This window comes from Salinispora oceanensis, assembly GCF_000383575.1.
GTDB lineage: Bacteria > Actinomycetota > Actinomycetes > Mycobacteriales > Micromonosporaceae > Micromonospora > Micromonospora oceanensis.
Map to the genome: position 1 here is coordinate 2,979,539 of NZ_KB911579.1, position 56,591 is coordinate 3,036,129.

The window sequence follows — 56,591 nt, forward strand, 5'->3', positions numbered from 1 at the left end:
GTGGCGGTGGTCGCCGCGCTGCGCCGACTACCCGAGGAGCAGCGCATCGCGATCGCGCTCTACTACCTGGTGGGAATGCCGGTCGTCGAGGTCGCCCGGGAGACCAACGCCCCGGTTGGCACCGTCAAGGCCCGGCTGGCTCGGGGGCGGGCCGCTCTCGCCGGGCTGCTCGCCGTCGTTGATCTGGAGGAGGCCGTCGATGCGTGACGAGCTGAGCGTCGTCGAGCCAATGCAACGTGCCCTGCGCGACATCCGTTGGCCGGAGGCGGCGGAGCTCCGTGCTCAGGCTCGCCGTCGCAGCCGGCGGACCGCCCTGTTGGCGGGGGGAGTCCTGGTGGGGACCCTGGCGGTGGCCATCATCGCGGTGGTCAACCGTCCCTCGGGATTCCAACCGTCCACTTCGGCGCCGGTGCAGGCTGCGGTGGGCAGCACTCCGGCGTCGACCGCCGGGCTGGTCGCGGCGATGCGCTCCGACCTCCCGCCCGAGCTCTTCATCCAACAGTCGGACCTGGTGGTGCGCACCGAACTAAACCTCAAGGAGGCCGCTGCGGGTGGGAACGTCACGTTGGGGCTCGGGCGCGGCCGATGCGGTTTGGGTCCGGGGGCGGAGGCCTGGATGAGCCGGTCACAGACGTTGCTGCGGTGGTCGGCCGGCGGTCCCGACCGACTCGGTGACGTCCTGGTCGTACAGGATCTGTACCGGTTCCGCGATGATGGCGCGGCACGCTTCTTCACCGAGGTCCGGCAGACGATCGTTGCCTGCCCCCAGCAGGGGGAGGTCTGGACGGCCGACTACGAAGGCCGGGGGGTCAACCTGCAGGCGGTGCACCGCTGGGACACGCCGCGGGTGGGCTTCGCCGGTGACGAGTCGCTGCTGCTACGGCACTCGTCCTCCCTGCTTCCCAACCCCGCGACGGGGGAGCTGCAGACCGTGGTCAACTCACCGGAGCTGCGGGTCGTGCTGCGCGTCGGTGACCTGGTCACGGTGCTCTTCGTGAGCATGGCCGGCGAGACGGAACTGGTCCGTCTCGCCGACGTGGCAGCCCGTCGAATGTGCATCGCTGCCAACCCGCCCTGCGAGCCACGCTGACCGCACACCTACAGCGGGATGTTGCCGTGCTTCTTCGGGGGAAGGGTCTCGCGCTTGGTGCGCAACACTCGCAGCGCGCGGACGATCTGTGCCCGGGTTTCGTGCGGCGGGATGACCGAGTCGATGTACCCGCGCTCGGCGGCGATGTACGGGTTGGCGAGGGTGTCCTCGTATTCCGTGATCAGCTCAGCACGCCGCGCCGCCGGATCGGTGGCGTCGGCCAGCTCCTGCCGGTGCAGGATGTTGACCGCCCCCTGTGCCCCCATCACCGCGATCTGGGCAGTCGGCCAGGCGAAGTTCAGGTCAGCGCCGAGGTGCTTGGAGCCCATGACGTCGTACGCGCCGCCGTACGCCTTGCGGGTGATGACGGTGACCTTTCCGACGGTGGCCTCGGCGTAGGCGTAGATGAGCTTCGCGCCCCGACGGATGATGCCCTCCCACTCCTGGCTGGTGCCGGGGAGGAAACCGGGTACGTCCACGAAGGTGAGTACCGGAATGTTGAACGCGTCGCAGGTGCGGACGAAGCGCGCGGCCTTCTCCGACGCGGCGATGTCCAGCGTGCCGGCGAAGTGCATGGGCTGGTTCGCGACCACGCCGACCGGCCGGCCCTCGACCCGGCCGTAGCCGACGATCAGGTTCTGCGCGTACAGCGGTTGCACCTCGAGGAACTCGCCCTCGTCGAGGACGTGCTCGATGACCTGGTGCATGTCGTATGGCTGGTTCGCCGAGTCCGGGATGAGGGTGTCCAGCTCCCGGTCCTCGTCACTGATCTCGAGGTCCGGGTCGACCGGGTACGTGACCGGCTCGTCCAGGTTGTTCGACGGCAGGTACGACAGCAGCGCCTTGACGTACTCGATCGCGTCCTCCTCGTCGGTGGCGAGGTAGTGCGCGTTGCCGCTACGTGAGTTGTGGGTACGGGCGCCGCCCAGCTCCTCCATGGCGACGTCCTCACCGGTGACGGTTTTGATCACGTCCGGGCCGGTGATGAACATGTGTGAGGTTTGGTCAACCATCACGGTGAAGTCGGTGACCGCCGGCGAGTAGACGGCACCGCCCGCGCACGGGCCGAGAATGAGTGAGATCTGTGGGATGACGCCACTGGCCCGTACATTGCGGAAGAAGATCTCGCCGTAGAGGCCGAGCGAGGCGACCCCCTCCTGGATTCGGGCACCGCCGGAGTCGTTGATCCCGATGACCGGGCACCCGATCTTCATGGCCAGGTCCATCACCTTGACGATCTTCTCGCCGAAGACCTCGCCGAGGGAGCCGCCGAAGACCGTGAAGTCCTGCGCGAAGACGCAGACCTGGCGGCCGTCGATGGTCCCGTAGCCGGTGATGACGCCGTCGCCGTAGGGGCGGGTCTTCGCCAGCCCGAAGTTGGTGGACCGGTGTCGGGCCAGCTCGTCCAGTTCGACGAAGGAATCGGGATCGAGGAGGAGCTCGATTCGCTCGCGCGCGGTCTTCTTGCCCCGTGCGTGCTGTTTGTCCACGGCGCGTGCCGATCCGGCGTGCACCGCCTCGTCGATCCGACGCTCCAGGTCCGCCAGCTTGCCCGCGGTGCTGTGGATGTTGGTCCCGGTCTCGGTAGTCACCAAGGGAATATAACGATGGTTCAGCTCGGTGCCGCTGTGCAGTGCGCCTCACCACCGGTCATCGGCAGGGCCGTAGGCTGGCGGGATGCTGGGTTCCCCGTACACCGATCTGGATCGCCCGCCGTTGTCGGTGGTGCGGCTGCGCCGCGCGTTGGTCGCGCCGCATGGTCCGTGGGCCCGGCTGGAGCTTCTCGCCGAGACCGGTTCGACCAACGCGGACGTGGCCGAGTACGCCCGCTCCGGGGAGCCGGAGGGCCTGGTGCTGGTCGCGGAGCGGCAGCGTGCGGGGCGGGGCCGGCGGGGCCGCGACTGGCAGTCGCCGGCTCGGGCGGGCATCGCGGCCAGCGTCCTGCTTCGGCCGGGGGAGGCGGTGGCCGAGCGGGGCTGGGCACCGGTACCACCGTCGGCGTACGGGTGGCTGCCGCTGCTCGCCGGAGTGGCGCTGGTGGAGGCGGTGACCCGGCTGGCCGAGCTGGAAGCCACCTTGAAGTGGCCGAACGATCTGCTTGTCGGTGCGGCGAAGTGCGGCGGGATCCTGGCCGAGGGGGTGCCGGCGGCGGGCGTGGCTGCGCCCCCCGCGATCGTTCTCGGTATCGGTCTGAACGTGACTCTTCGTGCTGACGAGTTGCCGGCGAACCCGACCGGTCTGCCGGCGACCTCGCTGCAGTTGGTCGGTGCGGCGGCGACCGACCGGGATCCGTTGCTGCGGGCGCTGCTCCGGTCGCTGGGGGACTGGTATGGGCGTTGGCGGGCTGCGGACGGCGATGCGGTGGCGAGTGGCCTGCGCGCGGCGTACCTGGCCGTCTGTGCCACCGTGGACCGTCCGGTCCGGGTGCTGCTGCCGGATGGTGGCGAGCTGACCGGTACGGCGACCGGCGTTGACGCCGACGGCCAGCTGGTGGTGGCCACCCCGGAAGCCACCCGGCACCTCTCTGCCGGCGACATCCTGCACCTGCGCTGAACGGCCGCTGCTGACCCAGCGGGGCTGGGCTCGGCAGCGGCCTTCGTCGTCCGGCCCGCGCGGCTGATGTCGTGGGGGTCGGGTGAGCGGTTACGGTCTGCGCGTCCGATCTGCGCTGGAGGTACCCGTGGCGTTTCCTGAGGACGTGCTCACCGAGGACGAGCACGTCGTGCTGCACCTACATCCGCACTGGAAGGCCCTGGTCCGGCCGGTCGCGGTGACGGTTCTCGCCGTCGCGGTGGTGGTGGCTGTTCTGGTGCTGGCTCCCGATGGGGCTGGCCGGGCGGTGCTGTTGGCGCTGCTCGGCGGGTTGGCGCTGGTGGGGGTGCTCTGGTTCGCGCTCTGGCCGGTGCTGGTCTGGCGGGCGACCCACTACCTGTTCACCGACGAGCGGGTGCTCATCCAGCGGGGTGTGCTCTCCCGTGACCGCCGGGACATCCCGCTTACCCGGGTCACCGACCATGCGATGCAGCAGCGCTTCAGTGAGCGGCTGTTCGGCTGCGGCACCCTGACCATCGACTCCGCCGGGGAGCGGGGGCGGTCGGTGTTGGGCGATGTGCCGCAGGTGGGGCGGGTGCAGACCACCCTCTATGAGCTGGTGGAGGCGCAGTATGACCGGCAGCCGTCCGGCGACGAGCTTGGGGAGGCGCTGACCGAGGTCCAGGACGGCAAGCCGCTACGGGAATCGGGCTGAGTGGGGCTCGTGGGGCGGGCGGGCCGGAGCGCACCGGCTCCGGAGCCGGTGGTCAGGCGCGACGGTCCGGTCAGGCGCGACGGGATCGGCGAGTGCTCGCCTGGAGTTCCGTAGCGAGCTCGGCTGCCAGCTCCCGGTCCAGGTCGAGGCGGGCGTCCAGCGGGATGGTCAGGCCCTGGATCGGTGTGCGGTGCGGTTGGTGGGTGCCCGGCGGCGGGGCGCTTTCCTCCAGCTCGGAGACCGACTCCGCCAGCTCGGCGACCGGGTCCATCTCGGCCATCGTGTCCCACTCGTCGCGGGGAATGCTGTGCCAGTTGTTCGCGGCCGGCGCTGGCGCCGGCTGGAAGACGAACGTCCGGTAGGACCAGAACCGGAACAGCGTCGCCAGCACGATACCCATCGTCTTGGCCACGTTGAGGGCGAGCAGGCTGGTCACGCCGAGGCCGTATTTGGCTGCGGCCAGCACGCCCAGTTCGATCAGGAGCCCTGCGCCGTTAAAGAGGAAGAACAGGACATACTCGCGCTGAACCGCGGTTTTCGGGCGATCGCGGTACGTCCAGTGGCGATTCATCAGGTATGACGTGATCGTCGCCGTGATGGTGGCGACGACCGTCGCCTTCAGCGCGCCGCCCTGGAAAACAGTGAGTGCAAGGGCGTTGAACACTGCGTAATTGATGACGGTGTTGATGCCGCCGACGATGCCGAACTTCAGCGCCTCATGGACGAACTTCTGCCAGCGCTCGGGCAGGAGACGGACAAGACGCATGCGGAACACCTTAGGCGAGTGGACTGGGCCGGGACCGTCCCGGCCTGGCGAGATGGGCGCCAGGTCACGCCCGGTATCGGTCGTGCTTCGCTTTCGGTGCGGCAGGAGTTCCCGTTGGTACGAAGACGAACCGTCGATAGGACCAGAACCGGAAGAGGGTCGCCAGCCCGGTGCCGACGAGATAGCTGGCGATGTTGTCCGCCAGCGGGGTCTGGAAGATCTCCGGCCAGACCTGGCCCAGGCCGTAGCGGCTGATCGCCAGGACCGCCACGGTGATGCCGAGGCCGACCGTGTTGAAGATGAAGAAGAGCGCGTACTCGCGGGCTGGGTTGCCGCCCCGACGGTGTCGCCACGTCCAGAACCGGTTGCCGAGGAAGGCGAAGGTCGCCGCCACCACCGTGGAGATGGTCTTCGCGGTCACCTGCTCGATCTCCTGCACCGAGGTCAGGAAGTTGAAAAGGGCGAAGTCAACGAGGAAGGCGACGCCGCCTACAGTGGCGAACTTGCTCAACTCGTGGACGAGGTGACCGAACCGGTCCAGCAGGGAGTGGATCAGACCCGGCCGGGTCCGCCGGGAGCCGGGCTCCCCGGCCATCGTCGCTGCCACCGAGCGAGCGTACCGGGTGCGGGCCCGCGGCACGGGTAGCACCGGCCGGCATGGCTGATCCGGGCAGTGGTGCTGAGCGGAACGAAACAGTGCGCCGCGGGGCCGTCCGAGCGATCCGCCCAAGCGGGGCCGGACCACAGTCGCCGTACCGGACGACGACGGGCCAGATGTTTCGTCACTGGATTTGCGTGAAACTGCGCGTGAAAGCGGGTATTAGCTCGCGATGCCGCAGCCGGGCCGTACCTTGTGCAGTTCTTCACAACCAGTCCCACTGACTGGTGGCGCAAGCCGGTTTACGCTGAGGCCAATCCCAGGTTTCACGTAGGCGACGCACCGCGCCGTCAAGCCTCGTGCATCCCATAGACCGGTCAGCGTCGACCACAAGGAGATGTGTCATGGTTGCTCCGGCGACTGTTCGGGGTATCGATCAGGCCCCGACATCCCACCCCAAACTGCTTGCCTGGGTCCGTGAGATCGCGGAACTGACCACCCCGGACCGTGTGGTCTGGGCCGACGGGTCAGACGAAGAGTGGCGTCGTCTCACCGACGAGCTCGTTGAGGCCGGCACCCTGGTCCGACTCAATCCGGAGAAGAAGCCCAACTCGTTCTACGCGCGGACCGACCCGACGGATGTGGCGCGGGTCGAGGAGCGCACCTTCATCTGCTCGGTGGACGAGGCAGACGCCGGCCCGACCAACAACTGGATGGCGCCGGCCGAGATGAAGCGGACGATGACGGAGCTGTACCGCGGCTGCATGCGCGGTCGCACCATGTACGTCATCCCCTTCTGCATGGGCCCGGTTGAGGCCGAGAAGCCGATGTTCGGCATTGAGATCACTGACAGTCCGTACGTGGTCGCCTCGATGCGGATCATGACCCGGATGGGTGCGAAGATCCTGGAGGCGATGGGCGACGACGCGGACTTCGTACACGCTCTGCACTCGATCGGCGCGCCCCTCGCGCCCGGTCAGCAGGACGTGTCCTGGCCGTGCAACGAGACAAAGTACATCTCGCACTTCCCGGAGACCCGGGAGATCTGGTCCTACGGCTCCGGCTACGGCGGCAACTCGCTGCTCGGCAAGAAGTGTTACTCGCTGCGGATCGCCAGTGTCATGGGGCGGGACGAGGGCTGGCTCGCCGAGCACATGTTGATTCTCAAGATCACCTCTCCGGAGGGGAAGGTCTACCACATCGCCGGGGCCTTCCCGTCGGCCTGCGGCAAGACCAACCTCGCCATGCTGGAGCCGACCATTCCGGGCTGGAAGGTCGAGACCATCGGGGACGACATCGCCTGGATGCGGTTCGGCCCGGACGGACGCCTCTACGCGGTTAACCCGGAGTACGGCCTCTTCGGGGTCGCCCCCGGGACCGACTGGAAGACCAACGCCAATGCGATGCGGACGTTGGACCGCGGCAACTCCATCTTCACCAACGTGGCCCTCACCGACGACGGTGACATCTGGTGGGAGGGCATGGGCGAGCCCCCGACGCACCTGATCGACTGGAAGGGCAACGACTGGACGCCGGAGAGCGAACACCTCTCTTCACACGCCAACAGCCGGTTCTGCACCCCGATCACCCAGTGCCCGATCCTCGCCGAGGACTACTACGACCCCAACGGCGTGCCGATCGACGCGATCCTCTTCGGGGGCCGGCGGCGGGACACCGTTCCACTGGTCACCGAGGCGCGGGACTGGGTGCACGGCGTTTACCTCGGTGCGACGCTCTCCTCGGAGACCACCGCCGCGGCCTCGGGGGCGGTCGGCGTCGTGCGTCGGGACCCGATGGCGATGCTGCCCTTCATCGGTTACCACGCCGGTGACTACTTCCGGCACTGGATCGAGATGGGCAAGGGCGCCGACGGTGACGAGTCGAAGCTGCCGAGCGTCTACTACGTCAACTGGTTCCGTAAGGACGCCGAGGGCAGTTTCCTCTGGCCGGGGTTCGGCGAGAACTCCCGGGTCCTCAAGTGGATCGTCGAGCGGCTCGAGGGCCGGGCCGACGCCGTGGAGACCCCGATCGGCATGGTTCCGGCCGAGGATGCGCTGGATGTTGAGGGTCTGGACATGACCTCGGAAGACATTCGGATCGCGCTGAAGGTCGACGTGAACGAGTGGCAGGCCGAACTGCCGTTGGTCACCGAGTGGTTTGAGAAGTTCGGGGACAAACTGCCCGGTGTCCTCTGGGCCGAGCTGGACGCGCTGCGTGCTCGGCTCGACGCGGAGCCGCAGAAGTAGCGGAAGTAGCGGAAGTACCTGGGCCGGCGCCGCGGGCGATGGATGATCCCTGCAACGGCCGCCGAGAGCAGTAGCTCGGCGGCGGAGAGGGGACGCGACGTGGCGACCGGGCCGGCCGACGGGGGCGACGAGTTCGATGTAGTGGTGGTGGGGGCGGGGCCGGCGGGTTCGGCCGCCGCCATCGCCGCCCGCCGGACGGGCGCCCGGGTGCTCCTGCTGGATCGGGCCAACTTTCCCCGGGACAAGGCCTGCGGGGACGGGATCGCCGCGCATGCGCTGGATGTCCTGGCCGGGCTGGGGGTACCCGATCCGGTAGCCGGATACGCCCCGCTGCCGGCGCTTCGCCTGGTCGCCCCGGGCGGTCCGGGGGTGGCGCGGGCGCTGCCCCGCCCCGCGTACACGGTGCCCCGAACCGTCTTCGATGCTCGGCTGGTCGCGGCGGCGGTCGCGGCCGGCGCCCAGCTGCGCCAGCACGTGGTGCGGCGGGTCGAGGTGCGGGCGGACCGGGTCGTGCTCGACGGGTGGATCGCCGGGCGGACCGTGGTGGGTGCCGACGGTGCGGGCTCCGTCGTACGCCGGGCGCTGGGGCATCCCCCGAACCCCGACCGCCATCTGGCCCTGGCGATCCGGGGTTACGCCCCAGCGTCGTCCGGCCCACCAGAGCAGCTCATCGTCACGTCAGCCGCCCGCTGGCCGGCGTACGCCTGGTCCTTCCCGATCGGCGACGGACGGGCGAACGTCGGGTACGGGGAGGTGCTCCGCGGCGAGCCGCTGACCCGGGAACACCTCCTTGCGCGGATTCCAGCGTTGCTACCCGGGGTCGATCCGGCGGCGGTTACCGCCCTGCGGGCCCATCACCTGCCGCTCTCCACCCACCGGCCAGTGCCGGGGCGTGGTCGGGCGGTGCTGGCGGGCGACGCGCTCTCGTTGATCAACCCGTTCACCGGGGAGGGGATCTTCTACGCGCTGCTCTCCGGAGCGCTCGCCGGCACCGCGGCGAGTCGTACGCCGGAGCAGGCCGCTCGGCGCTACACCGCGGCGCTTCGTCGTCGACTCGGTGGTCATCTGCGGCACAGCTCGGTCGCGGCCTGGCTCGCCCGGCGGCGGTCGGTGGTTGACGCGGCGGTGTGGGCGGCCAACCGGGATGAGCAGGTGTACCGGGCGGTGGTGGAGTTGGGGCTCGGCGACGGCCGGTTGGACATCCGGACGCTGGCCATGATCGGCCGTGGCCTGGCCGGCGGGGATCGGCATCCCGAGCCGTGAGGCGTCGTTCCGGTCGCTACCCTGGCAGGTGATGACTCTGCGGGACGTTGTCTACTCGGTGTACGAACGCCGGCTCACGGCCAAGCTGGCGGGCAAGCCGGTGCCTCAGCATGTCGGTGTGATGTGCGACGGTAACCGCAGGTGGGCGCGGGAGATGGGGTTCGTTGACCCCAACGACGGCCACCGGGTCGGCGCCGAGCGGATCAAGGAGCTGCTGCGGTGGTGTGACGCGGCCGGCGTCGGGCATGTGACGCTCTGGCTGCTCTCCACCGACAACCTTACCCGCCCGGCCGCTCAGCTTGATCCGTTGTTGCAGATCATCGAGGACCTGACGAGCGAGCTGGCCGAGGAGGCCAACCCCTGGCGGCTGCGGCTGGTCGGGGCGCTCGACGTGCTGCCGGCGCAGCACGCGGCGGCGCTCAAGGCAGCGGCGGAGCGGACCCGGGACCGGGTCGGCGGCGCACAGGTCAACATCGCCGTGGGCTACGGCGGTCGGCGCGAGATCGCCGACGCGGTGCGATCGTTCCTGCACGAGCACGCGAAGGCCGGCACCAGCATCGAGCAGCTGGCCGAGACGTTCGATGTCGAGCACATCACCGAGCACCTCTACACGCGTGGGCTGCCGGACCCCGATCTGATCATCCGGACCAGCGGCGAACAGCGCATGTCTGGTTTCCTGCTCTGGCAGTCCGTCCACTCGGAGTTCTACTTCTGCGAGCTGAACTGGCCGGATTTCCGCCGGGTTGACTTTCTCCGCGCGCTGCGTTCCTACGCCAACCGTCAGCGCCGTTTCGGCATCTGATCGCCCTGGTGACCGACCTCGGCTGGCCCGGCCCGGGGCGGCCGCGCACATGATCGTCGGCGGGCCAGCCCACCGGGGCGAGGTGCGCTGGGGCCGCCTGCTGCGCCGGAGCGGGGGAGTCAGGCCAGTCGGCGTGCGGCGGCGGTGAGGAAGTCGCCGAGGTCTGCGGGCGAGTCGATGGTCAGGTCCGCGGCGGCGGCAACCTCTTCGCCGGTCTCCGGGTTGGCGACGGCGACGCAGACGCCGAAGAAGTGCGGGTCGGCGGCGGCACGGGCGCGCAGCGCCGCAAACGCCTTGATGTCCGATACGTCGTCGCCGAAGTACCAGGCGGCCTCCGCGTCCCGCACCGCCTCGTCAATGACCATGCCCTTGTCCCGGTCGACTGGGGGCTTCAGCTCCAGGACCATCCGTCCGGCCTGGACCCGGAGGCCGAGCTGCTCGGCCTGGGCGCGACCCCATTGGGTAACCGCCGGGCCGAGCTGCGGGGCGGTCCGCCAGTGCAGCGCCACCGAGAGCCGTTTGTACTCCACCAGGGCGCCCGCGGGGAGCTCGGCGCGGGCCTTGTCGGCGAGCTCCGCCATGGTTGGCACCCAGGGCAGCGCCGCCGGTTCGGTGACGGTTTCGCCGCCGGAGTGGCTGTGCTCCAGCCCGTAGAGGCCGTAGAGGTCAACCCCGGCCAGATCGCCGAGTCGCTCGCGGAGGAAGTCGACCGGGCGGGCCGAGACGATCGCGATCCGACGGACGACGGGAGCGAGCGCCTCAATGGCGGTGAGCACCCTCGGTGCGGGGTGCACCGCCGTCGGGTCGTCCCGCACCGGCGCGAGGGTGCCATCGAAGTCGAAGAAGAGGACGGTGCCGGCGGCCCGGGCAGCGGTTGTCTGCCAGGCGAGGTCGGCGGTGAACGGGGTCTTCGGCGGCTGCTTGCCCAGATTCAACGGCGGCACGCGCGACAGCGTACCCCGCTCGGAGCGGCTCAATCGTGGCCGTGAGGTACCCAGCCACCGGGCCGGGTGGCGGGTGAGTGAGCGGCTTTGGCGGCGGTGTTCAGCGTTCGGCGGCTTCCCGTCCCCGGCGCCCGATTGGGACGACGGTGGCTTCCCGACTGTGACTGAGCAGGTAGCCCTCGACGAAGCCGGAGTTCCGGTCCCCGGTGCTGGATTCGATCTCGTTGAGCCGGGCCACCAGGAATTCGGTGAGCGCACTGACTCGGTCGTTGAGTCGGTCGTTCAGTTCGGCGAGCACGGCCACGACGACGGCGGTGCCGGCGGCGGTGAGCGCGACGAGGTTGACGAGCAGGGGAAGCTGCCCGCCGTTGACCGCCAGAGTCACCGCGTTCCCGGTCACGCACAGCGTCAGGGACACGGTGCCGACCACGACTGCCAACCACTTCAGGGTCATGGACAGACCCCTCCTTCTGTCCCGCAGGGCTGGGTTCGGCCTTCCCGTCCCCCCGCCGACGACGAGCCCAAGCAGTACGAGTACGGACGCTAGCGTGCCGATCCGGGCCTGGGAGCGAAACGAATGAGTCTGACCTGCTGTTCTTTCGCCATCTGAGGATCATCCAACCTGTTTGCCCCGGTTTGGCGCTGCTACTGGGAGAGTCGGGCGATATGCGAGATAACGAATTGTTTCTCGAATGTGGAACTTCTCCGCATCCGATACCTCGGGGTCAACCAGTCGACGTAGCAGCGCCTCGACATCGGGATCCATCGGGGGTAGGGCCGTCTCGGTTCGGTGAGGGGTGCTCCGTCGGTCCCAGCCCAGGGTGGTGAAGGCGGTTGCCGGGTTCAGCCCGAGTCCTTCACAGAACGCCACGACGCGTTCTGCCTCGGGATCGCTGGCCCAGTCGCCCCGGACCCATCGGTTGATCGTCTGCCGGGAGACGCCGGTGCGCCGGGAGACCTCGGTGCCGCTCCAGGCGCGGGTGGCCCGGGCCTCGTCAAGCGCGCGACGGACGAAGGTGGCGAAGGCGATCTTCCGTGCGTTGGCCGTCTCGGTCACCTGGTGACCGTACGGCCAGAGAGCCCTCGAGTGGTCTCCTGGCGCGCGGTTGTCACGCGAATGTGACGACATGCTCGGCTTTTCGCCGCCCAGGCAGGTGCTACTTACCTGGGCCCCTACCTGGGGTGAATAGATGGGCGTGCGGTTGGGGGGAATCAGACGAAAAGCTGATACTGTCACGTTCGCGGGACACTTTACCGTGTGTCCGTGCAGGAGACGATGACTGCTTGCTCCCATGCGTGATATCTCCGGCACGAGGGGGACCTGGTGACTGAACTCGCCACCCGCGCGCAGGCCTTTGGCCTGATCGCCGCCGGGGTAGCCACCGGTTTGAGCGCGCCTTGGCGCCTCTACCTTGCCCGGGGTTCCCGTTACCTCTCCCTCAGTGTCGGGGACCGGGCGGAGTGGCACGCCTGGCGTACCCACCTCGGTTGTCCGGAACTCAGCGTTCGCGTCTACGACGCGGGTGGTGAGATTCGCCGCTCGTCGGTGGCTGAGGTTGTCCTGGACGGGTGCCGGATCAGCGTCGAGTTGGTCGAACAGGTCGGCACAGCCGACCTCGACCAGCTACTCGTCGTAGATCCCACCCCGGTTGAGCCGGAGGAACGATGAGTCCACACTGTCCGCGGTCCGGAGTGGCCGGATGAGCCCACTCCTTGCCCTGCTCCTCGTCTGCGTCCTGACCGCCACCAGCTATGCCGCAGGTCGCCTGCACGGTCAGCTCAGCTACCGGATCGGTTACCGGTTCGGCTATCGGCAGGGTTACTTCGACGGCGACCGCGGCGCCTGGAACCGGCGTCGGCGTGACGCCCAGGCAGCGATCGCGTCCGCGCTCGCCGGCCCGCCGCCGGTGGATCCGGCTCGTAGCCGCATCGCGCCACCGATGGCCCGGTCCGGAACCACCTACACCGGCTCGGCGGTGGCTCCGGCCGCTGGTCCGCACCCGACCGGCACCGCGGTGGCTCCGGCCGCTGGTCGGCACCCGGCCGGCACGCTGGTTCGGCGAAGTGGGTGACCACCAGTGGAGGTGGGGCTGGTCGGCGTAGCCGCTCCGTCGCCCCTGCAGCGGTGGTTTGACCTGCGGCGAGGCGGTGGGCCGCATGGTCAAAATAGACCAGTTGGGCGGCGTGTGCTGGTCTGGCCTGCGTGGACAGACTCCGGTCGTGCCCCTCGGTGATCAAAAGTCGATTCCTGGGGTTCGTGGGGTTGCGGCTTGCGAGAGTGGTGCAGATCACATTTAGGGCTGGTGGTTTCCCATCCGCCCCATCGTGCGCGATCGTGTCCCCGAGCGCTCGCGCATCCGGCCGATCGCCGGTGACCGTTTGCCTGCGTCCCGTCGGCGGAGCTGTCGGGGAGACTTGCGCGGTCGGAGCGCTCGCGGTCAGACCTCGCCCCACCCAGGTGTGGTCTGCGCCGTGTCCGTGCCCCGAAAGGAAGGGACCGTCTCGTGAATCGGCTGTGGAGCCGGTTGGGCGCCCGGACGGCCACGGTGGCGCTGCTCTCCGCGGGCGTCGTCGGTGGCTTTTACTTGGGCGACAACCGGGATCAGGGCCGGCGCCTGCCGGATACCGCCGGAATTGAGCAGGTTGCGCTGCAGGCACCGCAGGTGCATCCGATGAAGGAGCAGGCTACCGAGTACCGGGAGAAGCTGCACGAGGCCGCGGTCACCGAGGCGACAGCGGAGCGGAAGCGCCGAGAAGAGGCCGCCGCGGCGTCACGGAAGACCGTCCGCGAAGCGGCGGCGGAGTTCGCCAAGGCCAAGGCCAAGGCGGAGGCGGAGGCGGCGGCGGAGAAGCCGTACGATGGCCCGATCCCGGACTCGTGTGCTGAGTTCACCGGCAACCGGCAGATCGGCTGCGCGGAGATGCTCAACGCCGGCTTCGAAATCGACCAGTTCCCCTGTCTGGACAAGCTCTTCACCAAGGAGAGCGGCTGGAACCACAAGGCCAGCAACCCGTCAAGCGGCGCCTACGGAATTCCACAGGCGCTACCCGGTAGCAAGATGGCCTCGAAGGGTGACGACTGGGAGACGAACCCGAAAACCCAGATTCTGTGGGGGCTCGGGTATATCGAGGGTCGGTACCAGACGCCCTGCAAGGCCTGGGCCTATATGCAGGACGTGGGCTGGTACTGAGCTCCAGCGTGGGCTGGTACTGATCGTCGGACGACGGGGTGTGTTTGGTCACACCCCGTCGTCATCGGTCCGAAATTGACCGCCGGCCCAGGTGGCGGCTGTCGCCGGTACCTGATAGCTGTTGACGGGTGAGTCTGCTACCGGAGGGCAGTGACGCGCACCGGTTCGGCACCGAGGCGTTCTACGCCGCGATTGGCCGGGCCTTCGTCGCCATGTGCGCGGTGGTGCCGTTCCTCTTCCTCATCGAGGCCGTTGACCATGGGCTGGCATTCGGGCTCGACCCGGCGGCCGGCATCATTCCGCAGCGTCTCGACGGCCTGGACGGCGTCTTCTTCTCACCGTTCCTGCACCACGGGTTTGATCATCTCTACAGCAACAGTATCCCGCTGATCCTGCTCGGCACCTTCGTGCTCGCGGCGGGTGCGCGTCGCTTCCTCTGGTCCACGTTGATCATCATTTTGGTCAGCGGGCTCGGCGTCTGGTTCACCGGTTCCCCGAACTCCGTCGTGGTCGGCGCGAGCGGCGTCATCTTCGGCTACCTGGGCATCCTGCTCACCCGGGGCATCGTCGAGCGCAGCTGGTGGAACTTCGCGGTCGTTCTCCTGGTCGGCCTCCTCTACGGCTGGCAACTCGGCGGCATTCTCCCCACCGACGAGCGGATCTCCTGGCAGGGGCACCTCTTCGGACTGGTGGGCGGGGTGGTCGCCGCGATCGTCTTCCGGCGGCGTCAACCGGGCCTGGGTGGCTCGCACTACTCCGACTCGACCCGCGTCTTCGGCTGACCGGAGCGGCGGCGACCGACTGCCGGACATCCTTGCCCGGCGGCTCCGGCCCCTCTACCGTCAGGGTCAGCGTCGGTTGAGCCGGGAGCGGAAAGCGACGGTACGCCCATGCACGAGGTCGATGTCGCGGTGATCGGGGCCGGGCCCGCCGGCCTCTTCGCGGCGTACTACGCCGGCTTCCGCGGGCTCTCGGTGGCAGTGGTGGACGCGTTGCCCGAGCCCGGTGGCCAGATCACGGCGATGTACCCGGAGAAGTTGATTCACGATGTCGCCGGCTTCCCGGCCATCAAGGGCCGGGATCTGGTGGCCAACCTGGTTGCCCAGGCCGCCCCGTTCGACCCGCGTTACCTGCTCGGCACGCGGGCGGAGAAGCTGTCCTACGCCGATGGTCGGCCGGTGCTCGGTCTGGCCGGGGGTGAGCAGCTCCGCTGCGGTGCGGTAGTGATCACCGGCGGGCTGGGCAGCTTCACACCCCGTCCGCTGCCGGTCGCGGAGGGCTTCGTCGGCACCGGAATCATCTACTTCGTGCCGCAGCCGGCGGAGCTCACCGGGCAGGACGTGCTCATCGTCGGTGGTGGGGACTCCGCCTTCGACTGGGCGTCAACCCTCCAGCCGCTGGCCCGTTCGGTGACCCTCGTGCATCGCCGGGAGAAGTTCCGCGCCCACGCCGCCACCGTCGCCCGGGTCCGCGCCCTGCCGGTGCGGGTCGTGGTGAACGCGGAGGTGACGAGGCTACACGGGGGCGGCGCGGTGACCGGTGCCGAGATCACTGGCCGGGGTGGCGCGGCGGAGTTGTTGCCGGTCGACACCGTCGTCGCGGCGCTCGGCTTCACCGCCGACCTCGGCCCGCTGGCGGAGTGGGGCCTGCGTCTGGACCGCCGGCACCTCCTGGTTGACAGCACCATGGCGACCAACCTGCCGCGGGTCTTCGCCGCTGGGGACATCACCGAGTACCCGGGCAAGGTTCGCCTGATCGCCACTGGTTTCGGTGAGGCCGCGACCGCGGTGAACAACGCGGCCGTGGTGCTCGATCCGTCGGCGCACCTCTTCCCTGGGCACTCCTCCGACGGGACCTGACCCCTCGGGTGACCGGCTTACCGGGGTAGGCCGACGAGGTCGGCCATCAGGGCGATCTGGTGGTCGAAGTAGTCGTCGCGGTGCGGCAGGGCACCTTTGATCCGGCCGAAGAGCTCGAAGCTGATCAGCCCGAAGAGCTGGGTCCACCCCGCCATCCCCCGGGCGAGCAGCGCTGCCGGCATTCCCGGGGCGAGGCTCGCCGCGATGTCGGCGAGGTCGTCTTGGACGGGTTGGGGCAGGTCGGCGGCGGGGGGCGGGGTGAGCTGTCCGGTGGCGAGCCCGTCGCGGGCGATGCCGATCAGGGTCATTGGTGGGCGCGCAGCCGGCTCGATTGTGTCGTCGGGCGCCGTGTAGCCAGGAACCGGGCTGCCGTAGAGCAGCGCGTACTCGGCGGTGTTGGCGAGGGCCCAGGCCCGGGCCGCCCGACAGCTGGCGAACCAGCGTCCGCGCAGGTCGTCGCGGTCCACGGCGGCGTCTGCTGCCTCGACCGCGTCGCCCAGGGCCACGTACGCCTCCAGGATGAGCGTGGTGAGCAGGTCATCTCGACTGGGAAAGTAGCGGTAGATCGCCGAGGAGGCCATGCCCAGGTCTCGGGCCACCGCCCGTAGCGACAGGTTGGCGCCGTCGGTGGCCAGATGGCGGCGTGCCACGGCCTTGATCTCATCGATCATTTCGGCCCGCACCCGGGCCCGGAGTGAGTTGGCGACCATCTTCTTACTCTGTCACGGACAGGGCGCTGATCTAATTCGAGAGCAGTGCTCTTGACAGGTCTGGCGGTCATCGACACACTTCCTTGTGAGCACTGCTCTCGAAATGGTCTCTCGATTCGAAAGGTGAGCTCTGATGTCGCTTCACGTGATCGTCGGTGCTGGCCCGGTCGGCACCGCGACCGCCCGCCTCCTCGCCCAGCGGGGGGAGCAGGTCCGGCTGGTCAGCCGCCGCGGTGCCGGTCCCGGACATCCGGCCATCGAACTCACCGCCGCGGATGCCACCGACGCCGCCCGCCTGACCCGCCTGACGGTCGGCGCCGTCGCCCTCTACAACTGTGCCAACCACGCGCTGCACCGGTGGGCCGTCGACTGGCCGCCGCTGGCCGCCGCCCTGCTCACCACCGCCGAGCAGACCGGTGCGGTGCTCGCCACGATCGGCAATCTCTTTGGGTACGGCCCGACGGACGGGCCGATGACCGAGGCCACCCCGCTGGCCGCGACCGGCGTCAAGGCGCGGGTGCGCAGCCAGATGTGGGTCGACGCGCTGGCCGCCCATGAGGCGGGCCGGGCCCGGACGACCGAGGTCCGCGGCTCCGACTACCTCGGATACGGGACCAACTCGATCACCACCCGGGTCCTGCCGAACGTCCTGGCCGGCCGCCGAGTGGTCCTGCCGGTCGACTTCGACGTCCCGCACACCATCACCTACGTCGGCGACGTGGCCCGCACCGTGGTCGCCGCCGCCACCGCCCCGGACGCCTGGGGACGGGCCTGGCACGTGCCGAGCCCGCCCGCGCTCAGTCTGCGGGAGTTGGCCACCCGCGCCGCGACCCTGGCCGGCGCACCCACGCCGCGGTTGACCCGCCTGCCCTACCCGGCGCTCTGGCTGGGTGGCCTGGTCAATCCGTTACTTCGGGAGCTGCGGGAGACGGCATACCAGTTCGATCGCCCGTACGTGTTGGACTCCTCGGCCAGCCAGCAGGCCCTCGGGATCGAACCGACCGCGCTGGACGAAGCCCTCGCCGAGACCCTCGGCGCGCTGCGCCGGGACCCCGGTGCCAGTTCGGCGAAGCTCAGCCCTTAACGCCGGGCGGCGATGAGGACGGCGACCAGGGTCAGCGCCGCGCCGAGCAGGGTGGTGGCGTCCGGGCGGGAAGCCGCGGTGGGTAGGACCACGTCCAGTAGGACAGCGCCGACCACCTGGCCGGCGATCGTGGCCAGGCCGAGGAGCAGGACCCCGGTGAACTCGACGACAGCGGCGGCGATCGCGATGAAGGTGATCCCGATCGGCCCACCCAGGTAGAGCCACGGCTCGGCCGGTGGTGAACCGGCGGGCAGCCCGCGTATCGCGATGTCGACCGCGAAGACCGCCAACAGGGCGACGATTCCCACCGTGAAATTGACCAGCGTCGCGGTCAACGGGCTGCCGGCCGCCCGGCCGACCAGCCCGTTGACGGCCTGCTGCCAGGCCACCGCGATCCCCGCGAGCAGCGGCAGCACCGCCAGGGTCAGCGCCGTCGGATCGTTGAGCCGCCCGCCGACGGCCAGCCCGACCGCGAGCACGGTGAGCGCGGCCCCGAACAGGCGTCGACCGGTAACCGGCTGGCGTCCGCTCGGGCCGATGCCGGCCCGGTCCACGAGGAGACTGCTGGCGGACTGGCCGGCGACCACCGCCACGGTGAAGACGGCGACGCCGAGGGTGCCGACCGTGAGGCCCTGCGTCGCCACGAGGAACGCCCCGCAGAGCCCGCCGAGGCACTGCCACGGGCGCAGCGTGCCGGCGGTCAGCGCGGCGCGCAGGGCGGCCAGCCCGCGCCGCCCGCCGGGCGTCGCCGGCACCAGCACCAGCAGCACCAGCAGGCCCAGACCGAACGAGATGACCGCCGCCGCGACCCCGTCGGCCAGGCGTACGCCCAGTTCGCCGTTGATCCGGGACTGCACGGCGACGGCGACTCCGGCAGCGGTCGCGAGCACCACCCCGATCAGCCGGCGGGCCGGGGACGGCCGGTGTAACGCCCCCGGCACTGCCTACTCCTGCTCGGCGAGGGGGCGGCCGTCGAAGTCCACCGCCGAGTACAGCGCCAGCTTCTCCAACCGGTGATACGAGTCGATGACCCGAATCGTGCCGCTCTTCGAACGCATCACAATCGACTGCGTGTAGGCTCCGCCAGCCTTGTACCGGACGCCGCGCAGCAGGTCGCCGGAGGTGACTCCGGTGGCGACGAAGAAGCAGTTGTCACCGGTCACGAGGTCGTCGGTGCCGAGCACCCGGTCCAGATCGTGGCCGGCGGCGATGGCCTTCTCCCGCTCCTGTTCGTCGCGCGGCCAGAGCTTGGCCTGAAGGGCGCCGCCCATGCACTTCAGGGCGCAGGCCGCGGTGATCCCCTCGGGGGTGCCGCCGATGCCCATCAGCACGTCAACGTCGGATTCGCCGCGGGCGGCGGCGATCGCGCCGGCGATGTCCCCGTCGGAGATGAAGCGGATCCCCGCCCCGGTGCGGCGGACCTGGTCCACCAGCCCGTCGTGTCGGGACCGGTCCAGCACGCAGACCGTCACCTCGGAGGCGTCGGTGCCCTTGACCTTCGCGATCCGGCGTACGTTTTCGGCCACGCCGGCGTTGATGTCCACCACGTCGGCGTAGGCCGGGCCGACGGCGAGCTTCTCCATGTAGAACACGGCACTTGGGTCGAACATCGCTCCCCGCTCGGCGACCGCCAGTACCGCCAGGGCGTTCGGCATGCCCTTGCTCATCAGCGTGGTGCCGTCGATCGGGTCGACTGCGACGTCAACCTCTGGCCCGGTCTCGTCGCCGACCTCTTCCCCGTTGAAGAGCATCGGCGCATTGTCCTTCTCGCCCTCGCCGATCACCACGACGCCGCGCATCGGAATCGAGTTGATCAACTTGCGCATCGCGTTGACGGCGGCGCCGTCGCCGCCCTCCTTGTCGCCCCGGCCGACCCACCGGCCGGCGGCCATCGCCGCGGCCTCGGTCACCCGGACCAGGTCGAGGGCGAGGTTGCGATCGAGATTCTGTGGGGTCCGCGTCGTGGTGTTCGTCATGACGGCTCCTCCTCGCGACGGTGCGGGGTGGCCCGGCAGGCGTGGTCGCTGCCGGCTTTGTCGCTGATCCTCACATGATCGGCCACACTGCGTGGTGGTGGGGCGGTGATGGCTTGGTCACGTCTGATCGGGTGGCTGCGAAGATAGCGGGGTGGAACCCGCACAGCCCGCCGACCGCGTCCCTGCCGATCAGACCTCGCCGGAGAACTCGCCGGTTGAGCCGGCGCTCCCCGGCTCGGCCGCGCCCGCGACCGCCGAGGGGCGGGCGGCGCCCCCGACCGCCGAGGGGCGGGCGGCGCCCCCGACCGCCGAGGAGCCGGCGTTGGTTGAGCCCGCCACCGGCTCGGCGGCAGCCAGCGGCCTGACCGAGACCACCGGCGCCGGGGAGAGCAACGATGTCGGGGAGACCAGCGGCGCGGGGGAGACCAGTGCTGCGCGGGAGGCCGGCGAGTCGCCGGCACCGCCTGCTGCGGCGGACTCCACCCGTTCGGAGCGTTCGCCGAAGGACATGGCCATCTCGCTCCTCGTGCTGCTGATCCCGATTGCCCTGCTGCTCGCCTTCTACCGAGGCTTTCTCGGGGGAGACCAGGCAACCGTCGTGGACCCGGCACCCGCGTTGGACTCGGCGCAGGCGGCGGCGGCCTTTCCGGTCAGTCAGCCAGCGGGGTTGGACGCCGGGTGGCGTACCGTCCGGGCCGACTTCCGGACCGTGGAGGACGGGTCGACTCTGCGCCTTGGCTACCTGACCCCGGAGGGGCGGGGGGCTCAGATCGTGCAGAGCAGCGTGCCGCCAGAGCGGTTGCTCCCCACCGAGCTGACCGATCAGGGACAGCCCCAGGGCCGGACCGACCTCGCGGGACGCACCTGGCAGCGGTACACGGCCCGCGGCAACGAGCAGGCGTTCGTGCTTCTCGAACCGGACCGCACAGTGATCGTGGTCGGCGACGCCCGAGACACCGAGCTGCGGGAGTTGGCCGGGGCGTTGGGTTGAACTCGGCTCCGACCAACCAGCAGCGGGGCGGGGCCGTGGTCAGTCGGTGGGTGCTTGTCGAGCGGCGTCCAGGCGGGCTCGGGCGCCGTCCAGCCACGCCTGGCAGACCCCGGTCAGCTGCTCACCGCGTTCCCAGAGGGCCAGTGACTCCTCCAGCGTGGTGCCGCCGGCCTCCAGCCGTTCGACCACCGATGCCAACTCGGCGCGGGCCTGTTCGTAGCTGAGCCGCTCGTCCTTCGTCTCCTCGGTCATCGCTCACATCCCACCACATCCACCCGTCCGGGCTATTCCCGCCGTGCCCGGTGCGCCGCCGGTGGCCCGCCCCGGCGGCCGGTGCCCCGGTCCGGCCGGACCGGCGGCGGAGCCGCTACCGCCGTTGGGCCTCCGGCTGGTGCTCTCCGGCGTCGATGGTCGCCGCCAGTTCCCCGTCGGCGAGCCGGACCCGCACCGGGTCCCCGACGGTGACCTCAGAGACCGCACGGACGACGGTGCCGTCGGCGCGCCGTACGATCGCGTACCCCCGGTCGAGGGTGGCGGCCGGGGAGAGAGCCCGGAGCCGGGCCCGGGTGTGCCGAAGGCCGTCCTCGGCGGCGGTCAGTCGGTGGGCCAGACAGCGATCGGCCCGGTGGCGCAGCCCGGAGACATCGGTAACTCGCTGTTCGAGCATCACCTCTGGCCGGGCCAGCACCGGCCGGGAGCGCAGCAGTTCCAGCCGGTGCGCCTCGCGGTCAACCAGGTTGCGCACCGCGCGTTCGAGTCGGGACCGGGCCTGCCCGATCAGGCGTACCTCCTCGGTGAGGTCCGGGACGACTCGCTTGGCCGCGTCCGTCGGGGTGGAGGCGCGGATGTCCGCGACGTAGTCGAGCAGCGGCGCGTCGGTCTCGTGGCCGATGGCGCTGACCACCGGGGTACGGGCGGCGAACACCGCCCGGCACAGCGCCTCATCGGAGAAGGGCAGCAGGTCCTCGATGCTGCCGCCGCCCCGGGCGATCACGATCACCTCGATGGTGGGGTCGGCGTCCAGCACCCGCAGTGCGTCCACGATCTGCGGCACGGCCGACGGCCCCTGCACGGCCACGTTGACCGTCCGGAACGCCACCGCCGGCCAGCGTCGGTGAGCGTTGGTACGCACGTCCCGCTCGGCGGCGCTGGCCCGGCCGGTGATCAGCCCGATTCGGTGCGGGAGGAAGGGCGGGCGTCGTTTGCGCCGGGGGTCGAACAGCCCCTCGGCGGCGAGCAGCTTCTTCAGCTTCTCCAGCCGGGCCAGCAACTCGCCCAGCCCCACCTGCCGGATCTCGTCGGCGCGCAGGCTCAACGTGCCTCGGGCGGCATAGAAGTCGGGCTTGGCGTGCAGCACCACCCGAGCGCCCTCGCGAAGCTGCGGTGCGCCGGAGTCGAGCACGTCGCGGTTGGTGGTCACGGTCAGGCTGAGGTCGGCTGACGGGTCCCGGAGGGTGAGAAAGACCGTGCTCGCGCCGGGCCGGCGACTGACCTGCGCGACCTGCCCGTCCACCCACACCCAGCCCAGCCGGGCGATCCAGGCGCTGATCTTCTGGCTGACCACCCGGACCGGCCATGGCTCCTCGGGCGTGCTGCGGGTAACCCCGCCATCCGAACTCACCCGCTCACCCTACGGACCGTCCCGGCGGGTTGCAGCCGCTGGCAGGTGGTGGGTCGGCACGTACGATGGGCGGGTGAGTGAGGCTGAAGCGACCCGGACCGGTAAGCGTGTGATCCTGGCGAAGCCGCGCGGTTACTGCGCGGGCGTCGACCGGGCGGTGCAGACCGTCGAGGAGGCGCTCAAGCTCTATGGCGCGCCGATCTACGTCCGCAAGCAGATCGTGCACAACCGGCACGTGGTGCGGACCCTGGAGGGCAAGGGTGCGATCTTCGTGGAGGAGAACGAGGAGGTGCCGGAGGGCGCGACCGTGGTCTTCTCCGCGCACGGCGTCGCCCCCGAGGTCCACGAGCAGGCGCGGAGCCGCTCGCTGAAGGCGATCGACGCAACCTGTCCGCTGGTCACCAAGGTGCACCAGGAGGCGAAGCGGTTCGCCGCTGAGGACTACGACATTCTGCTGATCGGCCACGAGGGGCACGAGGAGGTCATCGGCACCGCCGGCGAGGCGCCCGAGCACATCCAGCTCGTGGATGGTCCCCAGGACGCCGAGCGGGTCACCGTCCGGGATCCGAACAAGGTGGTGTGGCTGTCCCAGACCACCCTGTCGGTGGACGAGACGCTGGAGACGGTGGCCCGGCTGAAGAAGCGGCTGCCGCTGCTCCAGTCGCCGCCGAGCGACGACATCTGCTACGCCACCAGCAACCGGCAGCACGTGGTCAAGCAGATCGCGTCGGACTGCGACGTCATGATCGTGGTCGGCTCCACGAATTCGTCGAACTCGGTACGGCTGGTCGAGGTGGCCCTGGATGCGGGTGCGCGCGCCGGCCACCTCGTCGACTTCGCCCGCGAGATCGACGACGCATGGCTCGAGGGCGCCCGCACGGTCGGCCTGACCTCGGGGGCCAGCGTCCCCGAGGAGCTCGTCCAGGAGGTTCTCGCGCACCTCGCGGCGCGGGGCTTCACCGATGTCGAGGAGGTGCTGACCGCGGACGAGCGGCTGACCTTCTCGCTGCCGCAGGAGCTGAAGCGGGACATGCGGGCCGCAGCGGCCCGCGGATGAGCGGTGGGGTCCCGCTTCGACCGGACGGTCCGGGCCGCGTGGCGGTAGCGGCGTGGCGGGAACGAATCGATGGGCCGGAGCGTCCGAAACTGTATGAGAAGCCCTTGGCTCGCCACCCCGGCGTTGGCCGTCTGCCTGGCGCTCAGTGCCTGCGGCAGCGGCCAGGGCGCGGGTGAAGACCCCCTGACCGAGATGGGAGCGACGCCCGTGACGACCCCCACCGATCCGGAACCAACGGCCGCCGACCCCGAGTCCTCCGCCCTGGCCGCCCCCACCACCCCGGGGTCAACGCCGGCCTCCGTGCCGACGCGTACGCCCAAGGAGCCGGCGGGGCCGAGTAAGCCGCCGCCGGTCGGCGCCGCCACCCTGACCGGCACCGTGCAGGCCGGGGTGGAGTCCGGATGTCTGCTGCTGGATGGATATCTGCTGGTCGGTGGGCCCCCTGCGGTATTGACCCCGGGCGCGTCGGTGCTGGTGACCGGGAAGATCCAGCCGGACCTGGTGACTATCTGCCAGCAGGGCATCCCCTTCCTGGTGGAGACGGCGTCCCGGCAGGGCTGACCCCGCCCGCGCAACCGCAGGAGCCCGCCCCCGGTAACCGGGGACGGGCTCCTGCTTGTTTCGCGTACGGGTCAGTTCACCGAGCCGATGGCGACGGCGCTGCGGCCGACGACCGCGCCCTCCGCCGTCACCACGGTCAGCTCACCCTGCAGTTCCCGGCCAGCGGCCGGGCCCGCCAGGGCGGTCACCGTGCCGCTGAAGGCGTCGGTGGCGCCGTGTCCCAGGGCGAGTGGGGTTGACGGTGCCGACAGGCTGCCGAGCGCCGGGGCGGAGAAGGAGTCCCGGTAGTCGTACGCGGTGCTGCCACCGAGGCCGTCCACCGCGTACCCCTCGACCACGATCCGGTAGGTGCCCGCGGCCGGCTCCGACAGCGTTACCGCCTCCTCCGAGTCCCCGTCTGCGGAGGAGCCGAGCAGCTCGGTGCCCCGGTAGACGTACAGGTCCAGGTCGGCCCCGGCGTTTGCCGGGTTACCGATCCGGGCCGCGAACTCGGCCGCGTCGGCCGGCACCTCCACGAGGAACTCCTGCGCGGCGCCCTCGGCGACAGTCGGGCGGTCAGTGTGGACGCTGGCGAGCGGTCCACCCTGGCCGGTGACGGTCACCGGGCCATAGGTGTTGGTCACGCTCCACTCGACCGGGGTCGGCGTACCGGCGTCAACCGCCGGTAGCTCGACCATGGCCGGCTCGAACGCCACACCCTGGATCCGCGCCGTCAGCTGGTACGGGTTGTTCAGCGACGGCGAGGTGCGACGCGACTCCACCTCGATCTGCCAGACACCGGGGAGCGGGTTCTGGTAGTCCCGCTCCTGCGGGTTGCAGATGTCGGGGTCGGAGTAGTTGGTGAAGCAGACCCGGCTGGAGGTGCTCTCCGTCGGCACGCCGTACGGGTTGAACGCGATGAAACGGGTCTGCGAGCCGGTGGCGATGCCGCCGAGGTTCAGCTGGAGGGCCTCGGTACCGGGCGGAACGGTAACGAAGTAGGACTCGAAGCCGTTCCGGTCAACCGAGCCTTCGGCCGAGAAGGAGAAGTCCGGCTTGCGGGTGTCGTTGCTGGCCACGACCACGAGGGAGACCTCGAAGTCGATCGTGTTGGTCGCCGGGTCATCCACCGTCATGATCGCGCCGTGCGCGCCCGCGTCCGGTCGAGCGACGACGGGGACGGTCACGGTCCGGTTCAACGGCAACTTGACGGACTTCGGTGCCTGGAAGGTGCCGTCATTGCCGCGCAGCGCGATGTCGTGCTTGACGGTGCCGGTCGGCCCGCTGGTACGGGTGATCTTGACCCGGTAGGTCTTCTTCTGGTCGATCCGGTGACCCCCCTCGCCAGCGGCGCACCGGTTGTAGACGCCGGTACCGCGGTCCGGCGTCCCCAGCTGGTCGGAGAGGACGGTGCAGACCGGTGCCACCGAGGTGTACGAGCGGGTCTGCACGCCCTTGCGGAGCAGCTTCCACGCGCCGGACACGTCCACCATGCCGTAGCCCTGGCCGTACGTGGGCACGTCCTTGATCGGCTTCGCCGAGCTGTACAGCGCGCGGCGCAGCATCTGCGGGGTGACCCCGCGGTCGGTCGCCCGGGCGGCCGAGAGCAACAGCGCGGTGGCGCCGGCGGCCTGGGGAGAGGCCATCGAGGTGCCGTTGAACATCCCGTAGCCCGGCGGCAGCGAGTAGCCGGCCTCGGGGACCGGGCTGCCCGCCTGCCAGAGCGGGGTGGTGGAGATCGCCGCGCCGGGTGCGGCGACGTTCGGCTTGGTGCCGCCGTCTTCACGTGGGCCCCGGGACGAGAAGTTGAACAGTGCGTTCTTGGTCCGCACCACCGAGCCGTAGTTGGCCAGCCAGGTGTCCTTGCTGACGCTGGCCGCGACGCTGACGACGTGCTGGGCGACCGACGGGTCGCCGACGGTGTTCAGGCCGGGGCCGGAGTTGCCGGCGGAGATGATGAGCTGGACGCCGTAGGTGGTGATGAGGTTGTTGTACAGCTCGGCGCGGGCGTTGTCGCCGTCGTTGAGCGCCGGCAGACCACCGATCGACATGTTGACCACGTCGACACCCCGGTTGATGACCAGGTCGGCCATTCCGCTGGTGAGCGCCGAGTAGGTGCAGCCACCGCCCCAGGAGCAGGCGCGGGACGAGACGAGCTGGGCGCCGGGCGCGGCGCCGTCGAACACCTCGTTGCCGAACATGTCGTTGGCGGCGGTGATGCCGGCGACGTGACTGCCGTGGGCGTCCGAGACGATGCCGATGTTGACGTAGTCGACCAGGCCGGGGCCGCCGACCGGGGTGGTGTCGACGTCCTCCCGGAACTCGACCACGAAGGGCAGCTGCTCGCGGACGGTGGTTGCCGGGTCGTCCGTGCCGAAGTGCCCGACATCGAACTTCTCCTGGTACGGACGCATGACCGTCTCGTCGGTGAAGTCTCCGTCGAGGTCAACGTCGATCAGGATGTCGTTCGTGGCGGGGTCGTAGAGCACGCCCCACTCGTCGGTGGTGTCGCCGTCGCGGTTGACGTCACCGCCCACCTCGCTGCCCGCGGTGATCTGCTCCCGGAAGACGTTGAAGTGGTAGCTGCCCGCCGGTGCCGTCCAGGTCGCACCGGCCGACTCGAACGATGGGCCGGTGACCTCGGTGATCATCGGGCGCCAGGTGGCATCCTCGAACGGGTGCGTCGCGGTGACCCAGTCGACGATCTTTCGGTCGCCAGTGGTGGTTTGCTGGAGCGCCGGGTGGTCCAGGTCCACGCCGGAGTCCATGATGCCGATGGTGATTCCCCGGCCGTCCCACTCGGGATTCTGGTCAACGAACTTGACGGCGCCGGTCTCGCCGGCCGGCAGGTAGGGGTTGTCCGCGCGGGTGTCGTCACCGGGACCGCTGAGCGTGCTGCCCTGCTTCGCCGCCTGCTGGCCGTTGGTCACCGGCCGCGGGTCGGTGAGCTGGATCGTCTCGTCCAGGTCGACCGCGGCGACCCCGGGCAGGGTAGCGGCTTTGATCACCTTGCTGGTCGGGACGGTGGCCAGGACGTAGCCGATGGTGTCGTATTTGTCCGTGACGGCCGCACCGAGCTCGGTCAGGTCGGCAGCGACCTCTTTCGCCTCGTCCTGCTCGGTCGCGACGATCAGGGTGACGGTCTCGGCCTTCGTCGCTTCCGCCTCGGCCAGGAGTTTGGCGTCGTGCGAACCCAGCACCTCCACGGGGGTGGATGGCGTGTCGGGTGCGGCGCTCGCGGTGGCGGCGCCGCCCGCGACGGTCACGGCGCTGGCGGCCATGACCGAGGCGAAGAGTCCGGCGGAGGTGCGCCGGCTCAGCTTTCGGGGTTTGCTCACGTTCTCTCCTCCGGAGAACAGGGCCCTCAGTTCCAGGGCACACGTGAGCGAAATCCTTCGGCTATCGATGTCGATTGTCACCACTGACAGAGGCCTTGTGACCATCTCGTGACCTGCGGGTTTGTCGCTGTCACACCGAATCGGCGCGATTTCCATCCACTTGCGAGTTAATCCGCATCCACTCTGGAACAGGTTCGGTGAGCTCCGGTGCCTGCGGCTGGCGGGGGGCGAGCTCCACCTGCGGCGGCGGGGCCAGCTCCTCATCGGAGACGCCCAGCTCGGCGAGCTTGCGGGCGCTGACCAGCACGCGTGACTCCAGCGAACCGACCGCCCGGTTGTACGCCGTCACCGCCCCACCGAGCGTGGACCCCAGCCGGCCCACGTGTTCGCCGAGCGTGGCGAGTCGGCCGTGTAGTTCCCGGGCGAGCGAGTGCACCGCCACCGCGTTGCTGGCCAGCGCCGCCTGCCGCCACGCATAGGCGACCGTACGCAGCAGTGCGACGAGGGTGGCCGGGGTCGCCAGCACCACGTTGCGGGTAAAGGCGTGCTCCAGCAGGGTCGGGTCGCGCTGTAGGGCGACGTCGAGGAACGGGTCGGCCGGCACGAAGAGGACCACGAACTCCGGCGCCGGGTCGAATGCGGTCCAGTACGCCTTCGCGGCCAGCGCGTCAACGTGGGCCCGCAGATGTTTCGCGTGGGCGTCCAGGTGCGCGTCGCGTCCCCGTTCGTCGCGGGCCTCCATCGCGGTCAGGTACGCCTCGAATGGCGCCTTCGCGTCCACCACCACCGACCGCCCCCCGTGCAGGCGAACCACCAGGTCGGGGCGGACCGTCTGCTGGTCGGTCGTGGCTGTTACCTGCTCGGCGAAGTCGCAGTGCTCCAGCATGCCGGCCGCCTCAACGATGCGGCGCAGCTGGTGCTCACCCCACCGCCCCCGGACCTGCGGCGCCCGCAGCGCCGCGACGAGCTGTTTGGTCTCGGTGCGCAGCTCACCGGAGACCGTGCTCATGGCACGCACCTGCTCGCGCAGCTCGGCGTAGGCGTCAACCCGGTCCCGCTCCAACTCGGCGACCCGCTGCTCGTAGCGGTGGAGCGTGTCGTGCAGGGGGGCCACCGCACGGGCCACCGCCTCCTGGGACTGCGCGGTCGCCTCGTAGCCCAGCGTCCGTAGGGACTGCTCCAGGCGACCCTCGCCCGCCTGCGCGGCGGCGAGCGTGGCCTCCAACCGGGCCAGCTCGGTGGCGGATCGGGCGCGGGCGGCGTACCACCCCACCGCGCCGCCCGCCGCGAGGCAGCCGAGCACCACGGCCAGCGTCGGAAACTCCATGTCGCCGAGCATCCCAAACGGGTACGACCGACCGGTGCCGGGTGGATCGAAGGTGATGTCGCCCCGCCTCCGCCGTGGGCCGGCACGCCGGCCCGTCCACGGTGCTCAGCCGGTGTTGCGCATGCCGGCGGCGATACCGTTGACCGTGGTGAGCAGGGCGCGTTCCAAAGCGGTGCCGTCGCTGGGCGCCCGACGGCTGCCCGGTGCCGTCACCACCGCCCGGCCTGGTGCGCCGGAATCCCGGTACTGCCGCAGCAACGCCACCTGGAGGTGGTGCAGCGGTTCCAGGTAGGTGTCCCGTACCGCCAGCGTGCGCTGGAGCACCGGCGCGTTCTCCAACAGCTCCGGGGAGGCGGTGACGGCGAGCACCTCCCGCCGGGTCAGCTCGTACTCCTGCTCGATCTTGTGGAAGATCGGGTGCAGCTTCTTCGGCACCAGCGTCTCCACGTACCGCCGCGCGATGGTCAGGTCGGTCTTGGTCAGCATCATCTCCACGTTCGACAGGAACGTCCGGAAGAAGTGCCAACTGCGGTGCATCTCGGCGAGCACGTCCCCGTGGCCGGCGGCGCGGGCCGCCGCCAGCCCGGAGCCGACGCCGAACCAGCCGGGGACGATCTGTCGGGTCTGGGTCCAGCCGAACACCCACGGGATGGCCCGCAGGCCGGTGAGCCCGGCACCGGTGTTCGGTCGCTTCGCCGGTCGGGAGCCGATGTTCAACGCGCCGAGCAGCTCGGTCGGGGTGGACGCCCAGAAGTACGCCGGCAGGTCCGGGTCCTCGACCAGGTCCCGGTACGAGCGGTAGGCCGCCGCGCTCACCACGTCCATCGTCGCGTCCCAGCGTTCCAGCATCTCGGCCGGCTGCCGGGGTGCGGTGTGCAGCAGCGTCGACTGGAGCACCGCGGCCACGGTCAGCTCCAGGTTCTCCCGGGCCAGCGCCGGCAGGCTGTACTTGTCGGAGATCACCTCGCCCTGCTCGGTCACCTTGATCTCGCCGTCAAGGGTCCCGTAGGGCTGGGCCAGGATCGCGTCGTGCGTCGGCCCACCGCCTCGGCCGACCGTGCCGCCCCGGCCGTGGAAGAGCCGCAGCTGCACGCCGTGCCGGGCGGCCACGTCCCGCAGGGCGCGCTGCGCCCGGTGGATAGACCACTGACTGGTGGTGATGCCGGCTTCCTTGTTGGAGTCGGAGTAGCCGAGCATCACTTCCTGTACGTCGCCGCGGGCGGTGACCAGGGCCCGGTAGGCGGGTAGCGAGAGCAACTCGTCCAGCAGGTCGCCGCCGGCGTTCAACTCGGCGGGGGTCTCCAACAGCGGTACGAAGCCGATCCGGGCCCGGCTGCTGTGCACGTCCACCAGCCCCGCCTCGCGGGCCAACACCACGGCGGCGAGGACATCGTCCACACCGAGGGTCATCGAGATGATGTACGACTCGATCACCTCGGTCCCGAACCGGTCCTGGGCCTCCCGGATGGTGCCGAAGACATCGAAGGTCCGGCGGGCCGACTCGGTCAGCGGAGTGTCGAGCGTGGACAGGGGTCGACGGCCGGCCAGCTCGTCGGCGAGGAGCTTGGTGCGCTCCAGCCGGCTCAGCGCCGGGTAGTCGGACACCTCGCCTACCGCTGCGAAGAGCTGGGTCAACACCTCGTGGTGCTTCTCGGCGTGCTCGCGGACGTCCATGGTGGCGAGGTGCAGGCCGAAGGCGGAGACCGTACGGATGGTCGAGGCGAGCCGGCCCACGGCGGTGAGCTGGCCGGAGTTGCGGGCCAGCGAGGCGCGCAGCAGCTCCAGGTCGGCGATCAGCTCACCCGAGCCGCGGTAGTCCCGTCCCGGCAGGTGCGCCGTGCCCTGGCGGAGCCGCTGCCGGGTGTTGGCGAGCTTCGACTTCACGCACCGGGCCTTGAGCCGGTACGGCTCCTCGGCATTCACCCGACGGAACCGGGGCGCCACCTCGGGCAGCGCGTCCAGGTCGGCGGCGAGGCTCGCGGAGAGGTCCAGCGAGACGCCGCGCAACCGCCGGGAGACGGAGACCTCGTTGATCAGTTGGTCCATGGCCTTCTCGGTGGCGGCGAGGCCGTGCTCGTGCGCGATGACCAGGACCTCCCGGGTCACCGTGGGGGTGACGAACGGGTTGCCGTCCCGGTCACCCCCGATCCAGGTGCCGAAGGTGAGGGGTCGGGCGGTGGGTGAGGTCTCCACCCCGAGGGTGCGGAGCGTGTCGGCGAGGTCGTCAAGCACCTGGGGCGCCGCCTCGGCGTACAGGTCGCGTAGGTAGTAGATGGCGTTGCGCGCCTCGTCGGTCGGGTCCGGCCGGTCGAGCCGCAGCTCGTCGGTCTGCCACATCAGATCGAGTAGTTCGGCGAGGCGGCGGTTGGCCGGGCCCTCGTCGCTGGCGCCGTAGAGGACCGCGTTGGTGGTCTCGGTGTCCAACTCGTCGGCGATCGCGCGCAGTTTGGACAGGATCGAACGGCGGGCGGCCTCGGTGGGGTGGGCGGTGAAGACCGGGCGGATGGCCAGTCGTCGTGCCGCCGCCGCGATCTCCTCGGCGGGAACGCCACGCTCGGCGATCATCTTGGCGGTCTGGTCCAGCCAGCCGCCCTGAACGGCCCGGCGGCGCCGCAGATCCCGGGCGCGATGGACCTGTTCGGTGATGTTGGCCAGGTGGAAGTAGGTGGAGAAGGCGCGGGCCAGCCGGGTGCCGGTGGCGACATCCAACCCGGCGAGCCGCTGCGCGGCAGCCGGGGCGTCGGTGCGAACCTGGGCGCGGATCTCCTCGACGAGGTCGAGCAGGGGCCGCCCCTCCTGACGAGCCAGGGTCTGGCCGAGCAGGGTGCCGAGGCGGCGGATGTCGGCGCGTAGTGCGGCGTCGGGGCCGTCGTGGTCGTGTTGGTCGGTCACGAAGCGCTCCTTACGTGAGTACGAAGGACAGCGCTGTCCGACTCCCAGGATGGTAACCGCGGGGACTGGGCGGAGCCCACGGGGTCCTTGCTAAACCTTGGTGAGTCGCGCCCACCCAGCCCGGGGATCCACGTCACGTGCCCGTTGACCCACCCCCGGAGCGATAGGGTCAACGAGTCAACCCCCCGTCCGGCTGGACGAGGGGCGCTCGTCGTGCCGTCGCCGTGGAAGTGATCACATGCTCACCGGACTCTTCGCCGCCGCCCTCGCCGACCCGGCCCTGGCTCGGGCTCGGGACCTGGCGCGATCCGGCGCAGCCCAGGTCGACGGGCTCGACCTGACCGCACCGCCAGCGCTGCGTCCGTTCGCGGTCGCCGCCGTGGCGGCCGACGAGCCGGTGGGGGGTGCGGGGCGCCCGGTGCTGGCGGTCACCGCGACCACCCGGGAGGCGGACGACCTCGCCGCCGCGCTGGGCAGCCTGATCCCCGCCGACCAGGTGGCGGTCTTTCCGTCTTGGGAGACGTTGCCGCACGAGCGGCTCTCGCCGCGCTCCGACACCGTGGGCCGCCGGCTGGCGGTACTCCGCCGTCTCGCCCACCCCGAGGCGGCCGACGCGCAGGGGCGCAGTGGCCCGCTGCGGGTGGTCGTAGCTCCCGTCCGATCTCTGTTGCAACCTCAGCTCAAGGGGCTGGGTGAGCTGGAGCCGGTCCGACTGTCCGCCGGCGACGAAGCGGACCTCGAGGAGGTGGCGCGCCGGCTCACCGACATGGCGTACGCCCGGGTCGACCTGGTTACCAAACGCGGTGAGTTCGCGGTGCGTGGCGGTATTCTCGATGTCTTCCCGCCCACCGACGAGCACCCGGCCCGGGTTGAGTTTTGGGGCGACGAGGTGGAGGAGATCCGCACCTTCGCGGTCGCCGACCAGCGCACCATTGAGCTGGTCAACCAGCTCTGGGCCCCGCCCTGCCGAGAGTTGCTGCTCACCCCGGACGTCCGGAAGCGGGCCGCCGCACTGGCCGCGGAGCACCCGGAGCTGGCGGAGATCCTCGACCGGCTCGCCGAGGGCATTCCGGTCGAGGGGATGGAGTCGCTCGCTCCGCTGTTGATCGGGGCCGACTCGATGGAACTGCTGCTCGACACCATGTCCACCGGGACCCACGTGCTGCTCTGCGACCCGGAACGGATTCGTACCCGGGCGCACGATCTGGTGCGTACCTCAGCGGAGTTCCTCCAGGCCAGCTGGGCCGCGGCCGCCGTCGGTGGCGCAGCGCCGATTGACCTCGGCGCCGCCGCCTTCCGGACGCTCGCCGAAGTCCGCGCGCGGGCCGGTGGGCTGGGTCAGCCGTGGTGGACGATCTCCCCATTCGGACTGGCCGAGCCGGCCCCCGCCCGTCAGCCGTGGGAGGACGAGCCGAACGAGGTCGACATCACCCCGGACGACGCGATCGCGGTGACGGTCGCGGCCCAGCCCGCGCCGCTCTACCACGGCGAGACGGCGCGGGTGGTGGACGAACTGAAGCGTTGGACCGGCGAGGGCTGGTCGGTCGCGCTGGTCTTCGAGGGGCACGGCCCGGCCCAGCGGGCTGTCGAGGTGCTGCACGATGCCGGGCTCGGCGCCCGCCTGGTGGACGAGGTGACCTCGGCGCCGGCACCCGGCCAGGTGCTGGTTAGCTGTGGGCCGCTGACCGGTGGTTTCGTCGCTGAGGCATCCCGGTTCGTGCTGCTCACCGGGGACGACGTCACCGGCGGCCGGGGCGCGTCAACGCGGGACATGCGCAAGCTACCGAGCCGGCGGCGTAACACCATCGATCCCCTGGAGCTGCGGGCCGGTGATCACGTGGTGCACGAGCAGCACGGCATCGGCCGCTACGTCGAGTTGGTGCAGCGCACCGTCAACGGGGCCAGCCGGGAGTACCTGGTTATCGAGTACGCCCCGAGTAAGCGCGGCCAGCCGGGCGACCGGCTCTTCGTCCCGACCGACCAGCTCGACCAGCTCTCCCGGTACGTCGGCGGCGAGCAGCCGGCCCTGCACAAGATGGGCGGCTCGGACTGGCAGAAGTCGAAGGCCCGGGCCCGCAAGGCGGTCCGGGAGATCGCCGCGCAGCTCATCCAGCTCTACGCCGCCCGCAAGGCGTCCAAGGGGCACTCGTTCGGCCCGGACACCCCGTGGCAGCGGGAGCTGGAGGACGCCTTCCCCTGGCAGGAGACACCGGACCAGCTGGCGGCGATCGAAGAGGTCAAGCGGGACATGGAGCAGACCGTCCCGATGGACCGGCTGATCTGCGGCGATGTCGGCTATGGCAAGACCGAGATCGCCGTCCGGGCGGCGTTCAAGGCGATCCAGGACGGTCGGCAGGTGGCGGTACTGGTACCCACCACCCTGCTGGTGCAGCAGCACTACAACACCTTCGCCGAGCGGATGAGTCAGTTCCCGGCGACGATTCGCCAGCTGTCTCGGTTCCAGACGCCGAAGGAAGCCGAGCAGACCCTGGAGATGGCCGCGGCCGGCACCGCCGACATTGTCATCGGTACCCACCGGCTGCTTCAGGCGTCTGCCCGGTTCCGCTCCTTGGGGTTGGTCATCGTGGACGAGGAGCAGCGCTTCGGCGTCGAGCACAAGGAGCAGCTCAAGTCGGTGCGCGCCTCGGTTGACGTGCTGAGCATGTCGGCCACCCCGATCCCCCGAACCCTGGAGATGGCGATCACCGGCATTCGGGAGATGTCCACCATCGCCACCCCGCCGGAGGAGCGGCACCCGGTGCTCACCGCGGTCGGGGCGTACGACGAACGGCAGGTGGCCGCCGCCATCCACCGCGAGCTGCTCCGGGACGGCCAGGTCTTCTACCTGCACAACCGGGTGGAGTCGATCGAGCGGGCGGCGCGGCGGCTGCGGGAGTTGGTGCCCGAGGCGCGGGTCGCGGTGGCGCACGGCCAGCTGGGTGAGGATGCCCTGGAGCGGGTCATGGTCGGCTTCTGGGAGAAGGAGTTCGATGTCCTGGTCTGTACCACGATCGTCGAGTCCGGCATCGACATCCCGAACGCCAACACCCTGATCGTCGAGCGGGCCGACCTGCTTGGTCTGGCCCAGCTGCACCAGATCCGGGGCCGGGTCGGCCGGGGCCGGGAGCGGGCGTACGCGTACTTCCTCTATCCGTCGGACAAGCCCCTCACCGAGCATGCCCACGAGCGGTTGGCGACCATCGCGCAGCACACCGAGCTGGGTGCCGGCATGTACGTGGCGATGAAGGATCTGGAGATCCGGGGCGCCGGCAACCTGCTCGGCGGCGAGCAGTCCGGTCACATCGAGGGCGTCGGGTTCGACCTGTACGTGCGGATGGTCGGGGAGGCGGTGCAGGCCTTCAAGGGAGAACGCCCGGAGGAGGAACCGGAGATCAAGGTCGATCTGCCGGTGGATGCCCATCTGCCGCACGACTACGTCGGGGTGGAGCGGCTGCGCCTGGAGATGTACCGCAAGCTCGCCGAGGCCCGGGACGAGGAGCGGCTGGGCGCGGTGGTCGCCGAGCTGACCGACCGCTATGGCGAGCCGCCCGCCCCGGTGCAGAACCTGGTGGCGGTGGCCCGGTTCCGGCTGCTCGCCCGCCAGTACGGGCTCACCGACGTCAGCATGCAGGGTCGCAACCTACGGTTCGGCCCGTTGCCGCTACCGGACTCGAAGCAGCTGCGCCTCAAGCGCTATCACCCGGACGCGGTTTACAAGCAGGCACTGGAACAGGTCAGTGTGCCTCGGCCGACTACCCGGCGGGTCGGCGGCGAGCCCCTGCGTGACCAGGCGTTGCTGGAGTGGTGTGGGCAGCTCCTCGCCGACGTGCTCGGCCCGCCCCGGGAGCTGGCCGGTGCCGCCGACGCAACGGCGCGCGGCGGGCGGTGAGGTGGTGCGACCCCAGCCGAGGGCGCGGGGCGTCGGGGGGTGTCCGGTCCGGCGCCGCTGGCGTGAGAGAGTTGCCGTCATGCGTGCTCGCCGTCTTGTCGCCGCCGCCAGCCTGGTGGTCGGCCTCGTCGCCCTCACCGGATGTCGTACCGAGCCGGGGGTCGCCGCGTACGTGGGTGACCAGCAGATCACCGAGGACACCGTGGACGAGCTCCTGGACGAGCTGCGGGCCACCGCCGCGACGGAGGCGCCCGAGTTTGGTGGGCCGGCTCCGCAGCCGCCGCCCCGGTCTCAGGTCGTCCGCGAGTTGGTGCTCGGCACGGTGTGTGACCAGGTCTCCGCTGACCGGGGCTACCAGCCGCAGGGGCGGACGGAGCCGGCTCAGGTCGCCGGTCAGCTTGGTCTCCCCTCGGAGTCGGGGTATGTGCGGCAGCTGGCCGATCTCTACACCTGCCTCTCCGGACTGCCAATGGGCGATTCGGTCGCCCCGACCGAGCAGGAGCTCGCGGAGGTGATTGCCGCTGGGCGTGCGGCCGGAGCGATTCCTCCGGATACTCCGGATGCCGTGGTCGCCGGTCAGCTCGACGGCCCCCAGCTGCGCAACGCGCTGGCGAGTCGCCGGGCACTTGCTGCGGCTGCCGGGGAGTACGACGTCACGGTCAATCCCCGCTATCGGCCGCTGGAGTTCCCGATCCTCAACTTCTCCTCCGAGGTCGCGGCGGTGAGCGTGCCCCTGGGTGAGTCCGGTTCGGACGCGGTTACCGACGTCTCCAGCCCGGAGCCGCTGCCGCCGACCGGGGCGGACCGACCGGCCTGAGCATGGCGGCACGGATCACACTGCTCGTCACCTCGCCGCGGCTGCCGGCCGGGCTGCTCACCGCGGCCGCGTGGGATGTCGTACGCCAGAGTCCCGTGCTGGCCGGGGCGGAGAGCGAGTTGACGGCGGCGGTTCGAGCCGCGGGAGCCGAGGTTGCCGTCGTGGCTGGCTCGGCCACCCCGGCGTTGCTGGAGGCCGCCGCTGCCCACGGTGGTGCGGTCTGGCTCGCCGGCCCAGCGGGCGACGAGTCGCTCGCCCGGGAGCTGGGCCTGCGCCTGGCCCGGGAGCCGGGGCTCGCCGAGTTGGAGCTGCTGTACGGATCATGGGATCCGCCCGGAGCACGGCTGCTCGACGCGGTGGCGGTGCTGGACCGGCTCGCCTCGCCCGGGGGTGATCCGTGGAAGCGGGCGCAGACCCACCGCAGCCTGGCCGGCTTCCTGTTGGAAGAGTGCTACGAGGCGTACGACGCGATCAGCGCCGGCGACACCGACGCGCTCCGCGAGGAGCTTGGGGACGTGCTGCTCCAGGTGGTGCTGCATGCCCGGCTCGCCGAGGAGTTGCCCGAGGGGGAGCGGTGGAGCGTGGATGACGTGGCCGGTGGCCTGGTCGACAAGATGGTGCGGCGCAATCCGCACGTCTTCGCCGGGGATCAGGCCGGCACCCTCGCCGAGATCGAGGAGAACTGGGAGCGGATCAAGCGGGCGGAGAAGGCGCGTGACTCGGTGCTGGACGGCATCGCCCTGAGCCAGCCCGCCCTCGCCCTGGCCGCCAAGATCATTGATCGGGTCGCCCGGGTGCGGCTCGCCATCTCGCCCCCGCCGGCGCAGGCGCAGTTCGACCCGGAGGCTCGGCTCGGCGCCGACCTGCTGGCTGCGGTGGCCGACGCCCGTGCCTCCGGGCTGGACCCGGAGGCGGCCCTGCGCCGCGCCGCCCTCGCCTACGCCGAGGTTGTCCGCCGGGCGGAACGCACCGGCAGCACCGGTAGCTGAGGTCCGTCCCGTCAGCTTCGCGGCGAGACAGAACATGGGCAAATGCCCGTAAAACGGGCAAAGAGCGACGGGCTCGTTGGACGGTCTACCCCGTCGGTCTCCGCCAGCAGCTCGAACGGACCGGCGTGGCCGACGGTCTGACCGGCTGTGTCGAGGCTTCAGCGACCGGTAACGGTGAGCGACGCGATGGCGGCGGCGGCGAGCAGGCGGAGCGGGATCGAGATGGCGGACATGAGGACTGGCCTCGCCGATCGGATCGAGCGCGCGCAAACCCTGACGCCGGTTGACATCGGAGAATACGGGAATGTCGGGCGTGCCGTTCGAAGGAACGGGTCGGCACCCGACGGCGCGGCCGGGGATTCAACCGCCGGGTGCCGCGTTGCGCTCTATCGCCGCCCGATACGCTGCGTGCAACACCTTCCCCGCCGCACCGTCGCGGCCATTAACGATCGGCACACACACGAGGAGCGACTCAGTGGCAACCATCGAGGGAATCGTCGCCCGGGAAATTCTCGACTCCCGGGGCAACCCGACTGTCGAGGTCGAAGTGGGGCTTGACGACGGCACGATCGCCCGCGCTGCGGTGCCTTCGGGCGCCTCCACCGGTGCCTTCGAAGCGATCGAGCTGCGTGACGGTGTGAAGGACCGCTACCTCGGCAAGGGCGTTGCTCAGGCGGTCTCGAACATTGAAGACAAGATCGTTGACGAGTTGATCGGGTACGAGGCCAGCGAGCAGCGGCTGATCGACCAGAAGATGCTCGACATCGACGGTACGGACAACAAGAGCCAGCTCGGCGCCAACGCGATCCTGGGCGTCTCCCTGGCGGTGGCGAAGGCTGCCGCTGGCGCCGCCGAGTTGAGCCTCTTCCGCTACCTCGGCGGCCCGAACGCGCACCTGCTGCCGGTTCCGATGATGAACATCCTCAACGGTGGGGCGCACGCGGACTCCAACGTCGACATTCAGGAGTTCATGATCGCGCCGATCGGTGCGCCGACGTTCCGGGAGGCCCTGCGTTCCGGCACCGAGGTGTACCACGCGCTGAAGTCGGTACTGAAGAAGAAGGGTCTCGCCACCGGCCTCGGCGACGAGGGTGGTTTCGCACCGAACCTACCGACCAACGCCGCCGCGTTGGATCTGATCTCGGAGGCGGTCGAGAAGGCGGGTTACCGGCTCGGCACCGACATCGTCTTCGCGCTCGACGTGGCCGCGACCGAGTTCTTCGAGAACGGCACCTACACCTTCGAGGGTGCCGCGAAGACCGCGGAGGAGATGAGCAGCTACTACACCAAGCTCGCCGACGCGTACCCGATCGTGTCGATCGAGGACCCGCTGGCCGAGGACGACTGGTCCGGTTGGCGCACGCTGACCGCTTCCGTCGGAGACCGGATTCAGATCGTCGGCGATGACCTGTTCGTCACGAACCCGGAGCGGATCGCCCGCGGTATCGCCGAGAACGCCGCCAACTCGGTCCTGGTGAAGGTCAACCAGATCGGCTCACTCACCGAGACCCTGGACGCGGTGGACCTGGCTCACCGGGCCGGCTTCCGGTGCATGATGAGCCACCGCTCCGGCGAGACCGAGGACACGACCATCGCCGACCTCGCGGTCGCCACCGGCTGCGGGCAGATCAAGACCGGTGCACCGGCCCGCTCGGACCGGGTCGCGAAGTACAACCAGCTGCTGCGGATCGAGGAGGAGCTGGCTGACGCCGCGCGGTACGCCGGGACGGGCGCGTTCCCGCGTTACCGTTCTGCCTGACGGACGCGAAACTCCGGGGGAGGGGCCAGAGGATGCAGCAGCGCCGCACGCCGGGCGGACAGCGTCCGGTCCGCCGGCCAGGACAGGCCGGTCGGTCGGGCGGTGCCCGGCCGATCCGTGCGGGCGGCGTCCGCGGCGAGTCGCGGGCGACCACCAGCCGCTCCCCGGGTGCGGCCCGGGGCGCCGACGGGGCCCGTTCGGCGAACCGCCCCGCCGTTCGGCGGTCGGCGCCCGGGGGTGCGGTGAAGCGACTCTCCGCACCCCGCCCCCGGTGGGGCACCGGGCGGGCGACCGTGCTGGTCGCGGTGCTGGTCGCCCTCGCTCTCGGCTACACCTATCCGGTCCGGGTCTACCTTGACCAGCGGACGGACATCGCCCGGATGGAGGCCGCCCAGGCGGCGCAGCGGGCGGAGATCGAGCGGCTTGCCGCAGAGGCCGCGAACTGGCAGGACGAGAAGTACATCGAGGCCAAGGCCCGGGAGCGCTTCTTCATGGGCCGCGAAGGCGAGCAGATGTTGATTGTGCTCCCCAAACCGCCGGCGGAGGCCGAGGCGGCGGGTCAACCCGCCGGTCAGGACGGCCTGGCCGGGGCTGACCGGTGGTACGACACACTGTGGTCGAGCGTGACGGCCGCGGATCAGGAATAGCCCGGCGAGTGAGTGCCGCCACCGAATCAGGAAGGACACCGTGACAGTCGTACCACCGCAGGAGCCGGCGGCCTCTTCCGTACCCCCGCCGCGACGCGAGCCGGCCACCCCAGCCGACCTGGCCGCGGTGGCGGGGCAGCTCGGCCGTCCACCCCGGGACACCCGGGCGGTGGCCCACCGCTGCCCGTGCGGTACGCCCGACGTGCTGGAGACGACACCGCGGCTCGCCGACGGTACGCCCTTCCCGACGCTCTTCTACCTGACCTGTCCGCGGGCGACGGCGGCCTGTAGCCGGCTGGAGTCCGCCGGGCTGATGAAGGAGATGGCCGACCGGCTTGCGGCGGATCCGGAGTTGGCCGCGCGCTATCGCGCCGCGCACGAGGACTACCTTCGGCGCCGGGAGGCGATCGGTCATGTGCCGGAGATCGCCGGAATCTCCGCCGGTGGGATGCCAGATCGGGTCAAGTGCCTGCACGTGCACCTCGGGCATGCGCTGGCAGCCGGTCCCGGTGTCAACCCCTTCGGGGACGAGGTGTTGCGGCTGATCGAGCCGTGGTGGGCGGGGGGACCATGCGTGGCCGCGCCAGCGGACGGGTGAGATGACCGCTGCCGGCGGCATCGTGCTCCGTCGCGCCCGGACGGCGGACGTTCGGGGGATTCGGCGGCTGATCGACACATACACCGATGGAAGGCGGCTACTCAGCAAGGCGACCGTGACCCTGTACGAGCATGTGCAGGAGTTCCGCGTCGCGGTGACACCCGCTGGGGATGTGATCGGCTGTGGCGCCCTGCATGTCATGTGGGAGGACCTGGCGGAGATCCGGACGGTGGCGGTTGACCCGACCTGTCGGGGCGGCAGGATCGGGTACCGGATCGTGGGCGACCTGATTGACACGGCCCGGGAGTTGGGCGTGGCGCGAATCTTCGTGCTCACCTTCGAGACCCGCTTCTTCGGTCAGTTCGGGTTCACCGAGATCGACGGGGCGCCGGTCCCGCACCCCGTCTACGAACAGCTGCTGCGCTCGTACGACGAGGGTGTCGCGGAGTTTCTCGACCTGGAGCGGGTCAAGCCGAACACGCTCGGCAATACCCGAATGTTGCTGCGGCTCTGAGCGGGCCGTCGGGCCTGCCGTAGGGTTGCGGGCGTGACAACGCGTGTGGCCGCCATCGATTGCGGGACCAACTCGATTCGCCTGTTGGTCGCCGATCTGCCAGATCCGGGTGCTGGAGCGGGCACGCCGTTGGTCGAGCTGAGCCGCCGGCTGGAGACTGTTCGGCTGGGCCAGGGCGTCGATCGCACCGGCCGGTTGGCCCCGGAAGCGATCGAGCGGACCCGGGGGGCGCTGGCGGAGTATGCCGCCGAGATCGAGAAGTTGGGCGTCGACCGGGTGCGGATGTGTGCCACGTCGGCCTCCCGGGACGCGGAGAACGCCGCCGACTTCCGGGACATGGTGGAGCGGACGCTGGGGGTCGCCCCGGAGGTGGTGACCGGGGAGGAGGAGGCGCGGCTCTCGTTCACCGGGGCAGTTTGTGGGCTGCCCGACTCGACCCGGGAGCCGTACCTGGTGGTCGACATCGGCGGCGGTTCGACGGAGTTCGTCGTGGGCACCGGCAGCGGCGGCGTGGACGCCGCGATCTCGGTGGACATCGGTTGCGTCCGAATGACCGAGCGGCACCTGGCGGGTGACCCGCCGGACCCCGCCGAGATCAGGGCGGCCGAGGCGGACATTGTGGCTGCCGTGGACCGGGCGCTCGATGCGGTGCCCGGTCGGGAGGCTGCCACGCTGATCGGGCTTGCTGGCTCCGTCACCACGGTGGTCGCGATCGCCGAAGGGCTGACCGGGTACGACCCGCAGCGTATCCACCACGCCCGGGTGTCGTATCGGGCGGTGGCGGAGGTGACTGCTGACCTGTTGGTGGCGACCCGGGCGCAGCGGCTGGCGATCCCGGTGATGCATCCGGGTCGAGCCGACGTGATCGCGGCGGGTGCCCTGGTGCTTCGCGTGATTATGGAGCGTTCGGGCAAGGACCTCGTGGTCGCCTCCGAGCACGACATTCTGGACGGCATCGCTTACAGCTTGCGGTAGGAGCGGCACCGAATCCGTTCCCTTCTCAATACGCCCGAACCAGCCCAAACTTCGGATGCTCCGGATAGGCTGAGACTGTTTTCATTGTCAGGCTTTCGTGGCGAGGGGAGCATGGTGGGCGGGAAGGAGGAGACGGTCACCGTCGGCGAACTACTACTCGGCCGCCTGCATGACCTTGGTGTGCGGCACATCTTCGGCGTGCCGGGCGACTATGCAATGGAATTCACCGATCAGGTCATGTCCTTCGATGGTATCGAGTGGATCGGCAGTTCTAACGAACTCAACGCCGGCTACGCCGCGGACGGCTATGCGCGGATTGCTGGCGTCGGGGCAATTACTACCCAATATGGTCCGGGTGAGCTGTCGGCGCTCAACGCCCTGGCCGGCGCGATGGCGGAGTCTGTACCCGTCGTCTCGATCGTCGGTGGCCCCTCAACCGAGATCATGCGGCGGCGCACCGCGGTCCATCACTCCTTCGTGGATGGCGACTTTGACCATTGGGCTCGGATGGCGTGCGAGGTTACGGTTGCTCAGACGTCGTTGACCGCGGAGCACGCGCTGCGGGAGATCGATCGGGTGCTGGGCGAGTGTTGGTCGCAGCAGCGTCCCGTGTACATCCGAATTCCGGGTGATGTGGCGGTGGCTTCGGTCCCGCGACCTGCGCGACCCTTCCGGCGCCCGGAGCCGGTCACCAACGTGGCGCAACTGGACGCGTTTACGGCCGCTGCGCAGCGCCGGCTCGCCGGCGCCCAGCGGCCGGTACTGCTGGTGGGGAACGTGCCGATCCGGTTGGGCCTGGGGCCAGCTGTCGCCGCGTTCGCGAGCGAGTGCAACTGGCCCGTCGTCGCGCAGGCGCTCGGTCGGGGTCTGTTCGACGAGGCTGACCCCCGATACGTCGGGGTCTACTCCGGCCTGGAGAGTCGAGACGCGGTCCGGGAGGTGGTCGAAGGCGCCGACGTCGTGCTCTGCCTGGGAACCACCTTCATTGACTGGAATGGCCTGTTCACTGCGGAACTAGATCCGGATCGGATCGTCAATCTGGGGGCTGATGCCGCATCGATCGCCGGTACCCGTTTCGGCCCGATCTCCATGGCTGCGGCGTTGGGCCGGTTGCACCAGCTGGCTGTCCGCCGTACGCGCGACTGGCCGAGCGGGGTGGCCCAGTCGGAAAGCTCGTCCGAACTGGACCGCACGAGTAAGAAGCTGATCACTCACGAACGGCTCTGGCCGGCGATCGAGGCGCTGCTGCGGCCGGGGGACATTGTCGTCGCGGAGGTCGGGACCTCCTTCTTTGGTCTGGAAATGATGCGTCTGCCGACTGGGGCATCCGCTCTGTCGGCACCAATCTGGAGTTCGGCTGGATACGTGATTCCGGCGGCTTTCGGTGCCGGAGTCGCCGGACTGGGCCGGCGGGTGGTGTCGATTACCGGTGACGGTGGAATGCAAATGTCCCCGCAGGAGCTTGGTCAGATGCTCCAGTTTGGCCAATCGTCGATCGTTTTTATGATCAATAATCGCGGTTACGCTACGGAGCGGGCGCTCGAAAAGGCGGTTGGGGAAGAGTCTCAGGGCTATGCCGAGATACTCAACTGGCGGTATTCCAAGCTGCTGGCGGTGTTTGCGGCGGAGGATGCCTTTGTGGCGCACACGGCCCGCACCGAGGCCGAGCTGACCGAGATCCTGTCCGAGATCGACGAACGTTCGGAGCGGTTGACCTTCGTCGAGGTGGTCGTCGATCCGGCGGATGTGCCCGAAGGCATGCCGGAGTGGAGTCGGGAGGCTTCCGCCGCCATCTATCACGCGAAGTTTCCCGCTCCGGCTCGCCTGCCCTGGAGTGGGCTCAACTAGCCGGGCGGCCCTGCCGGCAGCCGCTCCGCGCAGGGTTCTGGTCGTTGTCGTGTCCGCAGGTGGTAGGCCTGGTCTCGGGGTGTCCACCGCGGGCTCGGTCGACCAGGTCGGTTGACGCTACTGTGCATTGAATAGTACTGTCCTTCGTATGGACACCACACAGCTCTTGAAGGGCGTGCTGGACCTGGCTGTCCTCGCGGTGCTTCGGGAAGAGGACGGCTACGGCTACGACATCCTGCGTCGCCTGCGCGACGCCGGCCTGACCGAGGTGGGCGACGCCTCCGTCTACGGCACGTTGCGGCGCCTCTTCGCGGCGGGGCTGCTCACCACGTACGTGGTGCCCAGCGAATCCGGGCCGCACCGCAAGTACTACTCGCTGAACGCCGCCGGCCGCGACCAAATCGCGCGCTCCGGCAAGCGCTGGCGCTCATTCGCCAGCACCATGGACACGCTGCTCGACGATCGGGGGAGGGCGGCATGACCGTCACTGAGCAGGAGATAGCCGACTACGTCGCCCGGGTTCGCGGCGCCCTGACCGACCTGCCGCCAGCGGTCCGCGACGAGCTGACCGAAGACCTGCCGGAGCACCTCGCCGTGGTGGCTGCCGAGTCCGACGGAACGCTGGTGGAACGGCTCGGTGAGCCGGAGGCGTACGCCGTTGAGCTGCGGATCGCCGCCGGATTCGGAGCCGGTCGCCGGTCGGCGACCGGAGAGCTGACTGCCTTTGTGGACCGGTTCCGTGCCCGGCTGAACACGCTCGACCGGCAACTCGGCCCACCCCTCGGGTACCCGACGGTGCGCGCCTTCCTGCACCTACTCGCCCCGGGTTGGTGGGTGCTGCGCGGCTATCTCGCGGCGATGCTGCTGGCGGCCGTGCTCAGCACCGGTCTCAATGGCGGAATTGGGCTACTACCCAGGTTCGGCGGCCACCTGTCGCTTGGCCTGATGATCCTGACGGGCCTGGTCATCGCCTCGGTCATGCTCGGTCGCCGGCACCGCGGGTCGCGAATCTGGTCGGGACGGCTGCTGGTCCTCGGTAATCTGGTGCTCGTCTGTTTCGGGCTGGCGGCGCTGGTTTACCTGGAGGATCGGCGCGGTGCGGGTGACTACTACGCTCCGATCTCGGTCGACAGTCGGTACGACCACATCAGCGACGTCTTCGTCTATGACACCGAGGGTCAGCTGGTGGACTACGCGCGGCTGTTCGACCAGAACGGCGATCCGATCCGGCTCGGCTACCCGGACTGCGATGACATGCGGGACGTGATCAGCCGGGATGAGATCGATAGCGCCAACCCGCTGCTGCGTGGCTACCCGTACTGCCCGGAGGCGGCACCGTTCGGGCCGCGGCCCACAGCTGACGCGTCCCCGCCGGCCCTCCCCGCTCCACCCGGAACGGTCCAACCGGACTCGGCTGTCCCGCCAACCGTGCCGGAGAGCGCAGCAACCACACCGGAGGCCCCGTCGCCCGCAACGGAGACCGCACCGACCACGCCGGAGATCCCGCCGACATCCGCGCCCGCGCCGGGTGTCGCGCCCACTGGCTGAGCGCTCTGGGAAGCGGCGACGCCCGTTTTAGGGCGATAAGTCGCATTTAGTAGCGACGGAAGTGACCGAAAGGATGAGGCCGCGGGGCATTAAGCGAGTTGTTGATCGTTTACGGTTTCCTCCGCACTATTAACCCCTGGAAGGAAAATCCGTGCCGGAGCAGGTCGTACCCCCCGCCAACCCCGACGTCCCGCAGCCGGCGGGCATGCAGCCGCCCACCGGTGTGCCCCAGGCCGGCGCCCCAGCCCCAGAGCCGGCTCGGAAGTCCGGTCGCAAGAAGGTCTTCGGCATCGTCGGCGCGATCGTCGCGTTCCTGGTGGTCGCGGGCCTCAAGTTCGGCCTCGGCGCGGTGCTCGGTGGGACAGACGAGACCGCGGAAGCCAAGGCTGGTGACTGCATCGCCGAACTACCCGCGACTATCGGCGAGGAGCTGGAGGAGGTCGACGGAGGCAAGGTCGTCGACTGTGCCTCGGCTGAGGCGACGTACAAGGTGGTCGGTCGAGTCGAGGATCAGACCGAGGAGCAGGCCAAGTCCGGCGAAGCGTGTGACCAGTACTTCCAGGAGAACGAGGAGTACTACATCTTCAGCAACATCACTCCGGGCAAGACGGGCTATCTGCTCTGCCTGACCACCAACTCCTGAGCGGCGTACGGGAGTACGGCGACGGCGGCGCGGTTTCAACCGCGCCGCCGTCGCCGTACCTGGGTCATCGATCGGTGTCCGGGAGGTGAACGCCACTTCTCCGGCGTCTTCCCGGGGGCTCGCCTGGCGTGGCAGGCTACCGGCACGTAGGACCACTGGGCGACCAGCCAACGATGACTGACCGCTAGGAGGACGGCCGATGGGCGACATGGTGACGTACCGGTGCAACGGTGGTACGGGCGGGGGGTATCTCGTGGTGCCGCCCGGCGGTACGGCCAGCCCGGCGGTCATTGTGATCCAGGACTGGTGGGGCCTGGCATCGCACGTTCGAGCGGTCGTTGACCGCTTCGCTGAGGCCGGCTTCGTCGCCCTCGCCCCGGACCTGCGGCGTGGCGGTCCGGCCAACAAGCCGGAGGAACCCCGGCAACTGCTCAACAGCGGGCAGTTGGACGCCGCCGCGGCGAATGTGGCCGCCGCGGCCGACTACCTCGCGGGTCGGCCGGAGGTCGCCGGCAAGATCGGTTGTGTCGGCTTCTGTGCCGGAGCCAGCCTGGCGCTTTGGTCCGTTGCCCGGACCGAGCGGATCGTGGCGACCTCGGCTTTCTACCCCCGGCTGCCCGGGGAGGGGATGCGCCCGGAGTGGCCGGAGTACGCGGGCAAGGCCGCCGCCATCCACTGCTGCGAGGCCGACGGCACCTCGGCCGACCCGGGAGTACAGTTCGTTCGTCGGGCAATCGAGACCGGCGGCGGCGCCTGTCAGACCTACGACTACCCCGGCACCGCGCACGCCTTCTTCAACGAGGACCGGCCGGAGAACTTTGACCAGCGGGCCGCCGCCACGGCGTGGGCCCGCACCCTGGAACTCTTTCGGGCGAAACTTGGCTGACCACGGATCGACGTATCCCGGCGGAACACCCGCCGGGATTCGGCGCGGGCAGCCGGTACGCGCGGATGCCGCCGGCTCGCGTACCGCGGCGCAGGTCGCCGGGGCCGCGGCGGGGGCGACCAGCCTCACCGCACTCGACGCGGCGATCAGCGACTGCTTCGCCTGCCCCCGCCTCGTCGAGTGGCGGGAGGAGGTGGCCCGTACTCGACGCGCGGCTTTCCGGGAGCAGGAGTACTGGGGGCGACCCGTGCCCGGCTTCGGCGACCCGAGGGCCCGCATCGCCCTTCTCGGCCTCGCGCCGGCCGCACACGGCGGCAACCGGACCGGCCGGGTCTTCACCGGCGACCGTTCCGGCGATGTCCTCTTCGCCGCCCTGCACCGGGCCGGGCTGGCCAACCAGGCGACCAGTATCGCCGCCGACGACGGGTTGGTCCTGCGCCACACCCGGGTCCTCGCGGCAGTGCGCTGCGCGCCTCCGGCCAACAAGCCCACCCCGGGCGAGCGTGACACCTGCCAGCCGTGGCTGCACCGCGAAGTCGCGTTGCTCCGGCCGAACCTGCGGGTTGTGGTCGCGCTGGGCGCCTTCGCCTGGGCCGCGTGGTGGCCGACGCTGCACCGGGTCTACGGGATGCCCCCGCCCAGCCCGCGACCCGCTTTCACGCATGGGGCACACTGGTCCGGGAGCGCCGCACCGGATCTGCTCGGCTGCTACCACGTCAGCCAGCAGAACACTTTTACCGGGCGGCTGACACCAGGGATGCTGGACGACGTGTTCGCCCGGGCGAAGCGACTGGCCGGGGTGGAGTGAGGGCTGCGGGGAACTGGGATGACGGACCGGACGCACCGATCCGCACCCTTGGTTCCCGCCGATAGCGGTTTCCTGCGCCGGTGGTGGCCGGTCGCAGCGGTGCTGCTCCTGTTGGCCGCCGCTACCGCCGCAGCCGCCCACTCGTCACTCGGGGCGAGCCGCATCCCGCCCGCGGCCGAACAACTGCCATTCGTCCCGGAGTACCCGACGGCCGAGCCGCTCGAATCGATCCCGGTGGAGCCACGCGACGCGGGTGAGCTGACCAGCCAACAGCGTCCCGACTGGTGGCGAACCGCGCTCCTTGCGCTGCTCGGGGTGGCCGGGTTGGCCGTCGCTGGCCTCCTGGTCGGGACGCTCCTACGCAGTGTGCTGCGTCGAAGCACGCGGCGCAGCTCCGAGCGCCGGATCCCGCGTACGGCGGAAGGCACGGCCCGGGAGGTCGTCGCCGCGCTCGACGCCGGCCTGGTTGACCTCGACGACACCAGCACCGATCCGCGTACGGTGGTTATCGCCTGCTGGGTTCGCCTGGAGGAGGCCGCCGCCGGTGCCGGGGTCCGCAAACTGGCTGGGGACACTCCCACCGAGCTGGTGGTTCGCCTCCTACAGGGCGATCCGGGCGCCGGCGTACCCGCGATCGCCAGCGCCGACGTGCTGGCCGAGTTCGCACATGTCTACCGGGAGGCGCGCTACGCTACCCGGCCAGTGGACGAGCGTACCCGGGACCAGGCTCGGGCCGCGTTGCGCCGGCTCCGTGGGGAGCTGACCGCTCTGGCCGGCACGAGCGGGAAGGAGCCGGCGTGACCAACCGACGGCTCCGGACCCGGTACGAGGAGGTGTCACGGTGAGTGGCACCAGCATCGACGACCTGCTCAGCGCCGAGGAGGAGCGGAGGCCGCAGCGGAGCCCGCACCGGGATTCGGCTCGCGGCGGACCGCTGCGCCTGTTGCTGCGTAATCTTGCTGGCGCCGCGGCCGTGGTGGTCGTTGTGGTTGCCGGTCTACGCGCGGCCGGGCTCCAGATGTCGCTCCCGGTATTGGTCGCTGCCGTACTCGCGCTCTTCGTGGTACGCCAGGTTGTCCGAGCGCTCCGTCCACCACCTGCGTCGCCTCCCGTCCACCTGGCCCTGCACGACCCGGCCGAGCTCCACGCGAGTGGTGGCGACCAACACGACGCGCTGCGCGCGGCGATCAACAGCTGGGAGAATCCGCTGGGCTGGGCGGCCAACCGGGCGGAGCGATTCAACGGGACCATCCTGCCCCGACTCGGGGAGTTGGCCGACGAACGGATCCGGCTACGGCACGGGGTGACCCGCGGGTCGGACCCCGCCCGCGCCCGCGTACTGCTCGGTGATCGGCTTTCGACCTTCCTGGAGCACCCGCCTCGCCGCCCGCCGCCACCCCGCGAGCTCGCGGCGATCGTCGCCGAACTGGAGAAACTGTGATGAACGACGTGGACCGGAAGCTACCCGCCACGGAGGTCGGCCACCTTGCCCACGCGGTGTTGGACGCGGTCGGTGAGGTTGTGGTCGGGAAGCGGGAGGCGCTGGAGCTGGTCCTCGCCGGGATTCTGGCCGGCGGGCACGTGTTGCTCGAAGACCTACCCGGGCTGGGTAAGACGTTGACTGCCCGGTCCTTCGCCCAGGCCCTCGGACTCGACTTCCGGCGCCTCCAGTTCACTCCGGACCTGCTGCCCGCCGACGTCACCGGCTCTTTCCTCTACAACCAGCGCAGTGGGGACTTCGCGTTCCGCGCCGGGCCGGTCTTCACCAACCTGCTCCTCGCCGACGAGATCAACCGCACGCCGCCGAAGACCCAGTCCGCGCTGCTGGAGGCGATGCAGGAGAAGCAGGTCTCGGTGGAGGGCGTCACCTACCGGCTCGACGAGCCGTTCCATGTGCTCGCGACCGCCAACCCGGTCGAGTACGAGGGCACGTACCCGTTGCCCGAGGCCCAGCTGGACCGCTTTCTGCTGCGGGTCTCCTTCGGCTATCCCGAGCCCGGCGAGGAGTGGGAGGTGCTGCGCCGCCGGATTTCCCGCCGTCGTGAGGAGGCGGAGATCAAGCCGGTGGTGAACGCCGCGACCCTGCGCGCGATGCAGGCCGCGCTGGAGGACGTGGTGGTGGAGGACTCGATCGGTCAATACCTGGTCGCGCTTACCGGGGCTACCCGGGAGCACCCCTCGGTGCTGGTCGGTGCCTCCCCGCGTGGCTCGCTGGCGTTGCTGCTGCTGGCCCGGGTCCGCGCGGTGATGGCCGGGCGGGACTACGTGGTGCCGGAGGATGTCAAGGAGGTGGCGGTGCCGGCGCTGGCACACCGGATCACGCTCCGCCCGGAGCTGTGGCTGCGTCGGGTCGCTCCGGCGGTCGTTGTTGACGAGGTGCTGGCGGACACCCCGGCTCCGGCCAGCGGTGCGCTGCCCAGCTACGCCACCGGCCTGCCCGTCCGCTGATGACCTCGTCCACCGCGCCGTCACCGCCGGAGCGAACCGGTGGCTGGACGCCGACCTGGGCGTTCGGCCGGGCGGTGCTCCTGACCGGTCTGCTCCTGATCGCCGGCGTGCTGTTCGGGCGGGTTGACCTGGTCGTGTTGGCCGCCCCGTTCGCGATCGGCACCGCGTACGCCCTGCGCCGTCGGCCCGCCGCGTTGCCGCGGGTCCAGATCGCCGTCGCCGAGGGAAACCTGGTGGAGGGGGGCGAGCTTTCCGGGCAGGTCACCGTCGGTAATCCGGAACCGGTCGACTACGACCTCGCGCTGCTGCGGAGCCGAGCGTCGCGTTGGTTGCGGGTCGACCGGGTGAGCATCGCCGGTACGGCGGCGACCGCCGCATCGCACGGCGGGCAGTCGGTCGTTGACCGTCCCTTGGCGAGCTCCTTGCCGGCTGGTGCCCTGGTCGAGGTGGACCTCGTCGGTACCGTTCGTCGCTGGGGACGACATCCGCTGGGACCCGTCGGCGTTCAGGCCTGCGCCGCGCTCGGACTACTGGTCTCCCGCACGGTGGTGGCCGAGGCGGTCTCGGTCAGTACCTACCCGGTGACCGATCCCTTCGACGCGGTGGAGGCGATGCCCCGCGCGGCGGGCCTGGTCGGCGCGCACCATTCGCGCCGCCCCGGCGAAGGCGGTGAGCTGGCCGGCGTACGGGTCTTCGGCCCCGGTGACCGGCTGCGTCGGGTGGACTGGCGGGTCTCGCTGCGGGCCCGGCAGTTGCACGTCGCGGCCACCCTCTCCGACCGGGACGCCGAGGTGGTACTGCTGCTCGACGTGCTCGCCGAGGCGGGCCGCTCCGGCGGTGCCGGGGGCACTGCCTCGGTGCTGGACACGACGGTTCGGGCCGCTGCGGCGATCGCGGAGCACTACCTGCACCGGGGGGACCGGGTGTCGATGCTGGAGTACGGTCCGGCGGGCCGCCGGCTGCGTCCGGCCACCGGCCGTCGCCACTACCTGATGGTGCTGGAGTGGTTGCTCGACGTACATCCCCAGTCCTCCCCACACGAGCTGTACGACTCGGTCTTCGGAGCGCAGCTGCTCTCCTCGGATGCGTTGGTGGTGGTGCTCACGCCGTTGTTGGACGAACGATCCGCCCAGATGCTGGCCCGCCTGGCCTGGTCGGGGCGCTTCGTCGTGGCGGTGGACACGCTCCCCGCTGATTTGGCTCCGTCGCGGGAGCGGCGTTGGTCGGAGGCGGCGCACCGGTTGTGGCGGCTTGATCGGGACACGATGCTGCGCCAGTTGCGGGAGCACGGCGTGCCGGTGGTGCGGTGGGCCGGCGCGGGCAGCTTGGATGAGGTGCTGCGGGACGTGGCCCGGCTGGCGGCTGCGCCGAGAGCGGGGGCCCGGTGAGCCGGCTGACCCGGGCCGAGGGCGGGCCGCGATGAGCGCCGTGGTCACCCGGATCCACGCGGCCCGACGCGCGATGACCCGGATCACGCTGCTGCCGTTGCTGCTCCGGGCGGGCATTTTCCTCAGTGCGCTGGTCGGGCTGGTGCTCGCGTTTCCGGTGGAGGTCCTGCGGGGCCAGCTGCTGGTGGCGCCGGTGGTGGCGCTGTTGCCGGCGGTGGGGCCACGGCGGATCTGGCCGACCGTTGTCGCCCTGCTGACCGTGGGCGGATGGGTGTTGGCCATTGATGGCTACGGTCGGCCGGTCGCGCTCTGGCGGTTGCTCGCCGTGGCGGCGGCGCTCTATCTCAGCCACACCCTCTGCGCGCTCGTGGCCGTGTTGCCATACGACGCGGTGGTGGATCCGGTCCTGGTTCTGCGCTGGCTGCTGCGGGCGGTCGCCGTGCTGCTCGGCACGGCGGTGCTGGGCGTGCTCCTGGTTGAGCTGGCTGGGCTCGGCGGAGAGCAGGGATTACAGGTGGTGACGGTGGCCGGGCTGGTGGTAGCGGTACTGGTGACTGTGTTCTTGGGATGGCTACTCCGTCGACGCTGAGGGTGGTATGTCCGGCTTAGGTGGGGTCAGGACTTGTGTTCAGTCACAACGGCCCCCGTAGCCGGGGATTTCGCTGGGTCGCCGCGGAAGATAGAGGCGTGAATCCGAAGCGGATCCTTGTGGTGGGTGCCGGACACGTCGGGCTCTACGCGGCGCTGCGGCTGTCGAAGAAGCTCGGCCCGCGGGAGGCCGAGGTTATCGTCGTTGACCCGCAGCCCCACATGACCTATCAGCCGTTCCTCCCAGAGGCGGCGGCGGGCAGTATCTCGCCCCGGCACTCCGTGGTGCCGTTGCGGCGGGAGCTGCGCCGATGCACCGTCGTCGTGGGCGCGGTCACTCAGATCGACCACGCCACCAAGACCGCGTTGGTCCAGCCGATCGCCGGTCCGACCCGCGAGATCCGGTACGACCAGGTGGTCATCGCCCCCGGTTCGGTCTCCCGGACGCTGCCGATTCCCGGGCTGCACGAGTGCGGCATCGGCTTCAAGACCATCGGCGAGGCGATCTACCTGCGCAACCATGTGCTGGATCGGCTCGATGTCGCCGCGGCCACGCTGGATCCGGCGCTGCGCCAGCGGGCTCTGACGTTCGTCTTCGTCGGCGGGGGTTACGCCGGCATCGAAGCGCTCGCCGAGATGGAGGACATGACCCGGAGCGCGCTGCGGTACTACCCGGAGCTGAACCCGGACGACATGCGGTGGGTGCTCGTGGAGGCGACGCAGCGGGTGCTGCCCGAGGTCGATCCGGACATGGGTGCCTACACGGTGCGGCAACTCCTCCGGCGCAGGATGGACATTCGGTTGGGTACCCGGCTGGAGTCCTGCGTTGACGGGCTGGTGAAGCTCTCGGACGGCGACAGTTTCCCGGCCGACACGATCGTCTGGACGGCCGGGGTGAAGCCCTCGCCGATGCTGGACTCGACCGACTTCCCCCGCGATGAGCGGGGGCGGGTCACCTGCCAGCCCACGCTGCAGGTCGTCAACGGTGATCAGGTGGTGGCGGACGCCTGGAGCGCCGGGGACTGCGCCGCGGTGCCGGATCTGACGAAGGAGCCCGGCAGCTACTGCTCGCCGAGCGCCCAGCACGCGGTGCGTCAGGCGAACCGGATGGCCGACAACATCGTCAACGTGATCCGGGGCCGGGAGCCGGTGCCCTACCAGCACCAGCACGCCGGCAGCGTCGCCAGCCTCGGCCTGTACAAGGGGGTGGCGCAGGTGTATGGCATCAAGATGAAGGGCCTGCCCGCCTGGTTCATGCACCGGACCTATCACATGAGCCGGATCCCCTCGCTGAACCGAAAGGTCCGAGTGGTCGCGGACTGGACGTTGGCGTTCTTCCTCAAGCGTGAGGCTGTCGCTCTCGGCCAGCTGCATGATCCGCGCGAGGAGTTCGTTGAGGCATCGCAGCCGGTCAGCCCCCGCTGACCAGGGGTGTAGGGCTCGGCCGGTGGCGTGGCGCGGCGCCGCGACGGGCCAGGCGGAGCCCGGGCGCCCGGGACTGCGGGTACGCCTGCGGGCCGCAGACCGGTTACGGTGGCACTGCACCGTCGCGTGTCGGCGTGTCGGTGTCACCCGCCCGGGTGGTGGAATGGCAGACACGGCCGCCTTAAAAGCGGCTGCCGAAAGGCGTGCGGGTTCGATCCCCGCCCCGGGCACCTGCGGTCAGCCGCCGTCGGGGCATCGTCCAACACCGGCACTGTGCGATCTCCACGAATCCGCTTGGCCGTTTATCCTTGTAGCTGCACGTTGACGTGCAACGACCCCCTGAGGGAGGCCTGACAGTGAAGACCTCGAACCCGGTGCTCGCCCGGCTCGGCCAGGCGGCCGAGCGTGAGCGGGCCACCGGGTACGCCCCGACCGGGCCGTACGGACAGCCCGGCTACCCCCAGCAATACCCGACGCAGGCCGGCTACCCGGCCGCGCCGCCGGCCGTCAACACCATGACGGTTGACGACGTGGTGGTGAAGACGGTCAGCCTACTCGGCATCCTCGGCGTGGTCGCCGCTGCCGCGTGGGTGATGATCCCGGAGGCGCTGCTCGGCGTCGCGTGGATCGGCGCCGCAATGGTCGGCCTGGTGCTCGGCCTGATTATTTCGTTCTCGCGGATGGCGAACCCGGCGCTGGTCGTCGCGTACGCCGTCGTCGAAGGCGTGCTTGTTGGTGCCGTCAGCAAGTACTTCGAGACGCTCTACGACGGCATCGTGCTCCAAGCGGTCGTGGCCACCTTCGGCGTCTTCTTCCTGATGGCGATGCTCTACCGGGCCAAGGCCATCCGGGCCACCCCGAAGTTCGTCAAGGGCATGGTCGCGGTGATGGCCGGCCTCTTCGCGGTCATCATGATCAACCTGGTGTTGTCGCTCTTCGGCATCAACACCGGGCTGCGCGACGGCAGCCCGCTGGCGATCGGGTTCAGCCTCGTCGTCATCGTCGTGGCGGCGCTCAGCTTCGTGCTGAGCTTCAAGGAGGTCGAGGACGGCGTCCGGATGGGGCTGCCGCAGCGCTACTCCTGGGTCGCCGCCTTCGGCATCCTGGTGAGCCTCATCTGGCTCTACATCGAGATCCTTCGGCTGTTGAGCTACTTCCAGGGTGACGACTGATCGTCTCCGCGAAACGGCGATGCCCGGCCTGCGTAAGCGGCCGGGCATCGCCGTTTCCAGCTGACGATCGGGGGCCGGCTGCTCCGCGGTGCCGGCCCGCCGGCGACGACGTCGGTCGGCGCTGTTGACGGGCAGGCCACCGACGGTTCCGGCGTAAACTCGGCGCCGTGGACCAGGCCGGGGACTTGAGGCGGACGGTGGAGCTGATCGTGCGACAGGTGGGGCACTGGCAACCGCCACGGTGGGCCGCGAGTGCTGCCGGTGGAGATGTCTCCCGGGCCGACCTCGTGCACCGGCTCGTGCAGGAGCTCGCGGATCTGGCCGCCGACGCCGAGGCGCGGCCCCGCCGGGTCGTGCCCCGACTCGACCACGACCTTGCCCTGCCGGACCAACTGCGGGTGGTGGTGGCCGATCTGCTTGCCGCAACGGCCTCGGATGCGGCGCTGGCGCAGGCCACCAGCGCGGTCACGGCGACCCGCGTGGCCCTCTGAGGGGCAGCGGGGGCCGGCCCGCAGCGGGCCGGCCCCCGGAACCTCAGTTCAAACGTTCGATCAGCATGGCCATGCCCTGGCCGCCGCCGACACACATCGTCTCCAGGCCGAACGTGGCGTCGTGCCACTGTAGGGCGTTGAGCAGGGTGCCGGTGATCCGCGCGCCGGTCATGCCGAATGGGTGACCGACGGCGATGGCGCCGCCCATCACGTTCAGCTTCTCCTCTGCTATGCCCAACTGCCGGTAGGAGGGGATCACCTGCGCGGCGAAGGCCTCGTTGATTTCCACCAGGTCCACGTCGTCAATGGTCATCCCAGCCCGCTTCAAGGCCTGTTTCGATGCCTCGACCGGGCCGAGCCCCATGATCTCCGGCGAGAGCGCGGTCACGCCGGTCGAGACGATTCGCGCCAGGGGGGTTACCCCGAGTTCGCTCGCCCGCTGCGCGCTCATGATCACTACGGCGGCGGCGCCGTCGTTGAGGGGGCAGCAGTTGCCGGCGGTGATTCGGCCGTCGGGTCGGAAGACCGGATCCAGCTGGGAGACGGCGGAGCGGGTGACACCGGGTCGGGGGCCGTCGTCGGCGCTGACCACGGTGCCGTCCGGGGTGGTCACCGGGGTGATCTCCCGAGCCCAGAACCCGGCGGCGATCGCCTGCTCGGCGCGGTTCTGGCTGCGCACGCCGAACTCGTCCATCTCGGCCCGCGTGATGCCGTGAATCTGGGCCAGGTTCTCCGCGGTCTGCCCCATGGCCAGGTAGATGTCGGGCAGGTCGCCGGTGTCCCGCGGGTCCGTCCATGCCTCGGCTCCGCCCTTGGCGCGCGCCGTTGAACGCTCCCGCGCGGCGCTGAAGCGGGGGTTCTCCCAGCCCCCACCGACGAGCGCCTGTGCCTCCGGCGGCAGACCGTCGGAGGTGCCCCGGGCGTACCGGGAGACGGTCTCGACGCCGGCGGAGACGAAGATGTCACCCTCGCCTGCCCGGATCGCGTGCATCGCCATCCGCGTGGTCTGCAGGGACGACGCGCAGTAGCGGGTCAGGGTGGCTCCGGGCAGGTCGTCGTGCCCCATCAGGGTGGCGACCACGCGGGCCAGGTTGAAGCCCTGCTCACCGCCGGGAAGACCACAACCCAGGTACAGATCGTCGATTTCGCTCGGGTCGAGCTGGGGGATCTTGTCGAGGGCGGCCTGCACGATGGTGGCGGTGAGGTCATCCGGGCGGAGCTCGCGCAGGGACCCCTTGCGGGCCCGGCCGATGGGGGAGCGGGCGGTGGCGACGATGACAGCATCGCGGGACGACTCAATCGGCATGGGCCAAACCTAACCGGTCAGTAACATCGGGCGGAAGCCGTGCCGGACCCGGGAAATGTCACCGCGGCCGACCGTGCCGAGCCGCCATCGTCGTGGCAGCGGCCACCGCCGGGAAGAGAGCGTGCGCCCACACCCGGTACCCGTCGGCAGACGGGTGGAAGCCGTCCTGGCAGAACGTGCCGGCGTCGGCCCGGAAGACCGGACCGGCCTCAGTGGCGAGATCCACCACCGTCCCGCCGGCGGTGAGTACCGCGAGGGTCTGGGCGCGCGCCATCCGCCGACCGGACCAGCCGACCAGGTGCCGTAGCGG

General features: G+C 70.2%; 54 protein-coding genes, 1 tRNA gene and 1 pseudogene (2 of these 56 running past the window's edge). 39 read left to right on the forward strand and 17 right to left on the reverse strand.

The annotated features are described in order from the left end of the window. Positions 1-207, forward strand: the 3' portion of a protein-coding gene (locus SALPAC4_RS0113955; protein WP_018729557.1) for a sigma factor-like helix-turn-helix DNA-binding protein. It extends 294 nt beyond the left edge of the window; 207 of the gene's 501 nt are visible here — the last part of the coding sequence; its start codon lies off the left edge, out of view; its stop codon occupies positions 205-207. Continuing rightward, entirely contained in the window at positions 200-1,090 is an 891-nt protein-coding gene (locus tag SALPAC4_RS0113960; protein ID WP_019870852.1) for a hypothetical protein, read from the forward strand. The genes SALPAC4_RS0113955 and SALPAC4_RS0113960 overlap by 8 nt, the downstream gene beginning before the upstream one ends. Positions 1,091-1,098: 8 nt before the next feature. On the opposite strand, the gene SALPAC4_RS0113965 is transcribed toward SALPAC4_RS0113960, so the two are convergent. After that, positions 1,099-2,682 (reverse strand): acyl-CoA carboxylase subunit beta, encoded by a 1,584-nt coding sequence (locus SALPAC4_RS0113965; RefSeq protein WP_019870853.1) that lies wholly within the window; start codon positions 2,680-2,682, stop codon positions 1,099-1,101. Between the two features lie 85 nt (positions 2,683-2,767). Between SALPAC4_RS0113965 and SALPAC4_RS0113970 the strand changes: the two genes are divergently transcribed. Both SALPAC4_RS0113970 and SALPAC4_RS0113975 read left to right on the forward strand, forming a co-directional pair. After that, complete coding sequence (locus SALPAC4_RS0113970) at positions 2,768-3,643, forward strand: biotin--[acetyl-CoA-carboxylase] ligase (RefSeq protein ID WP_019870854.1); 876 nt, start codon at positions 2,768-2,770, stop codon at positions 3,641-3,643. 127 nt (positions 3,644-3,770) lie between these two features. After that, entirely contained in the window at positions 3,771-4,337 is a 567-nt protein-coding gene (locus tag SALPAC4_RS0113975; RefSeq protein ID WP_027644517.1) for a PH domain-containing protein, read from the forward strand. 70 nt (positions 4,338-4,407) lie between these two features. On the opposite strand, the gene SALPAC4_RS0113980 is transcribed toward SALPAC4_RS0113975, so the two are convergent. The 3 genes and pseudogenes from SALPAC4_RS0113980 to SALPAC4_RS29135 form a co-directional block, all read right to left on the reverse strand. Continuing rightward, positions 4,408-5,103, reverse strand: coding sequence for a GtrA family protein (locus tag SALPAC4_RS0113980; protein ID WP_019870856.1), 696 nt, complete (start codon positions 5,101-5,103; stop codon positions 4,408-4,410). A 64-nt stretch (positions 5,104-5,167) separates the two neighbouring features. Beyond that, positions 5,168-5,743 carry a GtrA family protein gene (locus SALPAC4_RS0113985; protein WP_019870857.1) on the reverse strand — a complete coding sequence of 192 codons (576 nt, stop codon included), beginning with the start codon at positions 5,741-5,743 and terminating at the stop codon, positions 5,168-5,170. Positions 5,744-5,885: 142 nt separating this feature from the next. Then, positions 5,886-5,970: pseudogene (locus SALPAC4_RS29135) on the reverse strand (GtrA family protein); the annotation flags it as partial. Between the two features lie 135 nt (positions 5,971-6,105). On the opposite strand from SALPAC4_RS29135, the gene SALPAC4_RS0113990 reads away from it, so the two are divergent. From SALPAC4_RS0113990 to SALPAC4_RS0114000, 3 genes are read left to right on the forward strand one after another with little or no spacing between them, the layout of a single operon-like run. Then, positions 6,106-7,947 carry a phosphoenolpyruvate carboxykinase (GTP) gene (locus SALPAC4_RS0113990; protein ID WP_019870858.1) on the forward strand — a complete coding sequence of 614 codons (1,842 nt, stop codon included), beginning with the start codon at positions 6,106-6,108 and terminating at the stop codon, positions 7,945-7,947. 42 nt (positions 7,948-7,989) lie between these two features. Further along, the gene (locus SALPAC4_RS0113995; RefSeq protein WP_027644518.1) at positions 7,990-9,210 is read left to right on the forward strand and encodes an NAD(P)/FAD-dependent oxidoreductase; all 1,221 of its coding nucleotides are present in this window, start codon (positions 7,990-7,992) and stop codon (positions 9,208-9,210) included. Between the two features lie 31 nt (positions 9,211-9,241). Continuing rightward, positions 9,242-10,012, forward strand: a complete 771-nt coding sequence (locus SALPAC4_RS0114000) for an isoprenyl transferase (protein WP_033664273.1) — start codon at positions 9,242-9,244, stop codon at positions 10,010-10,012. A 119-nt stretch (positions 10,013-10,131) separates the two neighbouring features. Here SALPAC4_RS0114000 and otsB read toward each other — a convergent pair whose 3' ends face one another. The 3 genes from otsB to SALPAC4_RS0114015 form a co-directional block, all read right to left on the reverse strand. Next, the gene (gene otsB / locus SALPAC4_RS0114005) at positions 10,132-10,956 is read right to left on the reverse strand and encodes a trehalose-phosphatase (protein ID WP_019870861.1); all 825 of its coding nucleotides are present in this window, start codon (positions 10,954-10,956) and stop codon (positions 10,132-10,134) included. Positions 10,957-11,056: 100 nt separating this feature from the next. Next, positions 11,057-11,410, reverse strand: coding sequence for a hypothetical protein (locus SALPAC4_RS0114010; protein WP_018729568.1), 354 nt, complete (start codon positions 11,408-11,410; stop codon positions 11,057-11,059). Between the two features lie 159 nt (positions 11,411-11,569). Continuing rightward, a complete protein-coding gene (locus SALPAC4_RS0114015) occupies positions 11,570-12,013 on the reverse strand; it encodes an XRE family transcriptional regulator (RefSeq protein WP_019870862.1) in 444 nt (147 codons plus the stop codon). A 267-nt stretch (positions 12,014-12,280) separates the two neighbouring features. Between SALPAC4_RS0114015 and SALPAC4_RS0114020 the strand changes: the two genes are divergently transcribed. The 5 genes from SALPAC4_RS0114020 (at position 12,281) to SALPAC4_RS0114040 (ending at position 16,006) form a co-directional block, all read left to right on the forward strand. Further along, the gene (locus SALPAC4_RS0114020) at positions 12,281-12,625 is read left to right on the forward strand and encodes a hypothetical protein (protein WP_018729570.1); all 345 of its coding nucleotides are present in this window, start codon (positions 12,281-12,283) and stop codon (positions 12,623-12,625) included. Between the two features lie 31 nt (positions 12,626-12,656). Continuing rightward, complete coding sequence (locus SALPAC4_RS0114025; RefSeq protein ID WP_019870863.1) at positions 12,657-13,028, forward strand: hypothetical protein; 372 nt, start codon at positions 12,657-12,659, stop codon at positions 13,026-13,028. Between the two features lie 432 nt (positions 13,029-13,460). After that, a complete protein-coding gene (locus SALPAC4_RS0114030; protein WP_019870864.1) occupies positions 13,461-14,147 on the forward strand; it encodes an aggregation-promoting factor C-terminal-like domain-containing protein in 687 nt (228 codons plus the stop codon). 128 nt (positions 14,148-14,275) lie between these two features. Further along, positions 14,276-14,929 (forward strand): rhomboid family intramembrane serine protease, encoded by a 654-nt coding sequence (locus SALPAC4_RS0114035; protein ID WP_019870865.1) that lies wholly within the window; start codon positions 14,276-14,278, stop codon positions 14,927-14,929. A gap of 108 nt (positions 14,930-15,037) precedes the next feature. Continuing rightward, positions 15,038-16,006, forward strand: coding sequence for an NAD(P)/FAD-dependent oxidoreductase (locus SALPAC4_RS0114040; RefSeq protein ID WP_019870866.1), 969 nt, complete (start codon positions 15,038-15,040; stop codon positions 16,004-16,006). A 17-nt stretch (positions 16,007-16,023) separates the two neighbouring features. Here SALPAC4_RS0114040 and SALPAC4_RS0114045 read toward each other — a convergent pair whose 3' ends face one another. Beyond that, positions 16,024-16,716, reverse strand: coding sequence for a TetR/AcrR family transcriptional regulator (locus SALPAC4_RS0114045; protein ID WP_019870867.1), 693 nt, complete (start codon positions 16,714-16,716; stop codon positions 16,024-16,026). Between the two features lie 133 nt (positions 16,717-16,849). On the opposite strand from SALPAC4_RS0114045, the gene SALPAC4_RS0114050 reads away from it, so the two are divergent. Further along, a complete protein-coding gene (locus SALPAC4_RS0114050) occupies positions 16,850-17,800 on the forward strand; it encodes an NAD-dependent epimerase/dehydratase family protein (RefSeq protein WP_019870868.1) in 951 nt (316 codons plus the stop codon). Here the strand turns inward: SALPAC4_RS0114050 and SALPAC4_RS0114055 are convergent. Then, positions 17,797-18,741: a DMT family transporter gene (locus SALPAC4_RS0114055; protein ID WP_019870869.1), complete on the reverse strand. Its 945-nt coding sequence runs from the start codon at positions 18,739-18,741 to the stop codon at positions 17,797-17,799. The genes SALPAC4_RS0114050 and SALPAC4_RS0114055 overlap by 4 nt on opposite strands. Before the next feature lie 3 nt (positions 18,742-18,744). Further along, complete coding sequence (glpX, locus tag SALPAC4_RS0114060) at positions 18,745-19,776, reverse strand: class II fructose-bisphosphatase (protein ID WP_019870870.1); 1,032 nt, start codon at positions 19,774-19,776, stop codon at positions 18,745-18,747. Positions 19,777-19,927: 151 nt separating this feature from the next. Here glpX and SALPAC4_RS0114065 point away from each other — a divergent pair, with 151 nt between their 5' ends. After that, a complete protein-coding gene (locus SALPAC4_RS0114065) occupies positions 19,928-20,767 on the forward strand; it encodes a DUF4245 domain-containing protein (protein ID WP_019870871.1) in 840 nt (279 codons plus the stop codon). Between the two features lie 39 nt (positions 20,768-20,806). On the opposite strand, the gene SALPAC4_RS0114070 is transcribed toward SALPAC4_RS0114065, so the two are convergent. Both SALPAC4_RS0114070 and xseA read right to left on the reverse strand, forming a co-directional pair. After that, positions 20,807-21,019 (reverse strand): exodeoxyribonuclease VII small subunit, encoded by a 213-nt coding sequence (locus SALPAC4_RS0114070; protein ID WP_019870872.1) that lies wholly within the window; start codon positions 21,017-21,019, stop codon positions 20,807-20,809. Positions 21,020-21,134: 115 nt separating this feature from the next. Beyond that, the gene (gene xseA, locus SALPAC4_RS0114075; protein WP_080640901.1) at positions 21,135-22,388 is read right to left on the reverse strand and encodes an exodeoxyribonuclease VII large subunit; all 1,254 of its coding nucleotides are present in this window, start codon (positions 22,386-22,388) and stop codon (positions 21,135-21,137) included. Between the two features lie 73 nt (positions 22,389-22,461). Here xseA and SALPAC4_RS0114080 point away from each other — a divergent pair, with 73 nt between their 5' ends. Together SALPAC4_RS0114080 and SALPAC4_RS0114085 are read left to right on the forward strand one after the other, a co-directional pair. Further along, complete coding sequence (locus SALPAC4_RS0114080) at positions 22,462-23,445, forward strand: 4-hydroxy-3-methylbut-2-enyl diphosphate reductase (protein WP_018729581.1); 984 nt, start codon at positions 22,462-22,464, stop codon at positions 23,443-23,445. Between the two features lie 93 nt (positions 23,446-23,538). Further along, entirely contained in the window at positions 23,539-24,006 is a 468-nt protein-coding gene (locus tag SALPAC4_RS0114085) for a hypothetical protein (protein ID WP_019870874.1), read from the forward strand. A 71-nt stretch (positions 24,007-24,077) separates the two neighbouring features. Here the strand turns inward: SALPAC4_RS0114085 and SALPAC4_RS0114090 are convergent, their stop codons facing one another. The 3 genes from SALPAC4_RS0114090 to ppc all read right to left on the reverse strand — a co-directional run bounded on the left by SALPAC4_RS0114090 (position 24,078) and on the right by ppc (position 31,542). After that, positions 24,078-27,323: a S8 family serine peptidase gene (locus SALPAC4_RS0114090; protein WP_019870875.1), complete on the reverse strand. Its 3,246-nt coding sequence runs from the start codon at positions 27,321-27,323 to the stop codon at positions 24,078-24,080. A gap of 130 nt (positions 27,324-27,453) precedes the next feature. Beyond that, complete coding sequence (gene rmuC / locus SALPAC4_RS0114095; RefSeq protein ID WP_019870876.1) at positions 27,454-28,662, reverse strand: DNA recombination protein RmuC; 1,209 nt, start codon at positions 28,660-28,662, stop codon at positions 27,454-27,456. A gap of 93 nt (positions 28,663-28,755) precedes the next feature. Next, positions 28,756-31,542, reverse strand: coding sequence for a phosphoenolpyruvate carboxylase (ppc, locus tag SALPAC4_RS0114100; protein WP_019870877.1), 2,787 nt, complete (start codon positions 31,540-31,542; stop codon positions 28,756-28,758). A 238-nt stretch (positions 31,543-31,780) separates the two neighbouring features. Here ppc and mfd point away from each other — a divergent pair, with 238 nt between their 5' ends. From mfd to SALPAC4_RS0114215, 23 genes are all read left to right on the forward strand, one after another. Continuing rightward, entirely contained in the window at positions 31,781-35,431 is a 3,651-nt protein-coding gene (gene mfd, locus SALPAC4_RS0114105; RefSeq protein WP_019870878.1) for a transcription-repair coupling factor, read from the forward strand. A gap of 79 nt (positions 35,432-35,510) precedes the next feature. Then, on the forward strand, positions 35,511-36,248 hold the full coding sequence (locus tag SALPAC4_RS0114110) for a hypothetical protein (protein ID WP_019870879.1): 738 nt from the start codon (positions 35,511-35,513) through the stop codon (positions 36,246-36,248). A gap of 2 nt (positions 36,249-36,250) precedes the next feature. Next, the gene (locus tag SALPAC4_RS0114115) at positions 36,251-37,237 is read left to right on the forward strand and encodes a nucleoside triphosphate pyrophosphohydrolase (protein WP_019870880.1); all 987 of its coding nucleotides are present in this window, start codon (positions 36,251-36,253) and stop codon (positions 37,235-37,237) included. 475 nt (positions 37,238-37,712) lie between these two features. After that, entirely contained in the window at positions 37,713-38,996 is a 1,284-nt protein-coding gene (eno, locus tag SALPAC4_RS0114120; RefSeq protein ID WP_018742026.1) for a phosphopyruvate hydratase, read from the forward strand. 32 nt (positions 38,997-39,028) lie between these two features. Beyond that, entirely contained in the window at positions 39,029-39,643 is a 615-nt protein-coding gene (locus SALPAC4_RS0114125) for an FtsB family cell division protein (protein ID WP_027644520.1), read from the forward strand. 40 nt (positions 39,644-39,683) lie between these two features. After that, positions 39,684-40,241 (forward strand): DUF501 domain-containing protein, encoded by a 558-nt coding sequence (locus SALPAC4_RS0114130; RefSeq protein WP_018729592.1) that lies wholly within the window; start codon positions 39,684-39,686, stop codon positions 40,239-40,241. 1 nt (position 40,242) lies between these two features. Continuing rightward, positions 40,243-40,755, forward strand: a complete 513-nt coding sequence (locus SALPAC4_RS0114135) for an amino-acid N-acetyltransferase (protein WP_019870883.1) — start codon at positions 40,243-40,245, stop codon at positions 40,753-40,755. Positions 40,756-40,800: 45 nt separating this feature from the next. Then, on the forward strand, positions 40,801-41,730 hold the full coding sequence (locus tag SALPAC4_RS0114140; protein ID WP_019870884.1) for a Ppx/GppA phosphatase family protein: 930 nt from the start codon (positions 40,801-40,803) through the stop codon (positions 41,728-41,730). A 111-nt stretch (positions 41,731-41,841) separates the two neighbouring features. Further along, positions 41,842-43,578, forward strand: coding sequence for an alpha-keto acid decarboxylase family protein (locus tag SALPAC4_RS0114145; RefSeq protein ID WP_019870885.1), 1,737 nt, complete (start codon positions 41,842-41,844; stop codon positions 43,576-43,578). Between the two features lie 148 nt (positions 43,579-43,726). Beyond that, positions 43,727-44,059: a PadR family transcriptional regulator gene (locus SALPAC4_RS0114150; protein ID WP_018817901.1), complete on the forward strand. Its 333-nt coding sequence runs from the start codon at positions 43,727-43,729 to the stop codon at positions 44,057-44,059. Beyond that, complete coding sequence (locus SALPAC4_RS0114155; protein ID WP_019870886.1) at positions 44,056-45,126, forward strand: HAAS signaling domain-containing protein; 1,071 nt, start codon at positions 44,056-44,058, stop codon at positions 45,124-45,126. The genes SALPAC4_RS0114150 and SALPAC4_RS0114155 overlap by 4 nt, the downstream gene beginning before the upstream one ends. Positions 45,127-45,277: 151 nt before the next feature. Further along, the gene (locus SALPAC4_RS0114160; protein ID WP_027644523.1) at positions 45,278-45,769 is read left to right on the forward strand and encodes an LppU/SCO3897 family protein; all 492 of its coding nucleotides are present in this window, start codon (positions 45,278-45,280) and stop codon (positions 45,767-45,769) included. A 199-nt stretch (positions 45,770-45,968) separates the two neighbouring features. Continuing rightward, complete coding sequence (locus tag SALPAC4_RS0114165) at positions 45,969-46,655, forward strand: dienelactone hydrolase family protein (RefSeq protein WP_019870888.1); 687 nt, start codon at positions 45,969-45,971, stop codon at positions 46,653-46,655. Between the two features lie 37 nt (positions 46,656-46,692). After that, positions 46,693-47,463, forward strand: a complete 771-nt coding sequence (locus tag SALPAC4_RS0114170) for a uracil-DNA glycosylase (protein ID WP_033664933.1) — start codon at positions 46,693-46,695, stop codon at positions 47,461-47,463. A gap of 18 nt (positions 47,464-47,481) precedes the next feature. Further along, positions 47,482-48,264, forward strand: coding sequence for a DUF4129 domain-containing protein (locus SALPAC4_RS0114175; RefSeq protein ID WP_019870890.1), 783 nt, complete (start codon positions 47,482-47,484; stop codon positions 48,262-48,264). Between the two features lie 40 nt (positions 48,265-48,304). Continuing rightward, positions 48,305-48,904 (forward strand): hypothetical protein, encoded by a 600-nt coding sequence (locus SALPAC4_RS0114180; protein WP_019870891.1) that lies wholly within the window; start codon positions 48,305-48,307, stop codon positions 48,902-48,904. Continuing rightward, positions 48,904-49,911: an AAA family ATPase gene (locus tag SALPAC4_RS0114185; protein ID WP_018729603.1), complete on the forward strand. Its 1,008-nt coding sequence runs from the start codon at positions 48,904-48,906 to the stop codon at positions 49,909-49,911. The genes SALPAC4_RS0114180 and SALPAC4_RS0114185 overlap by 1 nt, the downstream gene beginning before the upstream one ends. After that, on the forward strand, positions 49,911-51,299 hold the full coding sequence (locus SALPAC4_RS0114190; protein ID WP_019870892.1) for a DUF58 domain-containing protein: 1,389 nt from the start codon (positions 49,911-49,913) through the stop codon (positions 51,297-51,299). Before SALPAC4_RS0114185 ends, SALPAC4_RS0114190 begins: the two co-directional genes overlap by 1 nt. 31 nt (positions 51,300-51,330) lie before the next feature. After that, positions 51,331-51,888 carry a hypothetical protein gene (locus tag SALPAC4_RS0114195; RefSeq protein WP_019870893.1) on the forward strand — a complete coding sequence of 186 codons (558 nt, stop codon included), beginning with the start codon at positions 51,331-51,333 and terminating at the stop codon, positions 51,886-51,888. Positions 51,889-51,986: 98 nt separating this feature from the next. Continuing rightward, on the forward strand, positions 51,987-53,312 hold the full coding sequence (locus SALPAC4_RS0114200) for an NAD(P)/FAD-dependent oxidoreductase (protein WP_027644524.1): 1,326 nt from the start codon (positions 51,987-51,989) through the stop codon (positions 53,310-53,312). A 149-nt stretch (positions 53,313-53,461) separates the two neighbouring features. Continuing rightward, positions 53,462-53,542 (forward strand) — tRNA-Leu (locus SALPAC4_RS0114205). A gap of 126 nt (positions 53,543-53,668) precedes the next feature. Beyond that, positions 53,669-54,484 carry a Bax inhibitor-1/YccA family protein gene (locus tag SALPAC4_RS0114210; RefSeq protein WP_018742042.1) on the forward strand — a complete coding sequence of 272 codons (816 nt, stop codon included), beginning with the start codon at positions 53,669-53,671 and terminating at the stop codon, positions 54,482-54,484. Positions 54,485-54,651: 167 nt separating this feature from the next. Further along, entirely contained in the window at positions 54,652-54,975 is a 324-nt protein-coding gene (locus SALPAC4_RS0114215; RefSeq protein WP_019870895.1) for a hypothetical protein, read from the forward strand. Positions 54,976-55,018: 43 nt separating this feature from the next. Here the strand turns inward: SALPAC4_RS0114215 and SALPAC4_RS0114220 are convergent, their stop codons facing one another. Together SALPAC4_RS0114220 and SALPAC4_RS0114225 are read right to left on the reverse strand one after the other, a co-directional pair. Further along, positions 55,019-56,281 (reverse strand): acetyl-CoA C-acetyltransferase, encoded by a 1,263-nt coding sequence (locus tag SALPAC4_RS0114220; protein WP_019870896.1) that lies wholly within the window; start codon positions 56,279-56,281, stop codon positions 55,019-55,021. 58 nt (positions 56,282-56,339) lie between these two features. Beyond that, positions 56,340-56,591 carry the end of an SGNH/GDSL hydrolase family protein gene (locus SALPAC4_RS0114225; RefSeq protein ID WP_019870897.1) on the reverse strand. The gene runs 561 nt beyond the window's last position, so 252 of the gene's 813 nt are visible here — the last part of the coding sequence; its start codon lies off the right edge, out of view — the gene reads right to left on this strand; it ends in the stop codon at positions 56,340-56,342.

Excerpts from the sequence above, each read along its gene's own strand:
- SALPAC4_RS0114220 (WP_019870896.1), bottom strand. The coding sequence starts at position 56,281 with ATGCCGATTGAGTCGTCCCGCGATGCTGTCATCGTCGCCACCGCCCGC.
- SALPAC4_RS0114190 (WP_019870892.1), top strand. The coding sequence starts at position 49,911 with ATGACCTCGTCCACCGCGCCGTCACCGCCGGAGCGAACCGGTGGCTGG.
- SALPAC4_RS0114025 (WP_019870863.1), top strand. The coding sequence starts at position 12,657 with ATGAGCCCACTCCTTGCCCTGCTCCTCGTCTGCGTCCTGACCGCCACC.
- SALPAC4_RS0113970 (WP_019870854.1), top strand. The coding sequence starts at position 2,768 with ATGCTGGGTTCCCCGTACACCGATCTGGATCGCCCGCCGTTGTCGGTG.
- mfd (WP_019870878.1), top strand. The coding sequence starts at position 31,781 with ATGCTCACCGGACTCTTCGCCGCCGCCCTCGCCGACCCGGCCCTGGCT.
- SALPAC4_RS0114040 (WP_019870866.1), top strand. The coding sequence starts at position 15,038 with ATGCACGAGGTCGATGTCGCGGTGATCGGGGCCGGGCCCGCCGGCCTC.
- SALPAC4_RS0114125 (WP_027644520.1), top strand. The coding sequence starts at position 39,029 with ATGCAGCAGCGCCGCACGCCGGGCGGACAGCGTCCGGTCCGCCGGCCA.
- SALPAC4_RS0114145 (WP_019870885.1), top strand. The coding sequence starts at position 41,842 with ATGGTGGGCGGGAAGGAGGAGACGGTCACCGTCGGCGAACTACTACTC.
- SALPAC4_RS0114115 (WP_019870880.1), top strand. The coding sequence starts at position 36,251 with ATGGCGGCACGGATCACACTGCTCGTCACCTCGCCGCGGCTGCCGGCC.
- SALPAC4_RS0114070 (WP_019870872.1), bottom strand. The coding sequence starts at position 21,019 with ATGACCGAGGAGACGAAGGACGAGCGGCTCAGCTACGAACAGGCCCGC.
- SALPAC4_RS0114150 (WP_018817901.1), top strand. The coding sequence starts at position 43,727 with ATGGACACCACACAGCTCTTGAAGGGCGTGCTGGACCTGGCTGTCCTC.
- SALPAC4_RS0113980 (WP_019870856.1), bottom strand. The coding sequence starts at position 5,103 with ATGCGTCTTGTCCGTCTCCTGCCCGAGCGCTGGCAGAAGTTCGTCCAT.
- SALPAC4_RS0114000 (WP_033664273.1), top strand. The coding sequence starts at position 9,242 with ATGACTCTGCGGGACGTTGTCTACTCGGTGTACGAACGCCGGCTCACG.
- SALPAC4_RS0114135 (WP_019870883.1), top strand. The coding sequence starts at position 40,243 with ATGACCGCTGCCGGCGGCATCGTGCTCCGTCGCGCCCGGACGGCGGAC.
- SALPAC4_RS0114085 (WP_019870874.1), top strand. The coding sequence starts at position 23,539 with ATGAGAAGCCCTTGGCTCGCCACCCCGGCGTTGGCCGTCTGCCTGGCG.
- SALPAC4_RS0114165 (WP_019870888.1), top strand. The coding sequence starts at position 45,969 with ATGGGCGACATGGTGACGTACCGGTGCAACGGTGGTACGGGCGGGGGG.
- SALPAC4_RS0113995 (WP_027644518.1), top strand. The coding sequence starts at position 7,990 with ATGATCCCTGCAACGGCCGCCGAGAGCAGTAGCTCGGCGGCGGAGAGG.
- SALPAC4_RS0114175 (WP_019870890.1), top strand. The coding sequence starts at position 47,482 with ATGACGGACCGGACGCACCGATCCGCACCCTTGGTTCCCGCCGATAGC.
- SALPAC4_RS0113990 (WP_019870858.1), top strand. The coding sequence starts at position 6,106 with ATGGTTGCTCCGGCGACTGTTCGGGGTATCGATCAGGCCCCGACATCC.
- SALPAC4_RS0114155 (WP_019870886.1), top strand. The coding sequence starts at position 44,056 with ATGACCGTCACTGAGCAGGAGATAGCCGACTACGTCGCCCGGGTTCGC.
- SALPAC4_RS0113960 (WP_019870852.1), top strand. The coding sequence starts at position 200 with ATGCGTGACGAGCTGAGCGTCGTCGAGCCAATGCAACGTGCCCTGCGC.
- SALPAC4_RS0114045 (WP_019870867.1), bottom strand. The coding sequence starts at position 16,716 with ATGGTCGCCAACTCACTCCGGGCCCGGGTGCGGGCCGAAATGATCGAT.
- SALPAC4_RS0114185 (WP_018729603.1), top strand. The coding sequence starts at position 48,904 with ATGAACGACGTGGACCGGAAGCTACCCGCCACGGAGGTCGGCCACCTT.
- SALPAC4_RS0114195 (WP_019870893.1), top strand. The coding sequence starts at position 51,331 with ATGAGCGCCGTGGTCACCCGGATCCACGCGGCCCGACGCGCGATGACC.
- SALPAC4_RS0114010 (WP_018729568.1), bottom strand. The coding sequence starts at position 11,410 with ATGACCCTGAAGTGGTTGGCAGTCGTGGTCGGCACCGTGTCCCTGACG.
- rmuC (WP_019870876.1), bottom strand. The coding sequence starts at position 28,662 with ATGCTCGGCGACATGGAGTTTCCGACGCTGGCCGTGGTGCTCGGCTGC.
- SALPAC4_RS0114050 (WP_019870868.1), top strand. The coding sequence starts at position 16,850 with ATGTCGCTTCACGTGATCGTCGGTGCTGGCCCGGTCGGCACCGCGACC.
- SALPAC4_RS0114110 (WP_019870879.1), top strand. The coding sequence starts at position 35,511 with ATGCGTGCTCGCCGTCTTGTCGCCGCCGCCAGCCTGGTGGTCGGCCTC.
- glpX (WP_019870870.1), bottom strand. The coding sequence starts at position 19,776 with ATGACGAACACCACGACGCGGACCCCACAGAATCTCGATCGCAACCTC.